Origin of the sequence: Acetobacterium sp. (assembly GCF_030652775.1) — a bacterium.
Classification (GTDB): domain Bacteria; phylum Bacillota; class Clostridia; order Eubacteriales; family Eubacteriaceae; genus Acetobacterium.
Genome location: NZ_JAUSPS010000021.1, coordinates 1 through 53,313, shown reverse-complemented (window position 1 = coordinate 53,313; position 53,313 = coordinate 1). Strand labels below are relative to the sequence as shown.

General features: G+C 41.9%; 49 protein-coding genes and 1 tRNA gene. 6 read left to right on the top strand and 44 right to left on the bottom strand.

Going from position 1 to position 53,313, the window contains the following annotated elements; all coding sequences use genetic code 11:
- Positions 1-140: 140 nt before the first annotated feature.
- The 3 genes from Q7J41_RS04020 to Q7J41_RS04010 form a co-directional block, all read right to left on the bottom strand.
- Positions 141-941 carry an ExeA family protein gene (locus Q7J41_RS04020; RefSeq protein WP_304885472.1) on the bottom strand — a complete coding sequence of 267 codons (801 nt, stop codon included), beginning with the start codon at positions 939-941 and terminating at the stop codon, positions 141-143.
- Positions 934-2,295, bottom strand: coding sequence for a DDE-type integrase/transposase/recombinase (locus Q7J41_RS04015; RefSeq protein WP_304885471.1), 1,362 nt, complete (start codon positions 2,293-2,295; stop codon positions 934-936). Before Q7J41_RS04015 ends, Q7J41_RS04020 begins: the two co-directional genes overlap by 8 nt.
- 93 nt (positions 2,296-2,388) lie before the next feature.
- Positions 2,389-2,865 carry a DUF6431 domain-containing protein gene (locus Q7J41_RS04010; RefSeq protein ID WP_304885470.1) on the bottom strand — a complete coding sequence of 159 codons (477 nt, stop codon included), beginning with the start codon at positions 2,863-2,865 and terminating at the stop codon, positions 2,389-2,391.
- Positions 2,866-3,074: 209 nt separating this feature from the next.
- On the opposite strand from Q7J41_RS04010, the gene Q7J41_RS17765 reads away from it, so the two are divergent.
- Positions 3,075-3,497, top strand: coding sequence for a zinc-ribbon domain-containing protein (locus Q7J41_RS17765; protein ID WP_370650977.1), 423 nt, complete (start codon positions 3,075-3,077; stop codon positions 3,495-3,497).
- Positions 3,498-3,644: 147 nt separating this feature from the next.
- Here Q7J41_RS17765 and Q7J41_RS04005 read toward each other — a convergent pair whose 3' ends face one another.
- The 4 genes from Q7J41_RS04005 to Q7J41_RS03990 form a co-directional block, all read right to left on the bottom strand.
- Positions 3,645-4,628: a tyrosine recombinase XerC gene (locus Q7J41_RS04005; RefSeq protein ID WP_304885468.1), complete on the bottom strand. Its 984-nt coding sequence runs from the start codon at positions 4,626-4,628 to the stop codon at positions 3,645-3,647.
- A 274-nt stretch (positions 4,629-4,902) separates the two neighbouring features.
- Entirely contained in the window at positions 4,903-6,222 is a 1,320-nt protein-coding gene (gene der / locus Q7J41_RS04000; protein ID WP_304885466.1) for a ribosome biogenesis GTPase Der, read from the bottom strand.
- Positions 6,223-6,292: 70 nt separating this feature from the next.
- Complete coding sequence (locus Q7J41_RS03995) at positions 6,293-7,630, bottom strand: DUF512 domain-containing protein (protein ID WP_304885464.1); 1,338 nt, start codon at positions 7,628-7,630, stop codon at positions 6,293-6,295.
- Between the two features lie 165 nt (positions 7,631-7,795).
- Complete coding sequence (locus tag Q7J41_RS03990) at positions 7,796-8,509, bottom strand: 4Fe-4S double cluster binding domain-containing protein (RefSeq protein WP_304885463.1); 714 nt, start codon at positions 8,507-8,509, stop codon at positions 7,796-7,798.
- 85 nt (positions 8,510-8,594) lie between these two features.
- Here Q7J41_RS03990 and Q7J41_RS03985 point away from each other — a divergent pair, with 85 nt between their 5' ends.
- Positions 8,595-9,116, top strand: a complete 522-nt coding sequence (locus tag Q7J41_RS03985) for a DUF4364 family protein (RefSeq protein WP_304885461.1) — start codon at positions 8,595-8,597, stop codon at positions 9,114-9,116.
- Positions 9,117-9,211: 95 nt separating this feature from the next.
- On the opposite strand, the gene Q7J41_RS03980 is transcribed toward Q7J41_RS03985, so the two are convergent.
- The gene (locus Q7J41_RS03980; protein WP_304885459.1) at positions 9,212-9,577 is read right to left on the bottom strand and encodes an ABC transporter ATPase; all 366 of its coding nucleotides are present in this window, start codon (positions 9,575-9,577) and stop codon (positions 9,212-9,214) included.
- A 423-nt stretch (positions 9,578-10,000) separates the two neighbouring features.
- Here Q7J41_RS03980 and Q7J41_RS03975 point away from each other — a divergent pair, with 423 nt between their 5' ends.
- From Q7J41_RS03975 to Q7J41_RS03960, 4 genes are read left to right on the top strand one after another with little or no spacing between them, the layout of a single operon-like run.
- Positions 10,001-10,723 carry an amino acid ABC transporter ATP-binding protein gene (locus tag Q7J41_RS03975; RefSeq protein WP_304885456.1) on the top strand — a complete coding sequence of 241 codons (723 nt, stop codon included), beginning with the start codon at positions 10,001-10,003 and terminating at the stop codon, positions 10,721-10,723.
- A 53-nt stretch (positions 10,724-10,776) separates the two neighbouring features.
- Positions 10,777-11,589, top strand: coding sequence for a transporter substrate-binding domain-containing protein (locus Q7J41_RS03970; RefSeq protein ID WP_304885454.1), 813 nt, complete (start codon positions 10,777-10,779; stop codon positions 11,587-11,589).
- A complete protein-coding gene (locus Q7J41_RS03965; protein ID WP_304885453.1) occupies positions 11,589-12,311 on the top strand; it encodes an amino acid ABC transporter permease in 723 nt (240 codons plus the stop codon). Before Q7J41_RS03970 ends, Q7J41_RS03965 begins: the two co-directional genes overlap by 1 nt.
- Complete coding sequence (locus Q7J41_RS03960; RefSeq protein ID WP_304885451.1) at positions 12,305-12,964, top strand: amino acid ABC transporter permease; 660 nt, start codon at positions 12,305-12,307, stop codon at positions 12,962-12,964. The genes Q7J41_RS03965 and Q7J41_RS03960 overlap by 7 nt, the downstream gene beginning before the upstream one ends.
- A 114-nt stretch (positions 12,965-13,078) precedes the next feature.
- On the opposite strand, the gene Q7J41_RS03955 is transcribed toward Q7J41_RS03960, so the two are convergent.
- The 36 genes from Q7J41_RS03955 to tsf all read right to left on the bottom strand — a co-directional run.
- The gene (locus Q7J41_RS03955) at positions 13,079-14,542 is read right to left on the bottom strand and encodes a helix-turn-helix domain-containing protein (protein ID WP_304885449.1); all 1,464 of its coding nucleotides are present in this window, start codon (positions 14,540-14,542) and stop codon (positions 13,079-13,081) included.
- A complete protein-coding gene (locus tag Q7J41_RS03950; protein WP_304885447.1) occupies positions 14,529-15,173 on the bottom strand; it encodes a hypothetical protein in 645 nt (214 codons plus the stop codon). The genes Q7J41_RS03955 and Q7J41_RS03950 overlap by 14 nt, the downstream gene beginning before the upstream one ends.
- 122 nt (positions 15,174-15,295) lie before the next feature.
- The gene (locus Q7J41_RS03945) at positions 15,296-17,944 is read right to left on the bottom strand and encodes a valine--tRNA ligase (protein ID WP_304885445.1); all 2,649 of its coding nucleotides are present in this window, start codon (positions 17,942-17,944) and stop codon (positions 15,296-15,298) included.
- Between the two features lie 17 nt (positions 17,945-17,961).
- Positions 17,962-19,143: a glycosyltransferase gene (locus Q7J41_RS03940; RefSeq protein ID WP_304885443.1), complete on the bottom strand. Its 1,182-nt coding sequence runs from the start codon at positions 19,141-19,143 to the stop codon at positions 17,962-17,964.
- Positions 19,144-19,151: 8 nt separating this feature from the next.
- Positions 19,152-19,307, bottom strand: a complete 156-nt coding sequence (locus tag Q7J41_RS03935; RefSeq protein ID WP_026393187.1) for a hypothetical protein — start codon at positions 19,305-19,307, stop codon at positions 19,152-19,154.
- A 30-nt stretch (positions 19,308-19,337) separates the two neighbouring features.
- A complete protein-coding gene (gene proB, locus Q7J41_RS03930; RefSeq protein WP_304885441.1) occupies positions 19,338-20,144 on the bottom strand; it encodes a glutamate 5-kinase in 807 nt (268 codons plus the stop codon).
- A gap of 68 nt (positions 20,145-20,212) precedes the next feature.
- The gene (locus Q7J41_RS03925; protein WP_304885439.1) at positions 20,213-23,158 is read right to left on the bottom strand and encodes a vitamin B12-dependent ribonucleotide reductase; all 2,946 of its coding nucleotides are present in this window, start codon (positions 23,156-23,158) and stop codon (positions 20,213-20,215) included.
- A gap of 189 nt (positions 23,159-23,347) precedes the next feature.
- Entirely contained in the window at positions 23,348-23,962 is a 615-nt protein-coding gene (plsY, locus tag Q7J41_RS03920) for a glycerol-3-phosphate 1-O-acyltransferase PlsY (RefSeq protein ID WP_304885437.1), read from the bottom strand.
- Positions 23,963-23,982: 20 nt separating this feature from the next.
- On the bottom strand, positions 23,983-24,258 hold the full coding sequence (locus tag Q7J41_RS03915) for a cysteine-rich small domain-containing protein (RefSeq protein WP_304885436.1): 276 nt from the start codon (positions 24,256-24,258) through the stop codon (positions 23,983-23,985).
- 3 nt (positions 24,259-24,261) lie between these two features.
- Positions 24,262-24,834: an indolepyruvate oxidoreductase subunit beta gene (locus Q7J41_RS03910; protein WP_304885434.1), complete on the bottom strand. Its 573-nt coding sequence runs from the start codon at positions 24,832-24,834 to the stop codon at positions 24,262-24,264.
- A gap of 2 nt (positions 24,835-24,836) precedes the next feature.
- Positions 24,837-26,618 carry an indolepyruvate ferredoxin oxidoreductase subunit alpha gene (gene iorA / locus Q7J41_RS03905; RefSeq protein ID WP_304885432.1) on the bottom strand — a complete coding sequence of 594 codons (1,782 nt, stop codon included), beginning with the start codon at positions 26,616-26,618 and terminating at the stop codon, positions 24,837-24,839.
- A 19-nt stretch (positions 26,619-26,637) separates the two neighbouring features.
- The gene (locus Q7J41_RS03900) at positions 26,638-27,564 is read right to left on the bottom strand and encodes a phosphate acyltransferase (RefSeq protein ID WP_304885430.1); all 927 of its coding nucleotides are present in this window, start codon (positions 27,562-27,564) and stop codon (positions 26,638-26,640) included.
- 231 nt (positions 27,565-27,795) lie between these two features.
- Entirely contained in the window at positions 27,796-29,163 is a 1,368-nt protein-coding gene (locus Q7J41_RS03895; RefSeq protein ID WP_304885428.1) for a citrate/2-methylcitrate synthase, read from the bottom strand.
- A 302-nt stretch (positions 29,164-29,465) separates the two neighbouring features.
- Positions 29,466-29,541 (bottom strand) — tRNA-Trp (locus Q7J41_RS03890).
- A gap of 92 nt (positions 29,542-29,633) precedes the next feature.
- Complete coding sequence (purB, locus tag Q7J41_RS03885; RefSeq protein ID WP_304885426.1) at positions 29,634-31,067, bottom strand: adenylosuccinate lyase; 1,434 nt, start codon at positions 31,065-31,067, stop codon at positions 29,634-29,636.
- A gap of 72 nt (positions 31,068-31,139) precedes the next feature.
- A complete protein-coding gene (locus Q7J41_RS03880) occupies positions 31,140-31,943 on the bottom strand; it encodes a TIGR00282 family metallophosphoesterase (RefSeq protein ID WP_304885424.1) in 804 nt (267 codons plus the stop codon).
- A gap of 110 nt (positions 31,944-32,053) precedes the next feature.
- On the bottom strand, positions 32,054-33,598 hold the full coding sequence (gene rny / locus Q7J41_RS03875; RefSeq protein ID WP_304885422.1) for a ribonuclease Y: 1,545 nt from the start codon (positions 33,596-33,598) through the stop codon (positions 32,054-32,056).
- A 174-nt stretch (positions 33,599-33,772) separates the two neighbouring features.
- On the bottom strand, positions 33,773-34,855 hold the full coding sequence (recA, locus tag Q7J41_RS03870; RefSeq protein WP_304885420.1) for a recombinase RecA: 1,083 nt from the start codon (positions 34,853-34,855) through the stop codon (positions 33,773-33,775).
- Positions 34,856-34,917: 62 nt separating this feature from the next.
- Positions 34,918-36,159 (bottom strand): competence/damage-inducible protein A, encoded by a 1,242-nt coding sequence (locus Q7J41_RS03865; RefSeq protein WP_304885419.1) that lies wholly within the window; start codon positions 36,157-36,159, stop codon positions 34,918-34,920.
- Positions 36,160-36,223: 64 nt separating this feature from the next.
- Positions 36,224-36,763, bottom strand: a complete 540-nt coding sequence (gene pgsA, locus Q7J41_RS03860; RefSeq protein ID WP_026393173.1) for a CDP-diacylglycerol--glycerol-3-phosphate 3-phosphatidyltransferase — start codon at positions 36,761-36,763, stop codon at positions 36,224-36,226.
- Positions 36,747-38,102, bottom strand: a complete 1,356-nt coding sequence (gene rimO / locus Q7J41_RS03855) for a 30S ribosomal protein S12 methylthiotransferase RimO (protein ID WP_304885418.1) — start codon at positions 38,100-38,102, stop codon at positions 36,747-36,749. Before rimO ends, pgsA begins: the two co-directional genes overlap by 17 nt.
- A gap of 21 nt (positions 38,103-38,123) precedes the next feature.
- Positions 38,124-40,595, bottom strand: a complete 2,472-nt coding sequence (locus Q7J41_RS03850; RefSeq protein WP_304885415.1) for a DNA translocase FtsK — start codon at positions 40,593-40,595, stop codon at positions 38,124-38,126.
- A gap of 176 nt (positions 40,596-40,771) precedes the next feature.
- Positions 40,772-41,224 (bottom strand): dUTP diphosphatase, encoded by a 453-nt coding sequence (dut, locus tag Q7J41_RS03845; protein ID WP_304885414.1) that lies wholly within the window; start codon positions 41,222-41,224, stop codon positions 40,772-40,774.
- A 2-nt stretch (positions 41,225-41,226) separates the two neighbouring features.
- Positions 41,227-43,305: a polyribonucleotide nucleotidyltransferase gene (locus Q7J41_RS03840; protein ID WP_304885413.1), complete on the bottom strand. Its 2,079-nt coding sequence runs from the start codon at positions 43,303-43,305 to the stop codon at positions 41,227-41,229.
- 147 nt (positions 43,306-43,452) lie between these two features.
- On the bottom strand, positions 43,453-43,719 hold the full coding sequence (gene rpsO / locus Q7J41_RS03835) for a 30S ribosomal protein S15 (protein WP_026393168.1): 267 nt from the start codon (positions 43,717-43,719) through the stop codon (positions 43,453-43,455).
- Positions 43,720-43,840: 121 nt separating this feature from the next.
- Positions 43,841-44,749, bottom strand: coding sequence for a bifunctional riboflavin kinase/FAD synthetase (locus tag Q7J41_RS03830; RefSeq protein WP_304885408.1), 909 nt, complete (start codon positions 44,747-44,749; stop codon positions 43,841-43,843).
- Positions 44,750-44,757: 8 nt separating this feature from the next.
- Positions 44,758-45,678: a tRNA pseudouridine(55) synthase TruB gene (gene truB / locus Q7J41_RS03825; RefSeq protein ID WP_304885406.1), complete on the bottom strand. Its 921-nt coding sequence runs from the start codon at positions 45,676-45,678 to the stop codon at positions 44,758-44,760.
- Complete coding sequence (locus Q7J41_RS03820) at positions 45,665-46,624, bottom strand: bifunctional oligoribonuclease/PAP phosphatase NrnA (protein ID WP_304885404.1); 960 nt, start codon at positions 46,622-46,624, stop codon at positions 45,665-45,667. Before Q7J41_RS03820 ends, truB begins: the two co-directional genes overlap by 14 nt.
- Positions 46,608-46,991, bottom strand: a complete 384-nt coding sequence (gene rbfA, locus Q7J41_RS03815) for a 30S ribosome-binding factor RbfA (RefSeq protein WP_304885402.1) — start codon at positions 46,989-46,991, stop codon at positions 46,608-46,610. The genes Q7J41_RS03820 and rbfA overlap by 17 nt, the downstream gene beginning before the upstream one ends.
- Before the next feature lie 38 nt (positions 46,992-47,029).
- Complete coding sequence (infB, locus tag Q7J41_RS03810) at positions 47,030-49,237, bottom strand: translation initiation factor IF-2 (protein WP_304885401.1); 2,208 nt, start codon at positions 49,235-49,237, stop codon at positions 47,030-47,032.
- Between the two features lie 24 nt (positions 49,238-49,261).
- On the bottom strand, positions 49,262-49,534 hold the full coding sequence (gene rnpM, locus Q7J41_RS03805) for an RNase P modulator RnpM (RefSeq protein ID WP_304885399.1): 273 nt from the start codon (positions 49,532-49,534) through the stop codon (positions 49,262-49,264).
- A 67-nt stretch (positions 49,535-49,601) separates the two neighbouring features.
- Positions 49,602-50,795: a transcription termination factor NusA gene (gene nusA, locus Q7J41_RS03800; protein ID WP_304885397.1), complete on the bottom strand. Its 1,194-nt coding sequence runs from the start codon at positions 50,793-50,795 to the stop codon at positions 49,602-49,604.
- Between the two features lie 23 nt (positions 50,796-50,818).
- Positions 50,819-51,310 (bottom strand): ribosome maturation factor RimP, encoded by a 492-nt coding sequence (gene rimP / locus Q7J41_RS03795; RefSeq protein WP_304885395.1) that lies wholly within the window; start codon positions 51,308-51,310, stop codon positions 50,819-50,821.
- A gap of 173 nt (positions 51,311-51,483) precedes the next feature.
- Positions 51,484-52,041, bottom strand: coding sequence for a ribosome recycling factor (frr, locus tag Q7J41_RS03790; RefSeq protein ID WP_304885393.1), 558 nt, complete (start codon positions 52,039-52,041; stop codon positions 51,484-51,486).
- A gap of 3 nt (positions 52,042-52,044) precedes the next feature.
- The gene (gene pyrH, locus Q7J41_RS03785) at positions 52,045-52,773 is read right to left on the bottom strand and encodes a UMP kinase (protein ID WP_304885392.1); all 729 of its coding nucleotides are present in this window, start codon (positions 52,771-52,773) and stop codon (positions 52,045-52,047) included.
- Between the two features lie 83 nt (positions 52,774-52,856).
- The coding region (tsf, locus tag Q7J41_RS03780) for a translation elongation factor Ts (RefSeq protein WP_304885390.1) at positions 52,857-53,313 on the bottom strand (457 nt) is incomplete at its 5' end.

Genomic DNA, 53,313 nt, shown 5'->3' with positions numbered 1-53,313 from the left:
TGTAATAGCTGTCTATCGTTGCCTGAAACTGCTCTGCATATTTGCCTGAAACAGACGAATATCATGCCTGAACGTGGTTGTTTTTAAGCCATAATGTGTTATCATCATGGCTTTGTTCATTCAACGAAAAACAGTTTTTCTTATGGTAATTCACCGTCAATGACCAGTTTTACCATATGGTCATCGATAATCTTCTTGGCTCTTTGAGCCGCATACATCAGAGCATGAGTCCCAACTTTATTAATGGCTCTGGCTGAACCCGCCGAGTACTGGTAGATTTCGTCCATGGCTTTTTCGGTAAAGATTTCGTGGGTACATCCGCTATAATCGAGATGCCGTTTCATGTACTCGCCGGTTTGTGCACGGTCAAACTGAGGCAGTTCACACTTGATATCAATGCGCTGCCGTATGGCGGCGTACTGCTGGAGCTTGAGCTTATCCCAGAGCTCATTCTGCCCAACCAGAATCAGCGCCATGGGACTCATGGAATCCATTTTGTAATTGAGGAGAAACCGGATTTCTTCCAGCGTTTCTTTTGCCAGAAGGTGCGCTTCATCAATGATGGTGACCACCTGTTTACGATGCACGCCGCGAATGATTTCAATTTCCTTATGGAGCTGACGCTTGGCATCCCCCCGGTAAAATTTTGATTCAATTCCCAGTTGATCCAGCAGTCCTTTGTAAAACCACCGGGGTGTCAGCTTGGAATCGGAAAGATACAAAACGGTATAGTGATCCTGACTCAGAGAGTCGGTCAGCTTGCGTATGGCGGTGGTTTTTCCACAACCGACATCTCCAGTGACAATGGCAAAGAGCTGACGTTGAGCCGCAAAGGTAAGTCGTCCCAGGGTTTCATCCAACATATCCGAAAGGTACAGCGCCTTCACCGGGATGTTGTTAAGCAAAGGGGTTTGCTGCATGTCAAAGAAAGTTTCAAACATTGAGTTCGTCCTCGCTACTGTTCTTGTTGCCATAAAGAACCGCCACTTTCTTTTTTGTCCGGTTGGTGATATTGGCTTTGTTTAAGCCATCCAAAAGACGTGAGGTGGTGACTTCCCGGGGCGACATCCCCTCCGGCAGTTCGGTATGACAACCGCAGTTTTCGCCGATAATGCGTTGTTTGATTTTAAAGGGTATCTTGTCTTTATGATGGATTTCAATCTCCTCGAGCCACTGAGGATCATAGCGGATGTCGACTTTTCGACCGATGAGATCCATACCTACTTCATAGTGTTGTCCGGCAAAGTTAATGCAGCCGGTTTTATCAACTTTTCGTTCTTCCAAATGAAGAAAGGCCTTAGCGCATGTGGCAACATCTACAAATGTGAGGGCTCGGGTATCGGTTTTAAAAGCAATCTCTGGCGAAATATCACCCAGAGAGGTATGCGGCTTTTTATGATAATACTCATGGATCCAGACATCGAGGAGCTGGTTGAGTGCAGCCAAGGTTTTGGGCTTTGAAAGGGCGGCTTCAGCCAGGAACGCATCCAGATATTTATTGAAACTTTCAATTTTTCCTTTTCCTTCCGGATGATAAGGCTTGGCATACTGCAGCCGGATATCGAGCTTTGCACAGGCGTTGGTCAGCCATTTGGAGCGGTACTGCTTCCCATTGTCGACGTAGATCGCATCCGGTTTGCCATACTGCATGAGTGCACTACGCAGGCTATCTTCAATGATCGTCACCTTTTGATTATCATAGAACTTTGCATGCACGATGTACCGGGTAGCATCATCAATGAATGCAGACAGGTAAACTTGTTTTGGCTTTCCATTTTTACCAATTGGCAGATAGGGTCCATATTTGATATCCCCCTGGTACAACATCCCCCGGTGTTTTTTTTGAAATCGCCGCGATGCACTACCTTTCTGACGGTACAGTTTCATCTGTTTCGATCCATAACCGTTTTTCAGAAGGTGTCCCTGAAGGGTGCTGCGCTTGAGTTCTCCGGGTTTGGCATAACCTTCCATTTCCAGGATGGTGATGATTTGGGGGACACTCCGGGACGGAAGTTCCCGTCGGAGAATGACAGCCTGTTCCACCACTGCATCATAATTGGACGGCAGGTTTTTGGCATTTCGGCGATCGCCTGTTTTCGGCTTGAGCCCATCAAAACCATCCTTATAATAGGCGGTAATATAGCGCCCCAGTGAGCGTGGGGAGGTTGCCTCCCGTTGGCTGATTTCCTTTTTTAACGCCGTGATCGTTGCCGGATCCAATCCCGGCTCCAGGAGTGGGGTGATGAGCATTAACCGACGTGCAGCAACATCTTCTCGTTTTAATTCTTTGTTCATGAGCATGGCTCCTTTCGTTCCTCGTTTAGAGATAACGTCAGTATACTATGCCTGTTATTTGGACAAAATGCAAAGCAGGTGTGTTGTTCATTTTTAAAACAGGGGCCAATTTCCGGAATTCACAAGCTGTCGCATGGCCTTTTTCAACCATCCGGAACCGGTGTCACGCAGGGTCTGGAGTAAAGAAGTCGGAACCATCAGCGGAATGGCTTCTCGGGTAAAAAAAAGACTGGCCGCCATTAGGATTCCATTGATTGTCGAAGCAGACTGCCCAAACCATTGTTTCCATCTGCGCATGGTAGAACCTTCCGCCGGGCAGCTCGTTGTTGTCTGATCGATAACCGCTTCAATGACCGACGCAATATAACGCTTAAACGGTTGGATGAAATCCGGAAGTTCCGTATGGATTTTCCCGCAAGACCGGCATTTCAGCCTGCGAATTCTTAATTCGATCCGATCGCCTTTACCATTGAGGCAATGGCGATTGCGACTGTCTTTTACCATGAGTGATTCCCCGCAGCAGGGGCAGATGGCTTCTTCTTTACTCCTGATAAAAAATTTGTTGTTCATTATTGAAAATCATGTCGTACTGTGATATTATTATCATGTTTTAGGGGCATCCCAGTACGGCGGCAATCTTGTCGGATATAGTCGTATTGGGGTGCTTTTTGTTCACCTCCATGCCAGTTGATACTGGCATTATATATGGCTATTCTCGGCATTGCAAGAAAGCTGTTTCTTGACAAACTTCCATCCCTAAAACAGATACAGATTTTGAGTTGATAAAAGAGTGGAGCCCATCAAATGAACGAGGCCCTGAGACATACCAAAAAGTAAACAAAAGCTGGGTATCGTGGCTCTGTCCGACATGCGGCGGGGAATATCGTTATTTAATAAATGAACGTGAAGCTGGAGATGATTCTTGCCCGTATTGTAAAGGAATAAAAGTTCTACCTGGTTATAATAGTTTTATGATAAAACATCCTGATTTAATGAAAGAATGGGACGACATCAATAATTATATATTATTTAATGCAGATTATGTTTTAGATAACCTCGTAGAAAATGTCTGGTGGAATTGTAATGAGTGTAATCATAAATATTACATGTCTCCGAAACAAAGAGTATATTACCAGAAAAGAAATATGACTTCGTGTCCATATTGTAAAGGATTGAGACAAAAGAAAAGACATTTCTTTTAGAAAGGTATCAGAAAAATACTGATGCCTTTCTTGAAATAAAGTTCATAAAAACATCGTTTTGTTATCAATAATTTTCCAGTTATCATTAGAATAAAGTTCATAATATATAATTTAATCAAAAAATTTTTTTTTACTTATTTTTACCGATTAGTCATCATCGCTTTCAAATTGAGATAGGGGGTTTTGATTTAAAGTATCCCGTAGGGTTTCTTCATTAATATGAGTATAGATCTGGGTTGTCGATACATTTTGATGGCCAAGGATTTCCTGGACTGAGCGGAGATCGGCGTTGCCATAACGAAACATTAGGGTCGCCGCTGTATGTCTGAGTTTATGGACACTGATTTCGTCGGTATTCAGACCACAACTGGCCAGATGTTTCTTGACCAGATGCTGAACCGCCCGATTACTGATGGGGGTATTCTGCTGGCTGAGAAACAGATAGGGGGAGTCTGATTCCTGGCGAACCACCAGATAGCGGTTGATCGCTTTGAGACAGGCATGGTTTAAAAAGACAGTGCGTTCTTTGTTGCCTTTTCCGATGATCCGCAGGGCATCGTTCTTAATATCTGAAATTTTAATTTGTGTGAGCTCAGACAGCCGCATCCCGCAATTCAGAAATAGCGTGACAATGGCAAAGTCTCGTTCTTTATGACGGCCAGTGATTCCTTTTAACAGATCCACGGCTTCATCCCATTCAAGATAACGGGCATGACGAGCCGGTAGTTTGGGCATTTCCAGTTCAGTTACCGGGTTAGGAAGAAAGTATTTCTGTTTATTACAAAGATAATTAAAGAAAGAGCGCAATGATGATACCTTCCGGCTGCGGGCGGCGTCTGAATTGTGGCGCTCCTTACTTGAATATGAAAGAAAAGCATAGAGAATGCCGAGATTAACAGATTTCAATTCGTCAATGGAGACATCATCAATTAAAATCTCATCAAAATCAAGGGATTGGGGCACCATGGCAAAATAGCGCTTAATAAACCGAAAAAAGATAATCAGATCATAACGGTAGGCCTGAGCCGATTTTTCAGAGTAACCCTTAATCGTCAAAACATAATTCAGAAATTCATCGATCAAAGCGTTGTTCAGAATTATTTTAGCGGTTGGATTTGTTGGGGTTGTCATGACATTACTCCTAAAATTTATTTGGTCGTTGCTTGCGAGCGTCATCCAGTGAGAAGACAGTTTAAAATATATTATAATGGCAATCTGGTTTAGATGGATGTATTAATCATAGCTTATCACATTTTAGCTGTTTTGTCACGAAACTTACATTTCGTGACAAAACATTAAAGTCTCTGTATGGAATCTGCCCAATAATGCCGATCCAAAAAGAACGAAAATTCTGCACATGCTGCTGCAAAATTTTCGTTCTTTAAATTAAAATCATTTTTTAATGTTATTCAGATCGCTCCCGGATAAAAAAGCGAATCGGTGTTCCAAAGAAATCAAAGGTCTCCCGGATCTTGTTTTCAAGGTAACGCTGATAAGAAAAATGAACCAGGGTCATATCATTGACAAACACCACAAATGTCGGCGGATTAATGGCCACCTGGGATGCATAATATAATTTCAAGCGACGGCCATGTTTTGACGGTGGCTGTTTCATCATTACAAATTCGGCCAGGGCTTCATTGACCTTCCCGGTGGTGATTCGTTTGGCGCTCTGAGCTTTAACATATTCGATGGTTTCAAATATTTTTCCCAATCGCTGTCCGGTTTTGGCCGAGATAAAGATAATCGGGGCGTAATCCATAAATGAAAGCGCATCCCGGATATCATCTTCCATCTTCTTCATCGTTTTATTGTCTTTTTCTACGGCGTCCCATTTATTGACAATAATGATCGATGGCTTGGATCGATTATGGGCGATTCCGGCAATTTTGGCATCCTGTTCGGTGACGCCTTGGGATCCGTCAATCAGTACCAGTACAACCTGACTTCGTTCAACGGCAGCAATGGCTCTGACGATGCTGTAACGTTCGATATCGGCATAGATTTTTTTCTTTCGTCGTAATCCAGCGGTATCAATTAACACATAGTCTTCCCCGTCATATCTGACGCTGGTATCCACGGCATCTCGGGTGGTTCCGGGAATATCGCTGACAATCAGCCGCTCTTCTCCCAACACCTTATTAATTAGGGTCGACTTCCCCACATTCGGTTTACCGATGACGGCAACTCGCAGACGCTCATCTTCTGTTTCTTCTTCGTCGTAATAACGCTTAACATGGTTAATGATCTCGTCTAGAAAATCCCCTAAACCCAAACCCTGCTCGGCCGAGATGGCCAGTGGCTCCCCGATTCCCAGGTTATAGAATTCAAAGGCGTTGTTTTCCAGACCTTGGCTGTCAACCTTATTAACGGCCAATAAAACATCTTTGTCATGTTTCCGGATCATATTGGCAACTTCCAGATCCGAGGCGGTCATTCCTTCCCGACCATCAACCATCAGGACAATCAGATCGGCCATATCTATGGCGATTTCAGCCTGGAGCCGCATTTGTAATAAGATGTCATCCTTGGTATGGGGTTCGATCCCGCCGGTGTCAATCAGGGTAAAATGGTGGTTTTGCCATTCGGCGTCGGCAATGATCCGATCCCTGGTTACTCCGGGGGTATCTTCGACGATGGCAATTCGTTCTCCAACTAATTTATTAAACAGCGTTGACTTTCCCACATTCGGGCGGCCAACCACTGCTACGATAGGCTTTGGCATTTTATTTCCTCACTTCATTTATATCATTATTTTTAATGGTTGTTTTTAATCATATTTTGAATTGCAGTTTTTAATTCTCTAATAATATCTGCATCAGGTTTTCACCCTGAACCGGAATGCCTCGGATGCTCACATTAAGGGCTTCGCCTAATGTTTCCAGGGTCCAGTCGTCCAATAAGGTATCAGTATCGCTGCGCAGGGCATTTTCAGGCAATAGGAGCAAATTGCAGGGATTTTTCTCGAGTTGGGGTTTCATTTGGGTCAGGATGTCCGAACCGGTGAGCAGCCCGGATACGGTAATGGCTTCGCCAAAGAAATGGTTGGTGATTGGGAAAACCGTCAGATCCAGCAACGGAAGTTCTAGTTTAATCGCATCAGCTAGAGTACTGAGATAATCATAGGCGGCAGTTCCGGTCAGGAACCCGATTCTTTTGGTGGCGGTAGCAATTGGTGAAACAGCATTCTGAGTTTTGATCATCTGTAACGTTTCTTTGACAGAGTCCTTAAAATCGGCCATCATCCCCACCCCATTTTCAATTTGGGGAAAGCCACTATAATAATCACTTTCAGGAATGGGACTCTTAGCCAGCAAATAAAACTCGTCGCTGGGATAGACAAATCCATTGCCATGTTTTGCTTCCATTTCATCATGGACGGTATTGATAATTTTCAGGGTTTTCTGAGCATCATCCTGATTAAATAGACGAAGGTTTTCCAAACCATGGCGATGGTTAGAAAGACCCACCGGTACCACCGAAACTGACTGTAGAATGGGATAAAACATTTTTAAATCATTCAGTGTCTTTTCCAGTTCAAGGCCATCATTAAAATCGGGTACCAGTACGATTTGTCCGTTCATCTGAATGCCATTATCATAAAAGGTCTCCAGATAAGACATCACATCCCCGGCAAAACGGTTTTTAAGCATCTTGATTCGCAATTCGGGATTGGTGGTATGAATGGATAGATTCATCGGCATGATGCGGTAGCGGATAATCCGATTCAGTTCATCTGGAGTAAGATTTGTCATGGTAATATAATTGCCGGTTAAAAACGACAATCGTTCGTCGTCATCTTTGACATAAAGACTATCTCGCATGCCAGCTGGCAGCTGATCGATAAAACAAAAGATACAGTTGTTCTTACATGTTTTTGTGCCAATCATCGCTTCTGGAAAGGTTACACCTAAATCTTCTTCATATTCTTTTTCAATATCCAGCACCCAGATTTCGCCATCCGGTTTTTCAATTTCGACCTCTAAGGTGTCGTCGGCAATCAGATAGCGATAATCAAGGATATCAGTCACCGGCATGCCATTGATCGACAGGAGGACATCACCCGCTGCGACTTCCATTTCGTGGAGAATGCTATCATCCTCCACGCCGTTTATTATAAATTTTTTCAACACATCTCTCTGTTTCTTTACAATTTAAAAACTGCCTAGCAAAACCAGCCGGCAGTTCTCCTTTTCTATTATATAATATTTTCAGAGAAAAAAAAACATATTTAAGAAATTTTCCCAATTAAAGCAGTCTTTTGAAAGACTTATTGAAATAATCTCTTTGAATATGCTTTATTTCCCGATTGGACACGCTACAATACATAAGCCGCAGACAACTCCCCTGCCGATATGATGATAGGCTTCCTTCATATGTTGACTGCAGGCATAGGCATCATAAAGCTCATTTCGGGGCATTCCTGGTTTCCAGAGATGACCTTCAATGGCCATTGCCGGGCAGGCACTGACACAGGTCAGGCATGAACCGCATGCGCTTTCAGTTGTTGGTTCACCGACGATTATTGGAGCATTGGTCAAAATGGTACCGATGCGGACCCGGGGTCCGTAGCGCTGATGAATAAATAAGGCACTGCGCCCGATCCACCCCAGTCCCGAGAGAATTGCTCCTGTTTTGTGCTGAAATGCGCCGGTGAACTGATCTTCTGGATCAACTACAGACTGAGATGCGGGAATCGCCACACTGGGATAACCTTGGGCCTCCAGTGCTAATAAAATCCGTAAGCAGATGTCATCAATCAGGCGGTTAACACTCCGGTAGTGGCTGAAATAGGTTTGGGTCGGCGCAGTCCCAATCTGGTTTAAAATACCGTCGGAGAGTTTAATAATAACGGTGATGCCGCGAGTAAAGTCCATTCGTTTTTGAGCTGGCAGCACCGATAGATCAGAAAACCCGATTTCAGTAGCACCCAATGCTTGACCCAGATTGATTATTATCTGGTTAAAATTATTTTGCGGCAGCGAGTGATTATGGTTGACTTCTTTTTTCATTTTTTCCTCTTTTTTACATAGAAATAGGGAAATTGATCCATTGATATGTTACAATACTCATAGCAAAACAAAGGTGGTGGTATTCATGCTCTTTAATTCTGAACAGCAGGCTGAGGATAAACTGATCATACTCTATGTATTAAAAAAAATCAAAACCTCATTAACCCGGGAACAGGTCGCCCTGATAATTATCGAAAATTTACAGATTGGTTATTTTGATATTCAATTATATATTGATGATCTGATCAAAGATGAATTTCTTTCGGTGCTGGATTATGATGGAAAGTCAGTGCTCACCTTGTCAGCGATGGGTAAAGAAGCACTAAAGCTCTTTTGCAATAAAATACCGGCTTATATTACCGATATGATCGATCTTTATCTTAAGGAAAACCGGGAAAAGATCTTCAAGGAAGTAAAAATTACTGCAAACTACCAGAAATTAGGAGAAACTGATTATCTCGTTGAATTAAAACTTCACGAGAATAATATTGTCCTGATGGAAATCTCATTAAATGCTCCCACATTAAAGCTGGCGCTAGACATCTGTAATCGCTGGAAAGAAAATACCCAGGATCTTTATTCATCAGTGTTAAATCTGTTAACCTGATTAATTCCAATGCTGGAACATTAAAAAGGTTCGCCATCTGGTTATTTCTGACTCCCATGGCCAAACCTTTTTTTGTTTAGAATCTTCACATTAATTTATTTCTTATGGGTTCCGATGACCTCACGTTTGATCCGATCTTCCACCCGACGGTTTAGCCACATAATAGCGGTTTCAATATGAACTAACGCCATCGCATTTTCAGTACATTCAAATTCACCTTCCTGGAACAACTTTAAGCGATCTCTGACAATCTCAAGCAAATCAGAATCGATCACGCCCACTTCTGATTCCGGTTCGTGTCGCACCCCTTTTTGAAACTTAATTCTGGCAAGTTCAACTGGATCGTCTTCTTTGGTACGAATGATGTATTCGCGATAGTCATTGCCGACGCCCTTTTCAGCGACTCGATAAACCTCATTTAAATTGCCTTTGTACTGAACTGTTGTTATTTTTTCGCCCATTTTTCCACCTTCTTTCCATACAAGTATAGGTTTTATTTGATTATACTGTTTATACCCAAAACAAAATAGCTTATGCAATAAGTATCTACATTTTAAATATCAATTCAAAATACGCCAAACTAATATCAAGTTCGCGATAAAACAATCCGAATCTCTAAACGCCCGCTCTTAAATCAAATTATTTATGCATATAAAATGACTTCGCATCTTATTCAGTTCTTTTCAACATTGACGTTTGTAATTATACGCTGTATTTTGAAAACCCTTGACAAAAGCTCGGCTTCATAATATTATTGATAAAAGGCATTTTATTAAAAGAAACCTAATGTAGCAATGGAGCTTCAAATATACTATATCACAATGCGTATATTTTATGGAAGTTCTTTTTTTGGCTTATTGACATTAGATTTGGAGGAAGAATAATTGATTAAACTTCAAGAAGTAAATAAATATTTTGGTGACCACCATGTGCTGAAAGATATCAACCTAACCGTAGCAGAAGGCGAAAAATTAGTCATTATCGGGCCGTCAGGTTCTGGTAAGAGCACCACCGTTCGGTGCATGAATTTTTTAGAAGCACCCACTTCGGGACAGGTTATTATCGATGGTGAAGAACTCACGCAAAAAAATAAAATTCAGCTGGTTCGGCGAACATCGGCCATGGTATTTCAGAGTTTCAACTTGTATCCTCATAAAACAGTGTTGGAAAATTTGACCCTGGCACCGATAAAACTACAAAAACTTACAAAAGAAGAAGCCATCAAAAAAGCACGAAAATACTTAGCAACTGTTGGTCTGAGTGAAAAGGAAAATGCTTACCCGTCAACCTTATCCGGTGGACAACAACAACGTGTAGCCATTGCCAGAGCCCTGGCAACCGAACGAAAGATCATACTCTTTGATGAACCGACATCGGCGCTTGATCCGGAAACCGTTCAAGAAGTGCTTGATGTCATGATCAAATTATCAAAAGAGAATATCACCATGGTGGTTGTTACCCACGAAATGGGTTTTGCCCGGGTTGTTGCCGATCGGGTCATCTTTATGGATGAAGGCCGGATTGTGGAAGAAGGAAAACCGGAACATTTCTTTGAAAATCCTTCGGAGGAGCGAACGAAGCTTTTTCTCAGTAAGATCTTGCGTTAATTTCTAATATCACAACGATATTAGGTATTATAATTATTATAATTAGGAGGAAAATGATTATGAAAAAGGTACTCTCTGCTCTGCTTATTTTATGCCTGGTGTTTACTTTGGCAGCCTGTTCGTCTTCAACTGGTTCAAAGGATACTGCTACTACCGATGGCAGTCTTGATTCAGTCGTTAAGGCCGGTGTTTTAAGAGTTGGTGTTAAAGAAGACGTTCCAAACTTCGGACTTCGAAACACGGCAACCGGTGAAATCGAAGGTTTTGAAATTGATATTGTCAAACTTTTAGCAGGTAAAATTCTTGGTGATGAAAATGCTTATGAATTAACACCAGTAACCGCTAAAACTCGTGGTCCATTACTTGACAATGGTGAAGTTGATCTCGTCATTGCAACGTTCACGATTACCGACGAACGAAAATTAACCTATAACTTCTCGACCCCTTATTATGAAGATGCGGTCGGACTGTTAGTTAAAAAAGATGCCGGTTACAAAGGTCTTGCCGACATGAATGGCGCAGCGATCGGTGTTGCTCAAAGCGCTACATCTAAAGAAGCAGTTAAAAAAGTAGCCGATGAACTGGGGATTACCGTATCATTCTCAGAATATGCGACCTACCCAGAAATCAAGGCTGCATTAGACTCCGGACGCGTTAATGCTTTCTGTGTTGATGGATCAATCCTTGGTGGCTACGTCGATGACTCAACGATGATTTTACCAGATCGATTCTCGCCACAACAATATGGTGTGACCTCAAAGCTCGACAGTTTAGCCCTTACAGAAGCGGTTGACGGCTATATCAACGGTTGGCTCAAAGATGGCACTATTGAAGGTCTAATCACAAAATGGGGACTTAATTATTAATGAAAAGTTCTAATCCTTTTGCCTTATGGCGTTGGGAGAAGATGTTTGGAGAATGGCAAATGTTTGGCGAAGGGTTTCTGCGAACAATTGAGGTCGCAGCCCTCGCCTTAATCCTTGCTCTTGTTCTGGGTATTATTTTTGGCGTTATCTCAACTTCAAACAATAAAGTAATGCGGGGGCTAGCAAGGGTTTATGTTGAGTTCTTTCAAAACACTCCCCTGGTTATACAGGTTTTCTTTATGTACAATGGTCTGGCAATTGCCGGATTACGGCTAAGTGTGTTTGTAATTGGTGTTTTAGGGGTGGGTATTTATCATGGTGCTTATGTTTCTGAGGTCGTCAAAACCGGAATTACGTCAATCTCAGTGGGACAAGTCGAAGCCGCAAAGTCCCAGGGTTTTACTTATATCCAATATATGCGCTATATCATCCTACCGCAGACCATTAAAATTGTTCTCCCACCGCTCACAAATCAGGCAGTCAACCTGATTAAAAACACTTCAGTCCTGGCAATGATATCAGGTTTTGATCTCATGTATGTGGCCGATTCCTGGGCATCGTCCAGTCTGGATTATGGTCCATCCTATGTATTTGCCGGTTTTTTATATTTTATGCTCTGTTTCCCATTGGCAACCTGGGCAAGAAAATACGAAGAACGTCTCAAGCACAAGGACACAGCCCGTATTCCCTTTGATCCAAGTGAGGAGGCGGTTACATGCTAGAAGTTTTTCAAAATGTCTTTACGCCTTCAAACGTTGAGTTTTTAGCCAAAGGAATGGCGTTAACCTTGACGCTTTCAGTGTCAGTTGTCATGATCTCAATCCTTTTCGGTACCATCCTGGCCTTGCTGCGAACCTACGAAAAACGGGTTTTAGGTAAATTAGCCGGATTCTATATTGAAATGTTTCGAAATACACCGTTATTGCTTTGGATTCTCGTATGTTGTTTTATGATTCCATATGGTACCATTGTTATTCGCGGTGCGCTAGCCTTGACATTATATACCTCAGCGGTTCTTGCTGAAATTGTCCGTGGTGGTTTAAATTCTGTTGCCGAAGGACAATTTGAAGCTGCCAAATCCCAAGGGTTTACGCTAATCCAAACATTGATGTTCATTGTGCTCCCGCAATGTTTTAAAAGTATTATCCCTTCCCTGTTGTCGCAGGTTATTACGACCGTTAAAGACACATCATTTTTACAGGTCGTTGCGATTCCTGAGTATACCCGCAGCGGATTCGTTGTTATGGGACGATATACCACAACACCAGAGGTCTTTATGATTTTTGCATTACTGGCAGTCGGTTATTTTGTGATTTGTTTCAGCCTTTCTTGTGTCGTCCGCGGCTATCAAAAAAGAACTGAAATAGTTCGATAGTGGGACGAAACGAGATCGCAATAACGATTATATTTTGCAGACGTAAACAAAGTCATGGATTATAATTAAATCCATGACTTTGTTTTTATTTTTTGAGAAATTAGCTGTCTCTAGTTAAAGGGATTCACAAAGCAGCAATAATCGATCCAGTTCAGCAAGGGTTTTTTCTTTTGATAAAATATACTTACTTTTTATCAGACTGGTAAAAAAGTCATCAAAGGCGGCGACAACGCTGGGTTCATAAATTTCGATTGCTTTAAAGACAAGCTGATTATTTTTGTGGTAATGCAGAATCAGTCGAATGAGATCTTGTTCATTGGAAAACTCGGTGGAGCCATTCATAAAAATCTGCTCATCATCAATGGCATAAAAATCCCGGCGATCGTTGGCTAGATCATCCCGGACCAATCGAACCAGGCGCAAGCACTCGGCAGGAGTTAAAACATGATACACATCTTCAGGAAAGGATACGCTCCCATCCCGCATAAACTGCTCGAGATTTTTTAGCGAAAATACATTTATAATGTTCGGGTTTTCTCTTCTGATGTTGTCGTAATGGTTTACGGCCGCCTCCAGTAAAGGTTTATAATATGGGAAACTCTTATTCATTTTTGCTTCCAGCAGTTCCCTGTCAATATAGTAAGCAAAGCAGGGTAAGGGCTCGACCACGTGTTTCAACTGGCGGACTTTTTCCAGGGTATACACTCGAAATAAATCATCGCTTTCTTCAATATAGGTATGGGATTCGGCAGATAATCGATTAAATTCTACGGTGTATAAATCAATAAAAGCATTATCCTGATACAAAATCGCCTGACTAAAATCAGCAGAGATGGTGATTACCCGTTCTGAAGTGATAATAAAATAAGGAAATAGCGCAGTTAATTGGGCTCCGGTCTGGTTTTGAGGTGATAAATAGTAATAATTAGAACGATAGTTAACATTTTCCAGTAGCGAAAGAGCAATCAAATGACGGAGCGCCGCTAAAGCCTCATTTGGCTCATTGCCAGTGGCGATTTTTCTGATTCCCAGCACATCCTGAAGGTTCAGTTTTTTATTATTACCCATCATTTGCTGGAAAATATAGTCGTAAACCTTTCTTTCGGTATTGGGAATGCATAATTTAATGTCTGGTTTGGCGGCAGAAAAAAGTTCCTGATCAATACTGTTTTCGATAATGTTCAAAACAGCCATTTGACCAGAGAATATCCTGACGTTTTTGCCGGATTCATGATTTTCTAAGACGCTCTTTTTTAGGTCGACTTCTTTTGAAAAGGGAATCTTATATTCAGTGAGTTCGGAAATCATCTCAATGAGCTCAAAGATCTGCCTCCGGCTATAGCTTATCGTCTCCCCTACCCGGGCAATTTCAAGTAGGGTTGAAAGTTCATCCTGTTCGACTGGAGAAAGCCGCAGTGCCCGACTCATATTGCCGAAAAATTCTGCGGTTGGCAGTCGCTCGCCAGATTTTATACGTTGCAAGGTGGTTCGATTAATGCCACCAATTTCTGCCAACGACTGAACGGTTTCACCACTCTCAATAATTAGTTCTGCAATTCTTTTGCTAAATAAGGTCATTTGTCCTCCCGGGATTTTGATGTAAAATGATGCCCAGATCCGTTATTACTGGTGTTTTATGGGCATTTGAAGTATAGTGTGTCATAATGTTATTGGCTGCGATTCGCTCCTTTGAAAAATATTCTATATTATACTTTATGATTGGGATCTTCATCAGTTCAAGCCAACCATTAAAAACACCATCGATAAAGGCCTGGCGCCACTCTGTGATGCGTTCAATCAGTACACAGCCATGAATCTGCTCTTTTTCAATCACAAGAGAGAAGGTACCATTTTCGAGATGGGGTTCAAAGGGGTAGGTTCGGCATTGAATGGGACGATGGTCTCTCAAGCAACCTTTGGCCAGATGACAATAGATATAATAGTATTTCTTGATTTTAGGGGGTATATTGTACTGTAGATGACTGTGAAGATCGTAATCTGTAACGACTGCACATTGCATATATTCATATTCAAGGGGTAATAGATACATGCCCAATCGCTTGCCGTCGCCGTCGTTCCGGCGGCAACAATGATAGCCACATAATTCACCACAATTACCCGCTATGATCGCTTCATCCATCAAATGATAGGCTTCTATAAAAATTGCTTGATAGTCCATTCTCAGTGATTTTTTATTTTTATCTGTCACGTGTGCTCCTACTCAAAACAAGAGTTTCATAAAAAACCCAGAGCAATGCTGAATAGCTACAGCCGCTCTGGGTTTTAGTTGATCTTATAAAATTGATATTTGATAAAATCCCGACCGCGTCACTATTTCTTGAAATAATCCAATCGTTCCACTACTTTTCCCATGGTTTCCACGAACTTCTTCTGTTTGTCCCGTTCGATTTCGACCACCTTTTCCGGGGCTTTATCAGTGAAACCCTTGTTGGACAGTTTCTGTGTTATGCGATCAATTTCCTGCTGTAATTTCTTTTTCTCAGTTTCCAGACGGGCGATTTCTTTTTCTTTGTCGACCAGCTCGTCCAAATTGATGTAGATTTCCAGATCTTCGACCACGGCGGAGACATAGTTTTCCTGGATTTCAGCTTTGGTAATTGGCAGAATCGTCGATACCGAGGCCAGCTTCTGGAAATAATGGAGGGAGTCCGCCATCAGTGACAGGTGCTCCTGGTTATTGCAAATCAGGAATAATTGCGTCTTTTTCGAATTCGGCACATCCATTTCAGCTCGGATATTCCGGATACTGCGGATCGCGGCCATTAAAAACTCCACCTGCTTTTCATCTTCCGGGAAGACATAGGCTTCATTAAAGTGCGGCCATTGGGCTACCATGATATCGCTAGTTGTGCCTGGCAGGTAGCCGTTGATCTCTTCGGTAATAAAAGGTGTAAAGGGATGGAGTAACCGCAGGATCGTATCCAATACCACTCTCAGGGTGTATTGAGCCGAGATCTTAGTCTGTTCTTCATCGCCGTATAAGCGCGGTTTAACCAGCTCGATATACCAGTCACAGTATTCGTTCCAGGCGAAATCATATATTTTTGAAGCGGCGATGCCCAGTTCATACTTGCTCATATTATGGTTGACTTCCGCAACGATGGTATTCATCCGGCTGAGAATCCATTTGTCGGTGTTCTCCAGATTGGCGATGGCGGTCTCTTTTTTGTCCATAATACCTTCATCAAGATTCATTAGCACAAATCGGGCGGCATTCCAGATCTTGTTCAGGAAATTACGGCTGGATTCTACTTTTTCATCCTGCCAACGGATATCGTTTCCGGCCGAATTACCGGTGATAATGGTAAAGCGCAGGGCATCAGCACTATAGGTTTCGATCAGTTCCAGCGGATCGATACCGTTTCCTAATGACTTGCTCATTTTTCGGCCTTGAGAATCCCGCACCAGACCATGAATATAGACATCTTTAAAGGGTGTTTCGCCCATTTCGAAGAGACCCATAAAGATCATTCGAGCAACCCAGAAGAAGATAATATCATAACCGGTTACCAGCACGGTGGTCGGATAGAATTTTTTCAAATCTTCGGTATTTTCCGGCCATCCCAGTGTCGAGAAAGGCCATAAACCGGAACTGAACCAGGTATCCAGAACATCTTCATCCTGAGTGATATGCGTACTGCCACATTTTAAACAGCTTTCGGGAGCTTCCTTGGAAACAATCATTTCCCCACAATCATCGCAATAATAGGCAGGGATTCGATGTCCCCACCACAATTGCCGTGAAATACACCAGTCTCTGATGTTCTCCAACCAATTGTAGTATATTTTGTTAAAACGCTCGGGAATGAAATCTGTGTCGTGGTTGCGTACTGCATCCAGCGCCGGGCCAGCCAGTGGTTCCATTTTGACAAACCATTGTTCGGAGGTCATGGTTTCCACGGTGGTTGAGCAGCGGTAGCATTCGCCGACATTATGCTGATGTTCTTCAATTTTTTCCAGCAGACCTAAATCTTCCAGATCTTTAACGACCGCTTTGCGACAGTCATAGCGATCCATACCGACATATTTACCGGCCAGCTCGTTCATCGTGCCATCATCGTTAAGCACCCGAATCTGTTCCAGATTATGCCGCAGTCCCACCTCATAGTCATTGGGATCATGGGCAGGAGTCATTTTAACCACCCCGGTTCCAAAGTTCATGTCGACATAGTCGTCGGCAACAATGATGATTTCTTTATCGAGTAAAGGCAGCATCACGGTTTTACCAATCAGGTGAGCATAACGCTCATCTTCCGGATGAACGGCTACGCCACTGTCCCCCAGCATCGTTTCGGGCCGGGTGGTGGCAACCACCAGATAGCTGTCACCCGCGGTTAACGGGTAACGGATGTGCCAGAGATTGCCTTGCTGTTCGGCATATTCCACCTCAGCTTCGGAGAGCGCAGTTTTACAAGTGGTGCACCAGTTGATAATACGGCTACCCTTATAGATCAGTCCTTTTTGATAAAGATTGACAAAGGCTTCGTTAACGGCCTGGCTGCAACCTTCATCCATGGTAAAGCGTTCCCGGCTCCAGTCACAGGAGGCGCCCAGTTTTTTCAGCTGGTCGGTAATCCGGGTTTTGTAAGTTAACGCCCAGTCCCAGGCCCGTTCCAGATAGGCTTCCCGGCCGATGTCCTGTTTGGTTTTTCCTTCTTCTTCGCGGAGCTTATCAACGACCTTGACTTCAGTGGCAATACTGGCGTGGTCCGTTCCTGGCAACCACAGGGCTGAAAAACCATCCATTCGTTTATAGCGGGTCAAGACATCCTGCAGGGTACCATCAAAGGCATGTCCCATATGGAGCTGTCCGGTTATATTGGGAGGGGGCATCACAATGGTAAAGGGTTTGCCGCCGGGATTGACTTCCGGCTTGAAATAGCCCTTTTCCTGCCAACTGGCATAGGTTTTGTCTTCTACTTCTTTGGGATCATATGTTTTTGACATTTCTTTCTTCATGTTTGCACCTGCTCTTCTTAATGGTCTTCAATTTCTTTGATTTTGTAGGGATCCGGTTGCGGTTCAGGAAGCGCTTTTCTGGTGGTATAAACGGCAATCAGGTTCTTACAGAGATCGATTGTTTTACTCATCGATCGTTTTTGCGCTTCCTCCGACATATTTTCGGACATGCGTTTAATGATATATTTATTTTCAAACAAAAAATCAACCATCGAGGTTAAATCTTTGATTTTATCAACTTTGATGGCCATTCCCCCATCAACCAGGTAATCGGCATTTTCTTCTTCCTGGCCAGGATAATAAAAGGGAATGATCATGGGGATGTTTTTAACAATCGCTTCAGTGGTGGTAAGTCCCCCGGGTTTGGAAATAATGGCATCAGACAGATCCATCAGCTCGGAGACATTATTAACAAAACCATGGATTTCCACAATTTTATCATCAGCCGTTTCCCGGGCATATAGGCTTTTGATTTCTTTTTCAATTTTGGCATTGTTGCCGCAGACAACAATAATCCGGATTTTTTCTTTTACCTTTAGCAACGACGAAAAGGCTTTTTCCATTTGTTTGCTGCCCAAACTGCCGGCCATTAGCAAAATGGTGCCGGCCACATCAGAGATCTCTTTTCGTTCAAGATGGTTGTTTTTTAAAAAGGTCTGGCGGATCGGAATGCCATAGGGATAAATGATCTCCTCGGCAACACCTTTGTCAACCATCGTCTGTTTAGTATAATCGCTACCGACAACATAAGCATCAATCATTTTTTTCAGATAGAGGGTATGAATCTTATAGTCCGTAACGATCGACAAAACCGGGACATCAAAAGCATCATGTTCTTTAAGCGTGCCTAATACATTGGTAACAAAAGGGTGGGTGGTAATGATTAAATCCGGTTTACCAGAATTGATCAAGGGCACAATGTCAGGATTCATGACCTTGGTCAAGACCTGAAAAATTCCCTGCTGGAAATGATTCATATTGTTGAATTGATTGTACATTTGCTCATAAAGCTTCGGCACATTCACCACCATTTGCTGATAGCCTTTTGTAATCAGCCGATCCAGGGTAATGTTCGTTTCTTTAAACGCATCATAGACTTCAGTCTGATAGCCGGCTTCGTCAAGCGATTCTTTTAAAGACTGGGCGGCTAAATTATGACCGGCACCGGTTGAAGCTGTAAAAATAAATACTTTTGACATGACGAACCTTAATCTTCGAATTCTTTAGTAAACTTGTAATTTACCCGCATAAGTTTACCACCCATGGCTTCTTCTTTTCTTTTTTCGACAAAGTAGATGCCACCAAAAACCATTAACATCCCTGCTGCAACGGCAGAAAATCCGACGAATATTTTCTTTAACATAAGAATCCTCCATATTTTAATATATTTGTATTACTTTTTCGAATCACTTAGGAAAATGGTTCCTACTTCTTCACCATCAAGAATTTTATACAGAACCTTGACATCTTCCCCGGAGGCGATCACCATGTCGATACCGCAGTCAGTGGCATATTTTGCTGCCCCCAGTTTGGTGATCATGCCGCCAGTTCCCAGACATGAGGCGGTGTTGCCAGCACTTTTCATAATTTCGCTGTCAACGCGATGAACCGTTTGGATTAGTCGGGCTTCGCTATTCACGACCGGATTATCATCGTATAGCCCATCCACGTCGGACAAAATTATCAATAGCTCGGCATCGACCAGGTCGGCTGTCATCGCTGAAAGGATATCATTATCGCCAAAACATTCCTCCTGGATTTCATCTGTGGCAATGCAGTCATTCTCATTGACAATTGGGATGATTCCCCCTTCAATTAGAGCGTTGAAGGTATTCATGGCGTTGTTACGCTTGATCCCATGGTTGAAAACATCTTTGGTCAGCAGAATCTGTCCCACGGTCTGGTGATACTCATCAAAAAATTTATGATAGACCCGCATCAGAAGCCCTTGTCCCACTGAAGCGGCGGCCTGTTTTTCCTTGACGGTTTTCGGTCGCTCTTTCAGCTTCATGCGGTTCATGCCGGCACCGATGGCACCGGACGAGACCAGAACCATTTTTTTACCGCTATTTTCAAGATCCGTCAGAACCCTGGCCAGGATTTCCAGCTTTCGCAGATCCAGGGTTCCGTTGGCATGTGTTACTGAGGTTGTTCCCATTTTAACAACAATGGTTGTAGCGTTTTTTATCTTTTCTCGCATCTAAATCTCCTAAGTTGTGTATCCTAGTTAATTATTATATCAAACAATGAGAAAACATCAAACTTTTTTTAGCTGCATCCGGTGGTGGTACCGCAGTCCAGACATAATTTGCAGGTGCCATTGCGCATCATTCGGTCGCTACCGCAGTGACTGCAGGTTTCGCCGTATAATACTTCGCCAGAAACCTCTTTATTATACTCCTGAGGATTGTTTTCGGTAGTAGTGACACTTTTAACCATGTTTTGTTTGTGCATCAGGGTGAAGTTTTTTGGTTTAACCTGACAATTGGAAAAGTCGCCATGCTCGATATCAATGACCTTGCTGATCAGATCAGAAATTGACGAGGCAAATTTTATGTAAGGATGTCGGGACACAAAACCGGATGGTTCATATTTCTGACCTCTGAGCATCTTTGAAATCTGATCTGGTGGGATATGGTATTGGAGCATGTTGGATATCGATTTTGATAAGGAAGCCAGCAGCCCCTTGACAACTGTTCCCTCCTTGTCGGTCGACACAAATATTTCAGCGATGCCGCCATCTTCATAAAAGCCGATCGTGATATAGAGTTCGATATCACCGATTTTGGCCGCATGGGTGCGACTGAGCCGCATGCCTTCCGGGCGAACCCGGTTTAACGCTTTGGCTGATCCGCCTTTTACCAACGCCAATAATTCGGCATAGGAGTAGTCGTCTAGCACCTTATCATGCTCTTCGGCCATGCCGGAGCTTAATGGTTGGGAGGCTTTGCAGGCATCACGATAAATGGCAATGGCCTTGGTTCCGGTTCGATAGGCTAGCAAATGGATGTTTTCCACATCTTCCACGGATGCATCGTTGGGCAGATTTACTGTTTTTGAAACAGAGCCGCTGATCATCGGGGTAATTGCGGAGACCATTAACACATGACCCATTGGCGAAATAGTGTTGGCGGTATCAAAAATGGGCAAATGTTCGGCTTTAATATGGGGAGCGCCGGCTACCCCTTCATGGAGAAAATAGCCCTGGCTGTCTTTTTCTAGTAAATAAGTCAGGATCTCGCCGATTTCTTTTTCGCTGTAACCCAGATTATAAAGAGCCATTTCCATAACCGGATTGACAATCTCCATCGATCCGCCACCGATCAGTTTTTTAAAGACCACATGATTGTAAAAGGGTTCCACCGAGGTAGCGCCACAGTCCATGGCAAAGGAAATCGTTCCCGTCGGTGCTATGACTGACACCTGGGCGTTGCGATAGCCATAAGCATCGCCAGCTTCTTCGGCCAGTTTCCAGGCATTTTTTAACTGACTGCTGATATCTTTAAAGCCCATTTTCTGAAGCAGTTTATGGTTGATCTTAATCGGTTCATAATGTAATTCTTCGTAGTCGTCGATTCGGGCACCAGCAATGCGACTATGGTTGCGGATGACCCGTTTCATATAGGGTTCATTGATCTGATATTTTGGAAAGGCACCGATTTTGCCAGCCATCAGTCCCGAAACATAGTAGGATGTTCCAGTCATAATACCGGTGATTCCAGCAATCAGATTCCGACTTTCCGCAGAATCATAGGGGTATCCCATGGCTAGCAGCAATGATGCGGCATTGGCAATGCCAAGACCAGTGGTACGGAACAGATAACTTTTTCTAGCAACATCCTTGGTGGGAAATTGGCCATGGTAAATAGAGCCTTCCAAGGCACATTGGATTAATCCCACTAGGTGAATGTACTGATCAAGTTCAAAGCTGTTATCTTCCTGATTGTAAAATTTAAAAATATTAATGGAAGCCAGATTACAAGCCGTATCATCTAAAAAAGCATACTCCGAACAGGGATTGGTGGCATTGATACGATTCATTTTTTCGGTTAGGTTTCCATCTTCACCGCCCGGACAGGTATGCCAGGCATTGAAAATATCGTCGAATTGAATACCCGGATCGGCACATTCCCAGGTGGCCTGATTGAGATGATTCCATAATTCCTGAACCGGTACTTCCCGATCAACCTTATTGTCAACCCGACCGCGCAGTTTTAATTTATGGTCGGGTTCGTTTTTTAGATTTAAGACGGCCTGCATGAATTCAGCATTGAGACGAACGGAGTTGTTGCTGTTTTGGCCGCTGACGGTCTGGTAGGCTTCACCATCCATAGAAATGTCGTAGCCCATCTTCCCCAGGGCACGAACTTTTTGTTCTTCTTTGACCTTCCAGTTGATAAAATTATCAATTTCTGGATGATCAATGTCGACGATAACCATTTTGGCTGCCCTTCGGGTGGTTCCGCCAGATTTAATAGCCCCAGCATTTCGATCCAGTCCCTGGAGAAAACTCATCATCCCCGATGACTGCCCACCACTGGTAAGGCCTTCGTTAGCAGCTCTGAGGCTGGAGAAATTCGTTCCAACACCGGAACCACCTTTGAACAATTTGGTTTCACTGACATAGTGTTCGGAAATAGAATGATCACCTAGCAGCCGATCCCCGATAGATAAGATAAAGCAGGCGCTGGCCTGGGTTCGAGTGTAACGATCTTCTGATTCAAGTACTTGTCCGGTTTTTTCATCGTAATAATATAAGTCATCTTTGGAGCCGGCAATTTGATAGCTTCGCATCAGACCGGTATTAAACCACTGAGGTGAATTGGGCGCCCACATTTGCATCAAGAAGGCGTATACCAATTCATCGTAATAAATTTGCCATTCCTCATCGGTATCGATCAGCCCTTCTTCTTTAATGGCGTCTGTCCAAAAACCGACCAGACGGTCAGCAATTTCGCGCATACTGTGTTCATAACCAAATTGATTGGGAACACCTTTTCTTCGGAAGTACTTCGTGGCGATAATATTACAGGCATTCTGCGAGTAATGCTCAGGGAATTCAAGGTCTTTCATTTCATAAATGGTCGCACCAGTTTTATAGTTTTTTAAAATAACGTCGACAGTCTGCCACTGAAACAGATCATAAACCGTTTTATCCGAATTTTCCAGTTCTTTGGTAAATACCCGCTTAAACAGCTGATTTATTTGATTCAATTCTTTTGTTCCTCCTAAAATTATACATGATATTGGGTTGCACCTCTAATTATAATCATATATATAGTGTTTCACAATGTATTTTTATGTATTTGCTGCGAATTTCAAACAGCCTCTTAGAGCAAATAAAAAGGCTCATGACAGAGCCTTTTATAATAAAGTCTTGTGTTTCTTGTTAATTTGAGTTGTCTAATTTTTCATTTTTACTTTTTGTCCCAGCTTACTTTCTCGTCCCTGAATGATCCGTCCAATGTTTTTACGATGTTGGAATAGACTGAAAAGGCATAAAACGAAAGCAAAAATAACCTCCGCCACGGTTCGGCCAAATAGCAGGGTGAAAACCGGAAGCATGGTCATGCCAACCATGGAAGTCAGGGATACCATTTTCCAGATTGCCAGAACAATTAATCCGATCATAATGGCAATCACGGCAACTTCCCAGTCATAGGTTAGAAACACACCCAGCGATGTTGCGGTGCCCTTGCCGCCACGAAACTGCAGAAAAGCTGGCCAGTTATGACCGGCGACCACGGCAATTCCTCCTAAAACAAGGAAGACTTCGCTAAGATTTAAAACATACCGACCAATGACAATCACCAGACAGCCCTTTAATGCATCAAGAAGAAACACCGGAATAGCAACATTCTTCCCCATCACCCGGAGTACATTCGTTGTTCCCGCATTGCCACTGCCATAGTTGCGCACGTCTTCATTCTTTAAAAATTTCACCAGGATATAGGCAAAATTTAAATTTCCAATTAAATAAGCTGCTACAAAAAAAACAAGTCCAATAATTATCGACATTTCACTACCCCTTTAACACATTAAAATTTAGTTGTTTTGAGTTGTTCAATGAGCGTTCCCAGTTTTTCCAAGACCTCATCATAATGCTCGCGATGGTGAGGAAAACTGCAAGAACTGCAGTTTTTAATACCCTTATCTGTATAAGTAAAATGACCGCCACAGTTACTACCCAAGGCATACAGCGGGCAATAACAAAACAGACAATTAAAGTCCTCTAAATCATCAACCTGATGGCAAGGAAAGTACTCACAGGTGGTATGCTGAAAAAATTTATAATTTGAATCGTCTTTTTTCATTTTTTATACAGCATTCATTCCAGCTTGCAAGGCTTTAACATTAAGATCTTTAAATTGTGCTTTTACATTCTCCGCAATGATCGTTTCCCAATCGATATCGGTTAAGCCCATCGATTTTATGATAGAACCCAGGAGAATCACATTCATGACTTTTGGATTGCCGAGATCTTCAGCCATTTTGGTAGCTGACATCACCCGCAGATTAACCTTGCTTTTTATTTCATCCAGAATATTGTCGGGATAAGTGTTTGCCCCAATGATGACCGAAAGTGGAAAGATCTCAGTATCATTGACGATCATTTTGCCGGTCGGTTTAAGGTACTCGAGGGATCTCAGACCTTCCATTTTTTCAAAAGCCACGACGATGTCAGCACTGCCGATTTCAATTACCGGAGACTGCACATCATCACCATAACGAACTAATGAAGAAACCGAGCCGCCACGTTGACTCATCCCGTGGATTTCGCTCATTTTCACATCAAAACCGGCTTCCATTAATCCTGTTGTTAACAACTTGGCTGCTAAAATGGTGCCCTGACCGCCAACGCCTACTAATACGATATTTTTTGTTTCCATTGTTATCTCACCTCCACTGTAATGGCTTGTTTGGGACAGATCTGCGCACAAACACCACAGCCAACACAGGTCTCTTTAAGAATGCCAGATTTTTTATTGGCTCGGTCAAAGGCCAATGCCGGGCAACCGGACTTCAGGCATTTTTTACAGCCGATGCATTTTTCCACATCGACGGTAGCAACCATTTTAAAGGCCGTCGGGAACTCTTCATTATCCTGGACTGAGAACTTTTTAAGCACACAGGGCCAACGGGTAATAATAACGGCCGGTCCTTCGGTATTCAGACCCCATTCAATGGCTTCCTGGACAATCTGGAGATTATTGGGATCGATGGAAATCAGGTTTTGTACCCCGCAAGCTTTGACCATCGCTTCAATGTCGATCATTGGTGATGCTTCACCCGTTAAATCGTAACCGGTGCCAGGATTTTGCTGGTGACCAGTCATGCCGGTAATGCGGTTATCCAGGATAATGGTCAGAGTATTGCTTTTATTGTAGGTGACGTCCATTAAACTGGTAATGCCAGAATGGAAAAATGTCGAATCGCCGAGAATAGAGACCACTTTTTTAGAATGATCGCCTTTGATGTCAAAGGCTTTTTGAACACCATGACCGGCACTGATGCTGGCACCCATGCAAATCATGGCATCGGTTGCGTTATAGGGGGGCATCAGTCCTAACGAGTAACAGCCAATATCACTGAAGATCATCAGATCTTTTCGTCGTCCCAACTCATAAAAAACGCCGCGATGAGGACATCCGGCACACAGTGCCGGTGGTCGGGGTAATACCATCTCAGGATTTGGCTGAATAATTTTGGCTTCCTCGTTTAAGAGCGCTTTACGGACACGATCGGGGGTCAACTCACCCATGGCGGGCAATTTTTCTTTACCGATACAGTCAATTCCGGCTGCTTTGATTTCTTTTTCCATGATCGGATCATTCTCTTCAAATATATAAAGGGTCTTTTTTCCTTTGGCGAAGGCCGCAATTTTTTCCATCGGTAGTGGGTAACTAAAACCAATTTTTAAATAAGAAACTGTCTTCCCAAACACTTCCTTGGCATAACGATAGGCCACGCCTGATCCGATAATACCAATATCAGCGCCGTTATCTTCAATATAATTAAAAGGTGAGTTATTAGAGTAGCTTTCCAGCCGCTTGAAATTATCCGCCAGCTTAACCTGCATACCACGGGCAAATGCCGGTAGTGGGCAATATTTTCGGATATCTTTTTCGTACGGTTTATCGATTACTTCTTCGCGGTCATAGCAGTCAACAATTGACTTGGAGTGGCAAACCCGGGTAGTCATTCGAAACAACACCGGCATATCGTATGCTTCGCTGACAGCATAAGCTTCTTTGAGCATATCCTTAGCTTCCTGACTATCAGAAGGTTCAAACATACAGACCTTAGCATGACGAGCATAATTGCGGTTATCCTGCTCGTTTTGCGATGAATGCATACCCGGCTCATCAGCAGTTACAAGTACCGCCCCGGCGTTAACTCCCAGGTAGGCAAAGGTAAACAACGGATCAGTTGCAACATTGACACCCACGTGTTTCATCGCACATAAGCTTCTTACCCCACCGATGGATGCTCCGGCAGCAGCTTCCAGGGCGACCTTTTCATTGGGAGCCCATTCAGATACAATTTCCTTATAAATAGCCACATTTTCTAAAATTTCGGTACTTGGTGTTCCCGGGTAGGCTGTGGCAAACTTTACCCCAGCCTCCCATGCCCCTCTTGCGATGGCTTCATTTCCTGTTAATAATAGTTTCATTTTTTTCTTGATGCTCCTCTCATATTTGGTGACAATCATCCATTTTCTGGGTTAAAAATGCCCCGAGAATAATGGAATTTAATTTATTTTCATAAGAATCCGATCGGGATGTTAAAATAATGGGTACCTTGGCACCCATCACAATCCCTCCCAATTGGGCATTACCCAAATGAGTCATTACTTTTATGATTGCATTACCGGTTTCAATATTTGGCATGATAATAACGTCGACATCGCCAGCGACATCCGATTCATAGCCTTTGACCTGGGCTGCTTTTTTGGAGATCAGCAAATCCATCGCTATCGGACCTTCAACCAGCACATCAGCACCGAAATATTGGTGTTGGGATAATTGCTTTAATGCTGCTCCATCGACGGTTGCCGGCATTTTTGGATTAACCTTTTCTTTGGCAGCCAGGCAGCCAACCTTAATCGGAGAAATACCCAGCAGTCGGGAAAAATCGACGGCATTAGCGATAATCCCTTGTTTTTTTTCCAGATCTGGATCAATGATCATTCCGCCATCAGACAAAATCAGAAATTTGTGATAGGACGTGATTCTGACCATCATAATACTGCTCAGGAGACGGCCAACCATCAGACCATCGGCTTTATTGATCACAGCTTTTAGAAAAACTGAGGTATCTACCAGACCCTTCATAATAAAATCAGCCTGTCCCTGGCGAATCAGTGTCACAGCCTTTTCACAGGCCGCCGCCATATCAGCGACGTCGATGATCTCCATCTCACTGATGTCTATGCTTTCGTTACTGCTGATTTCAGTGATCTTTTTTCGACTGCCAACTAGAATTATGCGATTCAGATATAATTCGTTTGCAATGGAAAGGGCTCTTAATAAGTCACTTTCCGCAGCTGCGGCAACAACCAGGGTTCCCTTTTTGCCATGCTTTACAAATTCACCAATGTCATTAAAATCATCAAACATTTTAACCTCATTTTTTTCATATGAAACATTATACACTAATTCAAACCCATAATAAAGAAACAATTTTGTTACAATTAATCCGCAGACAATCACTGACTTTCATTGAACGCCGTAACATAAAATATGTGATAAAAAAAGCTTCCTGATCTATTCTAGCACAGAACGGATCAGGAAGACTATACAAACACGGAGATATTTTTACTTGCAAAAACAGATGCTTTATTTAAGGAACTATTTTCGTTCGTCCAATGGTTCGTAATCCCGTCGCTCGCTGACATTCATATAGGCAGGACGAATAATTTTACCAGCATTGATCAGTTCTTCCAGACGGTGGGCGCTCCAACCGGCAATTCTGGCGATTGCAAAAATCGGGGTAAAGAGTTCCAGCGGTAATCCCAGCATGCTGTAAACAAATCCGCTGTAGAAATCAACATTGGCACTGACACCTTTGTAAATCTTTCTTTCTTCACCGATCACTTCAGGTGCCAGTCGTTCGACCATTGAATAGAGTTCAAACTCATCATGTAAACCCTTCTCTTCCGACAAGCTTCTGACAAATCCTTTAAATACATTTGCCCGCGGATCCGATACTGAATAGATGGCATGACCCATACCGTAAATCAAACCGGCATTGTCAAAGGCTCGTTTATGAAGCAGATCAACCAGATATTGGCGCACTTGTTTTTCGTCGGTCCAATCGTCTAAAGTTTTTTTCATGTCATCAAACATTTCAACCACTTTAATATTGGCCCCACCATGTTTTGGGCCTTTTAACGAACCCAAAGAAGCTGCAATAACCGAATAGGTATCGGTGCCGGAAGAGGAAACCACATGGGTGGTAAAGGTCGAGTTATTCCCGCCGCCATGTTCGGCATGTAGTACCAGTGCAATATCCAGAATCCGTGCTTCAAGCTCCGTATATTGGCTGTCTGGTCTCAGGATATAAAGAATATTCTCGGCCGTTGACAGATCTGGTTGGGGTTGATGAATAAAAAGACTCTGATCATCATGATAATGTTTATAGGTCTGATAGCCATATACCGCCAATAACGGAAATAAGGCAATTAGCTCCAGAGACTGTCTTAAAACATTGGGAATGGATACATCGCTGGCATTTTCATCATATGAAAAGAGCGTTAACACACTTCTGGCTAGGGTATTCATCATATCAGAACTTGGCGCCTTCATGATGATGTCGCGGACAAAGCTGGTTGGCAAGCTCCGATAATTACCGAGAACCTTAGTAAAACTATCCAGCTCCTCCTGATTTGGCTGATCGCCAAACAGTAGTAGATAAACAACTTCTTCAAAACCAAAACGTTTTTCTTTGACGAAGCCATCAACCATTTTTTCAACATCAACTCCACGATAAAAAAGCTTTCCTTCAGTACCGATTTTCTTGCCTTCTTCAAATATATAGGCCTGGATTTCAGATATTTCTGTCAACCCGGTTAATACACCGTTTCCGTCTAAATCCCGCAAACCACGGTTAACTTGATATTTTTTATATAATTCAGGTTCAATGTAGCTATTTTTTACACATAATTCACTATACTCTATAATTTCAGGGGTAATTTCCGAAAAAATACGATTCATCATCAATCTCCTCTATTCTCGCTTATTTTTATATAATTATACCTTAAAACAGCAGCCAAATAAAGTTAATTTATAATTATTTTATGCATTTATGAAAGACAATTATAAATAATCCCTTTTTTCTCTTTACTTTCCGTAAATATGATGAATATTTTTATAAATATGAAAGTTTCGTATTATATCTTTCATTATTTGATTTATATTTTTTATTCTTAGCTTCTCAACTAATGTTAAGATATGTAGGCACTTTTCAATTATAAAAAAAACTTCGACTCAAAAGAGTCGAAGTTTACATTTCATGAAATTGGCAGGGGTATGAGGACTCGAACCTCAGGCACGTGGTTTTGGAGACCACTGCTCTACCAACTGAGCTATACCCCTACAACAGCAACTACTATATTATAATTGCTGGTGAGGTACTTGTCAATAGTTATGTTTTAATATTTTTGTTTATTTATGTATTAATGCAATGCTTAGACTTTTAAGTCTATCTTATATAAATCAAGCAATTCCTGGTTAGCCTCCAGGACAGGATTAACATCTTCTCCAATAAAATCATCTACCTGTTGGGGCGCTCTGCCGACGTAAAGGATGGGATCCAGAAGGGCATCCACATCTTCGGCTTTTAGATTAAACGACGGATCCTTCAGGATTCTGTCAATTAAGTCATTGGGCTTTCCTTCGACTTTAACGGTATGACCTGCTTCCATGGAGAGGACTCTGATTTTTTCATGAAGGTCCTGACGGTCGCCCCCCCGTTTCACACCTTCCATAATAATATTTTCGGTGACCATAAACGGCAGTTCAGCATTGATGTGCTGAAGGATAACCTTGGGATAAACAACCAGGTTTTCAGATATATTCATGGCAATCATCAGGATCGCATCGGTAGCTAAAAAGCCTTCAGGGATACTGATTCGCTTGTTGGCTGAATCATCCAGGGTTCTCTCAAACCATTGCGCCGAGGCAGTCAAAGCTGGATTCAGGGAATTGACAATTATATAACGAGCCAGTGAACAGATCCGTTCTGATCGCATTGGATTTCGTTTGTAAGCCATTGCTGATGAACCGATCTGATTTTTTTCAAAAGGCTCTTCAACCTCTTTTAAATTCTGGAGCAGGCGGATATCGGTAGCAAATTTTGTCAGCGTCTGAGCAATACCGCTTAATACGTTCAGCACCTGAGAATCAAATTTTCGCGAATAAGTTTGTCCGCTGACTGCAAATGATTTTTTGAAACCCATTTTTTCGGCGACCAGATCATCCAAGCGCTTAACTTTTTGATGATCATTATCAAAAAGTTCCATAAAACTTGCCTGCGTGCCGGTGGTTCCTTTCACTCCAAGCAGTTTAACATTATTGATAACGTGATCAAGATCTGATAAATCCATTAACAAATCCTGAATCCATAAACACGCTCGTTTACCGATAGTGGTTAATTGAGCTGGCTGAAAATGAGTAAAGCCTAATGTTGGTAGATCTTTATACTTAGTGGCAAAGTGCGAAAGATGGTTAATCAGATTAATCAGTTGTTTTCGAACATGCATAAGTCCTTCGGTATAAACAATGACGTCGGTATTGTCACCGACATAGGCACTGGTCGCACCGAGGTGGATAATTCCTTTTGCTTTAGGACATTGGGCGCCATAGGTGTGAACATGAGCCATAACATCATGCCGCAGTTCTTTTTCGTTTTTCGCAGCGAGTTCATAATCAATGTTGGTAATGTTTGCTTTAAGCTCAGCAATCTGTTCTTCGGTAATATTAAGACCCAGTTCGTGTTCGGCTTCTGCCAGTGCCACCCATAACTTCCTCCAGTTTTGAAATTTGTTGTCAGCTGAGAAAATATGGAGAATCTCCTTTGACGAATAACGTTCGATTAAAGGGTTTTCATAATATGCTTTCATAATAATTTCCGTTTATTCCTTTCACATTAAATCACTGGTTCGATAAAGTTCAGAATCAATAGAATTCGCTATTTACTTATCGGTTTTGTAGGTTTCATATAATCGAGTGATTTTACTCACCTTATTTTCAATTTCATCGATTGCCAATATGATCCCATTGATTTGAACATTCCCGGTTGCAGTCACAAACCGATTGGGTCTTTTGGTCAGCATCGTATCCATAATAATCTGGCGATCAACTCCGATAACCCCATCGATGGGGCCGGTCATGCCGATATCGGTAATATAGGCGGTTCCGCCTTCCAGAATTCGTTCATCGGCGGTTTGAACATGGGTATGGGTTCCATACACCGTAGTGGCCCAGCCATCCATAAAATAACCAAAGGCAATTTTTTCAGAGGTTGCTTCAGCGTGAAAATCAATTATGACCAGATCAGCAGATTTTTTTAATGTTTCCATTAAAGGTACCATCGTATTAAAAGGGCAAAGCAGGTTGGGCATAAAGATCTGACCGGACAAATTAACGACACAGATTTTTTTTGTCACCGCATTTTTTAATTCACAGGTAAAAAAATCATAACCCTTGCCAGGACATGGCTCTGGATAATTTAGGGGGCGGATAATTTGCGGAAAGTCAGTGATTGTCTCAAGTAATTCCTTTTGCTGCCAGACATGATTGCCCATGGTGATGACATCAATTGGTAAGCTTAGTAATTCTTTGGCGTTTTTTGTTGAGAGGCCATTTCCGCCGGAAGCATTTTCGCCATTGACAATGGTAAAATCAATTTGATGCGCTGCGATTAAATGGGCTAGTTGGTCTTTTATAATTTTTCGTCCGGGTCGGCCATAGACATCACCGAGTATTAATATATTCATAATTTATCCTTCTATCTGATTAAGAAAACTGCTTAAAAAAAGGGGAGATTATCTCCCCTTACTCTTAATGCTGTCGACTATACCGATAAAGCAGTACCGACAACTTCAGACTATTTAGCGTAGTCGCTTGCTCTTGTTTCACGAATCAGATTAACCTTAATGTTCCCGGGATATTCCATTTCTTCTTCAATCTTCTTGGCAATATCACGTGACAATAAAATCATTTCATCATCATCAACTTCATTTGGTTTAACCATAATTCTTACTTCACGTCCAGCTTGAATCGCATATGATTTCTCAACGCCTTCAAACGACATGGCAATGGTTTCAAGTTCCTGTAATCGTTGGATATAGGAAACCAGTGTTTCTCTTCTTGCACCTGGTCGTGCTGCTGAAATGGCATCTGCTGATTGAACAAGAACTGCTTCCATTGTTCGCGCTTCAACATCACCATGATGAGCTTCAACAGCGTGAATAACGTTTTTGTTTTCTTTGTATTTCTTTAGTACATTGACTCCGATTTCAACATGGGGTCCTTCGACCTCATGATCAATAGCTTTTCCAATATCATGTAATAACCCTGCTCGTTTAGCAACCTTAATGTTACCATCCAATTCCGCTGCCATAATGCCAGCCAGATGGGATACTTCAATGGAATGCTTTAATACATTTTGACCATAACTGGTTCTGTATTTAAGCCGTCCCAGCAGCCTCACAATCTCAGGATGCAGGCCATGAATTCCAGTATCAAAACAAGCTTGTTCCCCAACTTCTTTGATATGGTTTTCGACTTCTTTTTGTGATTTTTTAACCATCTCTTCAATTCTGGCCGGATGGATGCGACCATCAATGATAAGTTTTTCTAAGGATAGTCTGGCAACTTCCCGGCGAATGGGATCAAAACCGGAAAGAATAACTGCTTCTGGGGTGTCATCAATGATCAGGTCAATACCCGTTAATGTTTCCAATGTTCGGATATTTCTACCTTCCCGACCAATAATACGGCCCTTCATCTCGTCATTAGGTAAGTTGACCACGGTAATGGTTTGTTCAGCCACATGATCTGCGGCACACCGTTGAATGGACTGGGCGATCAGTTCTTTTGCTTTTTTATCAGCAACGGCTTTTGATTCAACCTCGATTTGGCGGATCATGATGGCCGCTTCTCGTCGCGTATCCTTACTGATGTCCTCAAGCAGAATTTCTTTTGCTTCGTCATAAGTAAGACCGGATATCCGTTCAAGTTCCTTAACCTGCTCATCATACAAGCTATCCACTTTTTCTTTTTTCTTTTCAACTTCTTTCCCTCTTTTGTTGAGGGATTCTTCGTTGCGCTCTAAATTTGTTAGTTTCTTCTCAAGATTTTCTTCTTTTGAAACAAGTCGATTTTCAAGTTTCTGAAGCTCGGCTCTGCGTTCGCGGTTATCTCTTTCAAGGGATTCTTTTAATTTCAAGGATTCTTCCTTGGCATCAAACAGAATTTCCTTTTTTAAAGTTTCGCCTTCTTTAACGGCATCATTGACAATTGTTGTAGCGGTCAATTCAGCATTCTTGATCTTGCCTTCGGCAATATTCTTGCGTACAAAATAACCAATCACAAAAGCTGCGATGATACCAATGAATAAAATAATTGTTAGTATGTCTATAATTTTCACCTCCTTATAAACTATTTGCTATGTTCTTAATCTACTCATCATGATCTATATTTTATACTCTTTTGAAAATAGTGTCAAGAAACAAAGGTCACGCAAAGGGGTTATTTTTAAGAAATCAAAAAAAGAACCTCGAAAAGGTTCTTTTTTGAATAGTTTTCCTGATTAATTCACTTTTTATTCAATATCTTCATCATTCATCAAGTTTTCTTCGTTGTCTTCAGGTTCAGCAACAATCTTGCTTGCGGCATTCTTTTCACGTATTTCTTTTTCAATGGCATTGGCAACTTCCGGATTAGCCATCAGATACTCTTTAGAATTATCTCTCCCCTGTCCCAAGCGTTGCTCGTTGTATGAAAACCAGGATCCGGACTTATCAACAATCCCAAAATCTACACCGACATCCAACAGATCACCTTCTTTTGAGATGCCTTTGCCATACATGATGTCATACTCAGCCTGTTTAAACGGCGGCGCAATTTTGTTCTTGACAATTTTGGCGCGGGTGCGGTTACCGACAATCTCAGTGCCTTTTTTAAGGGATTCAATCCGACGCACATCGATTCGCACCGATGCGTAGAATTTAAGTGCTTTTCCACCCGTTGTTGTTTCCGGATTGCCAAACATGACCCCGATTTTTTCACGCAACTGATTAATAAAGATCGTTGTGGTGTTTGATTTTTTAATTACACCGGTTAGTTTTCTTAAGGCCTGAGACATCAAGCGAGCCTGAAGCCCCATATGAGAATCACCCATCTCACCATCAATTTCGGCTCTGGGAACCAAAGCTGCAACGGAGTCAATGACCACAACATCAATAGCGTTACTTCTTACCAGGGCTTCAACGATTTCCATTGCCTGTTCACCGGTATCAGGCTGAGCAACCAGTAGATTGTCAATGTCGACCCCTAATGCTTTTGCATAGGTGGGATCCAAAGCATGTTCAGCATCGACAAAAGCTGCATTTCCCCCAGCTTTTTGAGCTTCGGCAATAATATGCAGGGCGATCGTCGTTTTACCGGAAGATTCAGGACCATAGATTTCCACAACTCGTCCCCGGGGAACGCCGCCGACACCCAGCGCCATATCCAAACCGATGGATGAGGTAGAAATGACTTCCACATTCAATTTGGCCGCATCATCGCCAAGACGCATCACAGCACCCTTGCCAAAACTTCTTTCAATGTTTTTCAGAGCTGCGTCCAAAGCTTTTTGTTTATCTGTAAATTCTACATTATTTATTTTCGTTTTTTCAGCCATTTGTAACCACCCTATTCTTTATTAGAACATTCGTTCTCGTTCTTTTTTTTATTATATCTATTTTATTTGGATTTGTCAACTATGGTTTTCCGGATCAGATGAAAGACTTTATTGGCAGTTTTTTGTTGAACAACTTTTCGATCGCCATTAAAGTGATAGTGATAAACGTTGGTTTTTCCGTCAAAGCATACGCCAATATAGACAAGCCCGACCGGTTTTTCTTCACTGCCCCCATCTGGGCCGGCAATGCCGGTAACTGAAATACTGAGCATCGATTGCGAAATCTTTTGCAGGTTTTCACACATTTCTGCGGCTGTTTCGGTACTGACTGCTCCATAAATTTCCAGGGTTTCTTTTTTTACCCCCAACAGGTTAATTTTTGCTTCATTTGAATAGCTCACCAGGCCGGTTCCAAAAACTTTAGAAATACCCGGGTATTCGGTCAGTTGGGAGGCAATCAAGCCGCCGGTGCAGGATTCGGCGGTAGCCAGGGTGATATTTCTTTCCACTAATAATTTACATACGGTTACCTGGAGGGATTCCTTTGAAAATGAAAAGATATTGTCTTCAAAACGAGAAAGCATAATCTCTTCGTAGTGATCAAGCAAGGCGTTCATTTCATTTTCATCATTACCATTGGCAGTAATTCGGATCAGCACTTCGCCCATCTTAGCATAGGTGGCAATAGTTGGATTGATCTGGGTATCGATAAGATCCAGCAGGCGATCTTCGGCCGCCGACTCGCCGATGTCCGATAAATTATAATAACGCGAGATTACCAGTTGTTTATTGTCCTGTTTTAAAATCGGCAAGACCGCTTCTTCAAAAACCCGGGTCATTTCTCGTGGCGGTCCTGGGAGCATGATAATTATCCGACCCTGTTCTTTTAAGAGGATCCCTGGGGCAGTGCCGCAGGGATTAAATAAAATCTCAGCGGTTTCCGGGATAAAAGTCTGCTTAAGATTATTGGGGGTCATCGTAAATTCCCGGTTGGTAAAGTATTGCAGCAAATCTTCCTTGGTCTTTTCATCTTGGATTAGCTTTCTTTTGAAAATATCGGCAATGACTTCTTTGGTTAAATCATCCTGTGTAGGTCCCAGCCCCCCAGTCGTGATAATCAGATCACTGCGGTTAAAGGCAATTCTGACCGCTTCTTCCAAACGTTTCGGGTTATCGCCAACCGTAGTGTGAAAATACACTGGAATGCCTAAGAGAGACAACTCCCGGGATAAAAATTGGACATTGGTGTTGAGGGTATCACCCACTAACAGCTCAGTGCCGACAGAAATCAATTCACATTTCATTATTTGTTTCCTTTCAAAGTCTTAATCGGTTTTAATATTAAGTGGATTAATGCGAGTTTGTCAATTACATAGAACGAAATACTTTTTTATTCAGGATAATATAATCAATTCCGGAATATAAGGTAAGAATGGTAGCAACATACATCATAATCGTAGCCGCCGGAATATTGATCAGTGAGAATGGCCAATTTCCAAAAAGAATCAGGATGATGGCGATCATTTGGGAAATCGTTTTTGCTTTCCCCCATTTGCTGGCGGCAATGATAATACCATCGGCTGCTGCCAATGAACGCAAGCCGGTAATGGCAAATTCTCGGGCAATGATAATAATAACCATCCAGGCCGGCACCGAGCCCAATTGGACAAAACAGATCAGCGCTGAGCAAACTAGTAATTTATCCGCCAGGGGATCCATGAATTTTCCAAAATCAGTAACCAGGTTTCGGCTTCGGGCCAGATAACCATCGAGACTATCGGTTAAGGAGGCGATAATAAACAAGGCCGCAGCAAGGGGCTGATGGTAGGGAAAATCAATCAGCAAGGCTGCGATGAAGAACGGAATCATGACCATTCTGACAACGGTAATCTTATTTGGTAAATTCATTTTCAATATCTCCTATCAAATCATATTCTAAGGCATTGACTATCTTAACGGAATAAAAATTTCCGATTGTTAAGGGGGTATCGTTGCTGTCGACAAAAACAGTTCCATCAATTTCCGGGGCGTCACCATAAAAACGCCCCAAGTATGTATCTTCTTCCATCCCTTCGATGAGCACTGGCAGGGTTTTACCGATAAAACGTTGTTTATTAGCGTGCGAAATAGCTTGTTGAGTGATCATAATTTCATTATAGCGTTTTTCTTTTTCATCTTCTGAAATTTGATTTTCGAATTCAGCAGCCGGGGTATTTTCTTCCTGTGAATATTTAAATACCCCTAAATGATCAAAAGGCAACAGTTTAATTTTTTTAATCAGGTCATCATGCTGATCCGCTGTCTCTCCCGGAAAGCCAGTGATGATTGAGGTTCGCAGCACAGCCTCCGGCAGCGTCGTGCGGATCTTGTGAATCAGAGCGCTGATTTGCGCAAAGTTCATCTTTCGGCCCATCCGTTTTAAAACCGTATCATTAAGATGCTGCAGTGGAATGTCGAAGTATTGGCAGATCGCCGGATGTTGTTTGACCGTCGTCAGCAATTTGTCGGTGATGCCTTCCGGGTAGAGATACATCATCCGAATCCAGGTGAAATCAAACTCCGTGGCAATTTTTTCCAGCAGCTTTGGCAGATCAAAATCTTCATCAAGATCTTTACCATAGGGAGCAATGTCCTGTCCAATCAGAATAATTTCTGTGATTCCTCGTTCTTGGAGGTTTTGGAGTTCATTAAAAATCTCCCGGCTGCGGCGGCTGCGGTATTTACCCCTGATTTTGGGTATTACGCAATAGGTACAGCCGTGATCGCAGCCCTCACTGATGCGGACAAAGGTCGACACCGTGCCTTCCCGGATATATCGCCGGGCTTCAATGATTTCTTTATCAATATCGCCGAAAAACTGGTTTTCATTTCGGTATTTTTCATTGATCTGCTGATCATTATGATCAGTGGTTTCCAGATAAGTGATTAATTCCAGAATATTGTCGAAATGACCAACCCCTAAAAATCCGTCGACTTCGGGAATTTCAGCAGCAAGTTCTTGATGGTATCGCTCAGCCATGCATCCGGCAACAATCAGCAGTTGACATAATCCCGAATTTTTATAGTCGACGTATTCCAGAATGAAATCAATGGATTGTTCTTTTGCCGATTGGATAAAACAACAGGTGTTGACAATAATAATGTCTGCCGCTTTGGGATCGTCGATAATATCGTAATTTTTTTCTGCAATTAAACCCAGCATCATTTCTGAGTCAATGGTATTTTTATCACATCCCAATGTTGTCATGTGAACAGTCTTCATATTTACCTACTCTCTCTTTTTAAATTCATCTTCTGTAATCAATATTTGCCGGGGCTTGCTGCCATTCGGACCGGAAATAATTCCCCGTTCCTCAAGATCATCAATAATTCGACCCGCCCGGGCATAACCAACCTGTAATTTTCGCTGGAGCATCGAGGTCGACAGTTGGTTGTATTCAAAGGCGATATTGAGAGCATCTTCGAGCAGGACGTCGCCTTCCCGACTTTGCGTTTTTTCTTCAGGTTCCTGGGAAATGGCTTCTTCGATGGCGGCATCATACTGCATCCCCTTTTTAATCTTAACAGCATCAATAACTGCATTGATCTCAGAATCGGATACATAGGTACATTGTACCCGGGTCGGTTTCGATTGTCCAACTGGATAATACAGCATATCACCCTTGCCTAGCAGTTTTTCAGCTCCGCCAGTATCAAGAATTGTCCGGGAATCGGTGTTAGAGGCCACCGAAAAGGCAATCCGCGAGGGGATATTGGCTTTGATCAAACCGGTGATGACATCTACTGATGGCCGTTGCGTTGCGATGATCAGGTGAATACCGCAGGCTCTTGCCAATTGGGCGATCCGGCAAATGGCATTTTCGCATTCTTTTGGCGAGGTAATCATTAGATCGGCCAACTCATCGATGACGATCACAATCCGCGGTAATTTCTTTTCTCCTGATTTGGTCATGTGTTCGTTATATCCTTCAATATCCCGAACCCCAGCTTCTTTGAAGAGCATATAACGATCGGTCATTTCTTTTAATCCCCAGTTGAGGGCGTATGATGCTTTTTTAGGATCCGTCACCACCGGAATCAGCAGATGCGGAATGGCGTTGTATTGGTTCAATTCTACCATTTTGGGATCGATCATAATAAAACGCAGTTCTTCCGGAGATGATTTAAAGATCAGACTGACAATGATGCTATTGATACAGACGCTTTTACCGGATCCTGTTGATCCGGCAATCAGCACGTGGGGCATTTTGCCGATGTCACCAATGACATTTTCGCCCGAAAGGGTTTTACCCAGGGCGAAGGTCAACGGACTCTTGCTGTTAATAAATTGTGGGGTTTCGATGATTTCCCGTAGGCCTACAATTTCAGAAATATCGTTAGGAACTTCAATACCGACCGCCGCTTTCCCGGGAATCGGCGCCTCAATGCGAATATCTGAGGTGGCCAGACTAAGCGCTAAATCACTGGATAGATTAACGAATTTATTGACCTTGACCCCTGGATCAAGCTGTAATTCAAAACGGGTAATACTGGGGCCAACATTGACCTCGACGATTTTAGCTTTTACCCCAAAATTCTTCAAGGTCTCTTCAATGATTTTAGCTTTTTTGATTACATCATCTTTTTTTGATTTCTTCTTAACTGCCGGCGGGTTTAAAAGATCTAAGGAAGGAAAGGTATATTCCTCAGCATCTGTTTCGAAATTGACTGCTGCTAAGTCTAAAACCTTTGTTTCAGCATCATTTATTTTTGCTTTTTTCGAATCTTTACTAGAATCTTTTTTGGGGGATCCAAAATCGTCAAAATTAGGCGGTTTTAAGAAGTTTTCATGAATTTTCATGGGAGTCTCTTGTTCATTCACATCTTCTTCAATAAAACCAAAAGGATCTTGTTTTGCTTTCTTTTTTGCCGGCGGGATGACCCCAGTTACTGGTTCAAACAGTGGTTTGTCAGATCCCTGATGGTGCTGATTAGACTCATTGATCTGATAGGGTTCGAACAATGGCGTATTGTCATCAAAATCGCCGACCATTGGGATCAGTGTGGTTTCAGAGGTGCGTTCTTTGGTGGCTTTAACTTCTTTTTTGATCCGCTGTTTGTCTCGAATCGCATCGATTCGATCTTTGAGGCGATCTTTGAGTGGCGGAGAATTTTCACTTCTATCCTTGATTTGGTTTAAATATTTTTTTAGTCTGTTTCTGAAAATAAAAATTAAGATAATTGCCGAACTTATAATAACCAGTAGCAGCGTGCCTTTCACAGCAAACAGCTTAATAAACAGCACTGCCAGCAGAATACCGATAATGCCACCATATTGACCATATTGGGCTAAACTGAACAGCTCAGGGATGCTATAGTCCATCAGATTTGGGGCATTAACAGTAAAACCGATCATCATGTTCACAAACAATAAAAAGACTAGCACAAATGTTGTGGCCCAATCATCAATTTTATTCAGGCATAGTACCACCCCAAGGGCAAATATGAAAAGCGACATAAAAATAGTGAGCGCACCGAAACAATAGCTAAAGGCCTGACTGACAAAATTTCCCACCATCCCGGCATTAAAGTCGATATAGGCATAAATAGAAAAAACGCCCAGGACAATTAAGAAGATCCCGACTGCCAAATTACTGACCGAAAAACGCTTCGTTGTTTTAGCGGCTGGTTTCTTTTTAGCCCTACTTTTATTTGATTTGTTCTGATTTGGTTTTTTTGCGGTGTTTTTATTTGTTGCCATTATGCTCCTTGAAATTATATTAGACGAATTTATATTAAATGATCGTAATAAAAGATATGATAAAAGGTGCAGGTAAACCTGCACCTTGAGATTGTGTTATAAAGATAAAATTAGAAAGCGGTGCAGCAATCAATGAAGGTCCATGACTTTAGCTTATTTTTACGATCCGCAGCACTTTATTTCCCGGAATGGCCAAAGCCACCGTCGCCACGTTCGCTGGCTGCCAATGCCTCAGTGCTGAAAACTTCGATAAAATCAGCCTTGACATACTCAGAAAAAACCATTTGGGCAATCCGCTCGCCTGGTTCTAGCTGATAAGGTTTATCGAGTAAGTTTATCAGAATTATCTTAATTTCGCCACGATAATCGGCATCAATGGTACCGACACCGTTGACCAGCGACAAACCATGTTTTAGCGCCAATCCGCTTCGAGCACGAATTTGGGCTTCAATGCCAATGGGCATTTCTAAAAAAATGCCGGTTGGGATCTGGTAAACCTTATGGGGCATGATGATCATTTTCGCCTCAAGATTTGCTCGTAAATCCACGCCAGAAGAACCAATAGTTTGATATTCTGGCAATGGAAACTGCGACTGGTTAAGTATTTTAAGTGAATAATTCTTGATCATTATTATTCCTTTGGCAGCATTGCTTTTCGGGAAAGATTGATTCGGCCCTGAGCGTCGATTTCCATAACCTTAACAGTCACTTCATCGCCGATTTTAACCACGTCTTCAACGGCGTTGACCCGTTCATTGGCTAATTTAGAAATGTGGACTAAACCATCCTTACCCCCTGGCAGGGAAACAAAGGCGCCAAAATTCATGATCCGGACAACCTTACCGGTTAACACTTCGCCAACTTCAACTTCTCGGACAATATTTTCGATAATTTCCTTGGCTCGATTACCAGATTCGGTATCCACAGACGCAATGAAAATTCGGCCATCATCTTCGATATCAATTTTAACCCCGGTGTCATCAATAATTTTGTTAATGACCTTACCGCCAGAACCGATGACGTCGCGGATTTTATCAGGTTTGATCTGGAAAATAATGATTCGTGGGGCATATGGTGATAAGTCTTTGCGGGACTCAGCAATTTCTTCATTCATGATGCCAAGAATATGCAGTCGGCCAATGCGGGCCTGTTCCAGTGCTTCGGTAAGGATCTGTTTGTTGATGCCATCGATTTTAATATCCATCTGGATGGCAGTGATGCCGTCAGCTGTTCCGGCCACCTTGAAGTCCATGTCACCAAGGAAATCTTCCATACCTTGAATATCGGACAAAATCGCCAGTTTGTCTTCTTCTTTGATCAGACCCATGGCAATCCCAGCAACTGGTGCCTTTAATGGCACTCCAGCAGCCATTAACGAAAGCGAACTACCGCAAACGCTGGCTTGGGAGGTTGAACCATTAGAACTTAATACTTCAGAAACGACCCGAATTGCATACGGGAATTCATCTTCCGATGGCAGCACTGGAATCAGCGCTCGTTCAGCCAGGGCTCCATGTCCGATTTCACGACGGCCTGGGCCACGTGATGGTCGGGCTTCCCCGACACTGTATGATGGGAAGTTATAATGGTGAATATATCGTTTAGAATCTTCATTAGACAATCCGTCTAGTTTTTGCACATCACCAAGAACACCCAAGGTTACAACCGACAATACCTGCGTTTCACCACGGGTGAATAATCCTGAACCATGGGGTCTTTCCAAAAAGTCGATTTTGGCTGTAATCTGACGAATTTCATCCATTTTTCGATTGTCGGGACGAATACGGTCTTCAAGAATCATGCGACGAATTTCTTTTTTAACAAGCGAACTGATCACATCGTCAATTTCTATTTTTTGATTCGGATAAATTTCTAAGAAATGATCTTTAACCAGCTCTTTTATTTTTTCAATATTGTCAAGTCGTTCCATTTTGTCCGGCGTTTTAACAGCATCACTTAATTGGTCACCCAGGAACGCAATGATCTCAGCTTTGATTTCTTCTGATGGTGCAAAAATTGGGTAATCAGCTTTAGCCTTACCAACGGCGGCAATAATTTCTTCCTGGAAGGCAACGAGTTTTTTAATTTCTTCATGTGCTAATAAAATGGCTTCCAGCATCGCTGTTTCAGAAATCTCATTGGAAGATGACTCAACCATCATAATCGCATCTTTGGTTCCCGATACAATTAAGTTAAGATCACTAATAGCTCGTTGTTCTTCATTTGGGTTGACAATGTACTCTCCGTCAATCAAACCGATTGCAACCGAGCCAATGGGCCCATTGAACGGTAAATCAGAAATCGATAAAACAATCGAGGCACCAATCATAGCCGCTATTTCTGGGGCATTGTCCTGATCAACCGACATAACGGTAGCGATAACCTGAACCTCATTTCTAAAGCCTTTGGGGAATAGTGGTCTGATAGGGCGATCCATCAGTCGGCAATTTAAAATGGCTCTTTCTGTTGGCCGACCTTCACGTTTTATAAAGCCACCGGGAAATTTCCCGACGGAATATTGTTTTTCTTCATAGTCACAGCTTAATGGGAAAAAATCCATGCCTTCCCGGGGCTTTTTAGCTGCAGAGACAACCGCTAAAACTTCTGTTTTTCCATATCTAATCATGGCAGCGCCTTTTGCAAGGAGTGCAACCTCACCAATCTCCACGCGGAGCGGTCGTCCGGCAATTTGGGTTTCAAAAATATTCATTCTTTTCTCGCTTTCTATTATTATTCGCCAGAAGTGGTGCTTTTGGACACTATCTGGTGTAAGGCCACAATCTATCAGGGTACAGTTACCCACATTGGGATTGAAGACCTTCAGGTAAAAAAAAAGGGCGGAATACTCCGCCCCAAATTATTTTCTTAAGCCTAATCTTTGGATTAGTTCACGATATCGGTTGATATCTTTGTTTTTCAGATAAGTTAATAATCGTCGTCGCTGTCCTACCAGCTTCAGCAGACCGCGTCGTGAATGATGATCTTTTTTATGGATTTGAAGATGTCCATTAAGATCATTGATCCGTGCAGTTAACAATGCAATTTGTACTTCTGGTGAACCAGTGTCACCTTCGTGTGTTTTGTAATCTTCGACAACCTGTGCTTTTAATTCTTTACTGATCATTTAAAATCTCCTCGTTTTTTTAATTTAGCCATAGACCGAGTATTTTGTTGGAGTTTCAAAAAACTAAGTGAATGGTATTAACTTAGTGAGTATATCATAAACATTTTCTATTGTAAATATATTATTCAATAAAATCTCTTCTGATACAAACAATATCCATTTTAATTTGATCGATTAAATCGTCAATGGACTCGAATTTTATCTCATCTCTGATTTTTTTAATGAACTCAATGGTGATTTCTCGATTGTAAATATCCTCATCAAAATCGTAGATATAGGTTTCAATGCTGAAAGGATGTTTTTCAAAAGTTGGGTTAAAGCCCAAATTTGTCAGGCCATTAAAACATTTTTCCCGATAATGTACGTGTGTATAATAAACGCCGGTGTTCGGTAAAATTAATTTCTTAGCTAATTTAATATTTGCCGTTGGAATGCCAAACTGATGTCCCAGTCCTTTCCCTTGAACAACAATGCCGCTTAATGCATAATTTCGACCCAGAAATGTTTTGACCTCATCAACCTGACCACAGCTAATCAGCTCGCGAATAAAGGTTGAGCTGACAGAGTGGGTATTGATAATAAATGGCGGCAGAATTTCAACTTCAAATCCATATTTTTTTCCCAGCTCTTTTAATGTATCGGTTGTTCCGGCGCCCTTATAACCGAAATTATAATTAAAACCGACAACAACGACTTTGACATTATATTTTTTTAGCAGATAGTCGGCGATGAATTTCTCCGGGGTTAACTTCATCAACTTCTCCGTGAACGGATTCAAAAACACAAAATCAACGCCATAATTGCGAATCATCGATTCTTTTTCAGCATTAGAGGTAATCAGCCAGGGGGTGTAATTAGGAAAAATTAATTCCAGGGGGTGCTCTTTAAAGGTCATAACCCCAGTTTTACAGTTTAATTGCTGACCTATTCTTTTCGTTTCTTCAAGCAATGCCCGGTGTCCGAGATGAACACCGTCAAAAAAGCCGAGGGCTAAAACAATTTCTTCTCCGTGATAAGTATTTGTTGTCATTGTTCACCTCACAGTAGTTTTGTCGGTTTAATATAGTTTCCTTCGTCGTTCTGATAATATCTGCCCATCCCAATAAGTTGATCACCATCGTATAAGCGCAGGGTTTCCCCGAGGTAAAAATCATCCAGGGATTCATGGATATTCCATTGAAAAAGCTTATTTCCATTAAGTAAGAACTTACGACCTTGCTCAGTTGCCCGGACGCATTGATAACGGTCAAGAGAATACGCCAACGGGTAGAAAAGCGATTCAATCTGGTCATGGCTGACTTTTTCTGCTATCTCAGCCAGGGTTAAAGCATCAATGATGCTGAAGGTGCCAACTCGATGACGGATCAGGTTTCCCATACATCCCAAAGACCCCAGAGCACTCCCAATATCGCGGCACAGCGAACGAATATACGTTCCTTTAGAACAGGTTACCATGATTCTCGCTTTTTGGCTATCTTCGCAGAATTCCAACAGACTGATACCGGCAACATGAATGTCCCGTTCTGGTATTTCCACTGATTCGCCATTTCTGGCGTAGTGATACAGTTTTTTTCCATTCACCCGAATCGCTGAATAGATCGGTGGTTTCTGACGGATATCGCCGATAAACTGGGTCAGGATACTTTCAAAAGCGTCACGGCCGATGCGCTGATCGCTTTCACTAATAACTGTCCCTGATAAATCGCAGGTATCCGTTTCCCGCCCGAGGATGACTTCCGCTTCATAGACTTTTTCGTGGTCAGTGATATATTCAACCATTTTTGTCGCCTGGCCAACACATAAAACAAGAACGCCCTGGGCATCTGGATCCAATGTTCCGGTATGACCAATTTTTTTTGTTTTCAGGATTTTCCGAGCCTTAAACACCACATCATGAGATGTCATGCCTTTCTCTTTGAAAACATTGAGATAGCCATTGAAACTGTTAACTTTCTCCATTTTGATTCTCATAAACGTCCATCAGATCACGCTTCAGTTCATTAATGTCACCACTGAAGTTAAACCCTGCCGCCCGTTCATGACCTCCACCGCCATATTTTAAAGCAATTTCGTGAATATCATAGGGGAATTTTGCCCGTAAAGAGACCCGATATTCGCCGGGATCGATTTCTTTTAGAAGTGCTGTTATCGAGACCCCAATGGTGTTTTGACCTAAATTGGCAACATCGTCAGTGATGTTGATGGTGCCACCAAATTTAAAAATGGTGTCATGAGCTAATATCATCATCGCGATCGGCATGCTGTCCAAAACTTCTAATGAATGGATGGCTGCTCCGGTCATTTTCATTTGATCAATGTTCTTCTGGGTATGAAGTCTTTTGGAAAGATGGGCGTAATTGGTCTTGATAGCATACAATTCACTGGCGATTAAATGGGTGTCAACAGTCACGTTGGAATATTGGAAACTACCAGTATCGGTGGTGATCCCGGTAAAAATAGCATCGGCCATTTCTTCGTCAAATTCCACATTCAGACCTTTTAAAATGCGAAAGACGATTTCGGCAGTTGCTCCGGTAATCTCAACAAAGTTAAGATCACCATAATGCGCATTGCTTTTATGATGATCGATAACCAGTTTTGTTTTGGCCGCTGGCATTTCGGCTGGTGAAAAAGCAAAATTACTGCTGGAGCAGTCTAAAAACACAATAACATCGTAGCTGTCCTGCAATGATTGATTAAAGTATTGGATTTCATTAAAGAAAACCAGTTTGTCCTCAAGCGGTAGATCAATATAATAATCAACGGTTTTGTTCAGCTGCTTCAAACCCTTACCTAAAGCCACTGCCGAACCAATTGCATCACCATCCGGTTTTTGATGAAGCAGAATCAAAAACCGTTGATGGTTATTTAAGCAATCTAATATTTCATCAGGAATCTTCTTCATTCTGATCCTTAAGTTCTTTATCGTCTTTTAAACTTTTTAAAATCGATTCAATATGCATGCCGTATTCAATAGAATTATCTATTTCAAAGATCAGAGCCGGTACTGAATGAACCGTGATTACCTGTCCTAAACTAGATCTTAAAAAGCTTTTGGCATTATTCAGTAATTCCAGCACAACCTTCTTCTGACTATCATCACCAAAAATACTGACATAGACGGTGGCGGTCTTCAAGTCGGGAGCCGCTTTAACTCTGGTAATACTGACATTGCTGTCTTTGATACGGGTGTCTTTCATTTTATGAATAATGATTAAACTGAATTCTCTTTGGATTAAGCCATTAATTTTTTCATTACGATGAGATGCCATTTTATTTTATCTCCTTAATGGGAAAGATAGGCTTTCGCTTATCTTTCGATTTTTTCCATGGTAAATGCTTCAATGTTATCGCCAACTTTTAAATCGTTGTATTTTTCGATCCCAATTCCACATTCATATCCGGTGTTTACTTCTTTAACATCATCTTTAAAACGACGTAAAGACGCAATTTTTCCTTCCAGTATTACGATGCCGTCGCGAATAATACGAACATCATCATTTCGGTTGATTTTTCCGTCGGTAATATAGCAGCCGGCGATGGTACCGATGCTGGGGATCTTGAATACTTCCCGTATTTCCGCATTTCCCATGACTTTTTCGCGGAATTCAGGTGCCAACATGCCTTCCATGGCTTTTTTAATATCTTCAACGGCATCGTAGATAACCCGATAAAGGCGAATATCCACTTCTTCTGTTTCGGCCAGCTTGATAGCGTTTTTGTCAGGTCTGACATTAAAACCAATCACAATGGCGTTTGAAGTAGATGCCAGTAAGACATCCGTTTCATTGATGGCGCCAACCGCACCGTGGATAATATTAATTCGAACTGCTTCGTTATCCAGTTTTTCAAGGGATTGTTTGATTGCTTCAATGGATCCCTGAACGTCGGCTTTAATGATAATATTGACATCCTGAATATTGCCGTCCTGAATCTGACTAAACAGATCATCAAGGGAAATATTGGAACGACGTTGACGCTCGCCTTTTTGCATTTCTTTTCGTTTTTCAGCTAATGAACGGGCTTCTTTTTCATTTTCAAGCACGATAAAATCGTCCCCAGCCGCAGGAATATCAGAAAGACCAGAAATTTCTACGGGAGTGGATGGACCTGCTTTTTTTAGCCGCTTGCCCTTATCATCAATCATTGTCCGGATCTTACCATAGGTAGTTCCTGAGATAATGGAGTCCCCAACGTGCAAGGTTCCCTGCTGAACCAGTAAGGTCGCAACTGATCCTTTTCCGCGTTTTATCTGAGATTCAATGACACTTCCTCTGGCTTCACGGCCTGGATCGGCGGTCAATTCTTCCATTTCAGACATCATAATGATCATTTCCAGCAGCGACTCGATCCCTTCGCCGGTTTTTGCTGAGACGTTAACAGCAATCGTTTCGCCGCCCCATTCTTCAACAACAAGGTTATATTTTGTTAATTCCTGTTTAACCCGTTCTGGATCTGCTCCTGGTTTGTCAATCTTATTGATGGCAACCAGAATTGGAACACCGGCCGCTTTGGCATGATTGATGGCTTCAACGGTTTGAGGCATAACCCCGTCATCTGCGGCCACAACCAGGACTGCGATATCAGTGATTTGAGCACCACGTGAACGCATGGCAGTAAAAGCCTCATGTCCCGGGGTATCGATAACAGTAATAGCATGGTTTTTGATATTAACGGTATAGGCACCAATATGCTGTGTAATACCCCCAGCTTCGCCGGCAATAACATTTGCTTTACGAATTCGATCAAGAAGCGAGGTTTTACCATGATCTACATGTCCCATGACGGTGACAACCGGAGGACGAGGGATTTCATTTTCGCTTTCTTCTTCATCATATTCTTCCAAAATTTTTGAAACAACATCTTCAATTTTAATCGCTTCGACTTCAAAGCCCAACTCAGCTGCAACGATGGCAGCCGTTTCGAAATCAATCTCCTGGTTAATACTTACCATGGTGCCAGCCAGCATCAGGGATTTAATAACCTCGGTAGCACTTATTTCAAGCACATCGGCCAACTCACCGACGGTTAAAATCTCAGGAATTTCAAATGTCTGGTTTAACTGAACAGATTTCTTTTTTTCATCTTTAATTCGCTTGTAAACACTTCGAGCGGTCTTTTCTTTTTTACTATGGTCTCTAACCTTTGGTTGCTGACCCTGGTTGCTGGAAACGGGTCGTTTTTTATCATCTGCTTTTTTCGGCACATTGCCCCCTGTATTTTGTTGATTTTTTTGTGGTGGTCTTGTTGGTTTTTTCGTATCGGAACTCACTTTCGGGGAAACAGGACTAGAACCGGTTTTCACATTTTCCTTGACCGGTTCCTTTTTCTTTTCTGCTTCCAGCTCTGCTTGATACTTGTCTTTATCGAATTTTTCTTCAAACTCCGCAATTTGTTGATCAGTCAGGGCGCTCATATGGTTTTTTACAGGAATATTGTACTTATTTAAAATGGCTACGAATTCTTTACTGGGAATATTATATTTTTTAGCTAAATCGTACACTCTTAATTTTGACATATTATTCCTCCCTTCAAAATTATCTTATTTCATTTGTTTTTTCTCTGATAGTTGTTGACGAACAATTTCGACAACAGCACTTTCTACTTTTCTTTTAAATGCCCGTTCCAGGTAATTCTTATTCAGGAATTGATCCACACAGGCATCAGACTTGCATACATAGGCGCCACGTCCATTTGCTTTTCCAGTGGGATCAAAAAAAATTTCGCCAGAATTATCTGATACAATCCTAAATAAGTCTCGTTTATCAAATTTCGAATGGCATATAACACAGGTTCTCTGTGGAATTTTTTTCATTGTACCTCCCTGACATTGTTTTATCTAAAGTATTATAGCATAAAAAGCTATATTATTGATTAAACCTTTAATTTTCAAGATCTGAAATGTCTTCAAATAGCGAATCATCTTCAGGCATTGAATCATCTAAAATCTCCAACGCTTCCGCTGATTCCAGTTCTTCTTTTAGCTCCAGCAAAATATCGTCGGAAAAACCATTTTCGTTGTCAGCCGTGATTTTATGTTGATTAACATAATCGCTTTTGCTTTTAATATCAATCTTCCAACCGGTTAATTTTGCCGCCAATCGCACATTTTGACCTTCTTTTCCAATTGCTAGCGATAATTGGTAGTCATCGACAATGGCAATGGCAGTTTTATCATCCTTGTTTGGTATGATTTCGACAACTTTCGCAGGGCTTAATGCATTTGCTAAATATTCTTCAATACTGTCACTCCATTTAATCACATCGATTTTTTCGCCTTGCAGCTCGTTGATAATATTCTGAACCCGAACGCCTTTTTGACCGACGCAGGCACCAACCGGATCAATGCTTGGATCATTGGCTTTAACAGCCACCTTTGTCCGCGAACCGGCTTCTCTGGAAATGGAGACAATGTCTACAATGCCGTCGAAAATTTCAGGTACTTCTGACTCAAACAAGCGTTTTACGAGCCCTGGATGAGTTCGGGAAACATTAACCTGGGGTCCCTTGGTCGTTTTCTTAACCATCAGCAGATAAACTTTTAAGCGTTGATTTAATGTGTATGTCTCACTGGCTGTTTGCTCAGAAGGTAACATCACTGCCTCAAGTTTGCCAACCTCAACATAGACCACACCTTTTTCAATCCGTTTGATAATACCGGTTAATACTTCATCTTGTCGCTTCAGATAATCATCGTAGATGATATTGCGTTCAGCTTCTTTAATCCGCTGAATGATCAGCTGTTTGGCATTTTGAGCGGCAATTCGTCCGAAATCTCTGGGTCTGACTTCTTTTCTGAAGAAATCGCCAACAGCATAGTTGCTGTCGACTTCCCGGGCTTTATCCAGTGAAATCTGACTGTGATCATTTTCGGGAACTTCGACAATTTCTTTTAATGCAAAGACTTGAATATCACCATTTTCACGGTCAATATTAATCTCGACATTATGAGAATTACCATAGTTTTTTTTGTATGCTGTGGTAATAGCAGCCTCAATTGCTTGAATTAATTCTTCTTTATCGATTGATTTTTCTTCTTGAATTACATCTAGAGCGCGTATAAACTCCTGATTCATATTCGTTTTCTCCGCCTTCCGTTTTATTCAGCAGATGGAAGAGGTTTGAAATTCAACTCATCCAACCGATTTGCTTTTGCGATTTTACTATTTTCCAGGGTCAGCATTTCACCTGTTTCCAGCTCAAGGGTTAATTCTTCAAGGGTATATGATTTTAATACCCCTTCAATATCCTTTTTCCCATCCAGTGGTGCGAAAAGATGAACAGCTATTTTTTTATCAAGATTTGAAAGAAAATGCTTCTCCTTTTTTAGTGGCCGATCCATACCAGGTGAAGAGACTTCCAGAAAATAACTCTGTTCGATGGGATCCTTTTCGTCAAGCAGTTCACTGATCTGTCGGCTGACGATTTCACAATCGTCCAATGAAATCCCCTTTTCCGAATCGATAAACAGGGTTAGGCACCAATCCTTGCCCTGTTTTTCAAAGGTCAGATCGGTTAATTCATAGCCAAGGGATTCCACCACTGGCGTAGTTAATTCTTCTAATAAGAATTCTTTTGATACTTTTTTCATACGTTTTCCTTTTTTCTATTTATTATTTTCCTAAATTGTGAGGGAATCATTTTTCGCAGTAATCATCAGATTGATACTTTCTCGAAAAATAGTTAAGAGTGGGTCTCCCCACTCTTAATGAAATACTATTTAATTGAATGAACAATTAAAGAAATCATATCCCGAAAAAACAATTAAACTTCTAAAATTTCCGCTTCTTTTTCTTTTAGAATCGTTTCAATGTTTTTAATCTCTTCGTCCGTAACCTTCTGAACTTCTTTTTCACCTTGTTTCAAATCATCTTCGGTGATCAGTCCTTCTTTTTGGCCGTCTTTCAGCTCCTGAATGGCGTGTCGACGAATATTCCGCATGGCGACCTTACATTCTTCGCCATATTTTTTTACCAGTTTAACCAGTTCTTTTCGTCGTTCCTCCGTTAATTGGGGGATCAACAAACGAATGACTTTCCCATCGTTTGATGGATTAAAACCCAAGTCTGATTTCAAAATCCCCTTTTCAATGGCAGGGATGGCCGTAGCGTCATAAGGCTGTACGACAATCATTCTTGCTTCAGGAGTACTGATGTTTGCCAATTGATTTAGACTTGTCGGCGAGCCGTAATAATCAACCATTACCTTATCGAGAATGCGCGGATTTGCTCTTCCTGCCCGTAAGCTGCCCAAACTCTCGTTTAGGTTTCTCAGTGCTTTTTCCATTTTTTCATTAGCTGTCGCTTTAATCTCATTTACCATCTTCTATACCTCCTGAATAATTGTTCCGATTTTTTCGCCCATGATCGCACGTAAAATATTTTCCGGTTCATTTAAACCAAACACTAGAATAGGAATGTGATTATCCATACATAATGATGTTGCCGTTGAATCCATTACCTTCAGGCCTTGATTTAATACATCAATGTATGATAATTCGGAATAGCGTATTGCATCTGGGTTAACCAGCGGATCTGAATCGTATACTGCATCAATACTTTTGGCTAAAAGGATAATTTCAGCATCAATTTCAGCCGCCCGTAGTGCTGCGGTTGTATCGGTGGTGAAAAAGGGGTTTCCGGTACCGCAGGCAAAAATGACAACTCTTCTTTTTTCGAGATGACGGATTGCTTTTCTGCGGATATAGGGCTCGGCAATTTGCTTCATTTCGATTGCTGTTTGAACACGCACAGGCACATCCATTTCTTCCAGAACATCCTGTAAACCAAGAGCATTAATGCAGGTGGCGAGCATTCCCATGTAGTCTGCGGTAGATTTATCCATACCTTCGCCGCTGCGTCCCCGCCAAAAATTACCACCGCCCACAACAATGGCAATTTCTACACCCAGCTCAAAAACTTCTTTAATCTGGCTGCAAATTGATTGTACCGTTGGGGTATCGATACCATGACCGGCACTGCCGGCTAAAGCTTCACCGCTTAATTTTATGATGACACGTTTGTATTTCGGTTCCAAAAAGACTCCCCCTTTCATTTTCTATATTATATCGTAACCAGTAACAATTTACAATCTTATCAACGGTAAAAAAAGAACACGAATGTGTTCTTTTTAAGCGTTTATGCGTTTAATTGCTTCGCTACTTCTTCGGCAAAGTTTTCTTCTTTTTTCTCTAAACCTTCACCCATTTGGAATCGGGCAAATCGTCTGATTTTAACATTTTCACCGATTGTCATGATTTGTTCTTTGACCAGATCTTCAATTGTCAGATCTGGATTTTTAACAAAAGGTTGTTCCAGCAGACAAATTTCTTTATAGTATTTACTGACACGGCCTTCAACCATTTTATCAATGATTTTTTCTGGCTTACCTTCATTTAAAGCTTGCGCACGAAGAATTTCTTTTTCTTTTTCGAGTTCTTCCATTGGCACTTCTTCTTTGTTTACATATAAAGGATTAGCTGCTGCAATATGCATCGCCACGTCTTTAACAAAGTTTTTGAAGCCTTCGTTTTTCGCTACGAAATCAGTTTCGCAGTTAATTTCGACAAGAACGCCGATTTTTCCACCCATGTGA

Coding starts and splice junctions, on each gene's coding strand:
- Q7J41_RS04020 (WP_304885472.1), bottom strand. CDS start 941: ATGTTTGAAACTTTCTTTGACATGCAGCAAACCCCTTTGCTTAACAAC.
- rpsO (WP_026393168.1), bottom strand. CDS start 43,719: ATGATCAGTAAAGAATTAAAAGCACAGGTTGTCGAAGATTACAAAACA.
- Q7J41_RS03945 (WP_304885445.1), bottom strand. CDS start 17,944: ATGAAGAAAGAAATGTCAAAAACATATGATCCCAAAGAAGTAGAAGAC.
- Q7J41_RS03900 (WP_304885430.1), bottom strand. CDS start 27,564: ATGTTTGATGATTTTAATGACATTGGTGAATTTGTAAAGCATGGCAAA.
- truB (WP_304885406.1), bottom strand. CDS start 45,678: ATGGAGAAAGTTAACAGTTTCAATGGCTATCTCAATGTTTTCAAAGAG.
- recA (WP_304885420.1), bottom strand. CDS start 34,855: ATGGCTGAAAAAACGAAAATAAATAATGTAGAATTTACAGATAAACAA.
- rnpM (WP_304885399.1), bottom strand. CDS start 49,534: ATGAAAAAAATTCCACAGAGAACCTGTGTTATATGCCATTCGAAATTT.
- Q7J41_RS04005 (WP_304885468.1), bottom strand. CDS start 4,628: ATGACAACCCCAACAAATCCAACCGCTAAAATAATTCTGAACAACGCT.
- Q7J41_RS03985 (WP_304885461.1), top strand. CDS start 8,595: ATGCTCTTTAATTCTGAACAGCAGGCTGAGGATAAACTGATCATACTC.
- Q7J41_RS03940 (WP_304885443.1), bottom strand. CDS start 19,143: ATGTCAAAAGTATTTATTTTTACAGCTTCAACCGGTGCCGGTCATAAT.
- rbfA (WP_304885402.1), bottom strand. CDS start 46,991: ATGGCATCTCATCGTAATGAAAAAATTAATGGCTTAATCCAAAGAGAA.
- proB (WP_304885441.1), bottom strand. CDS start 20,144: ATGCGAGAAAAGATAAAAAACGCTACAACCATTGTTGTTAAAATGGGA.
- purB (WP_304885426.1), bottom strand. CDS start 31,067: ATGAAAGCATATTATGAAAACCCTTTAATCGAACGTTATTCGTCAAAG.
- Q7J41_RS03880 (WP_304885424.1), bottom strand. CDS start 31,943: ATGAATATATTAATACTCGGTGATGTCTATGGCCGACCCGGACGAAAA.
- rimO (WP_304885418.1), bottom strand. CDS start 38,102: ATGACAACATTGGGATGTGATAAAAATACCATTGACTCAGAAATGATG.
- Q7J41_RS03910 (WP_304885434.1), bottom strand. CDS start 24,834: ATGGAAACAAAAAATATCGTATTAGTAGGCGTTGGCGGTCAGGGCACC.
- der (WP_304885466.1), bottom strand. CDS start 6,222: ATGCCAAAGCCTATCGTAGCAGTGGTTGGCCGCCCGAATGTGGGAAAG.
- Q7J41_RS03955 (WP_304885449.1), bottom strand. CDS start 14,542: ATGACCTTATTTAGCAAAAGAATTGCAGAACTAATTATTGAGAGTGGT.
- dut (WP_304885414.1), bottom strand. CDS start 41,224: ATGATCAAGAATTATTCACTTAAAATACTTAACCAGTCGCAGTTTCCA.
- Q7J41_RS03895 (WP_304885428.1), bottom strand. CDS start 29,163: ATGATGAATCGTATTTTTTCGGAAATTACCCCTGAAATTATAGAGTAT.
- Q7J41_RS03980 (WP_304885459.1), bottom strand. CDS start 9,577: ATGGGCGAAAAAATAACAACAGTTCAGTACAAAGGCAATTTAAATGAG.
- plsY (WP_304885437.1), bottom strand. CDS start 23,962: ATGTCGATAATTATTGGACTTGTTTTTTTTGTAGCAGCTTATTTAATT.
- Q7J41_RS03865 (WP_304885419.1), bottom strand. CDS start 36,159: ATGAAATGTGAATTGATTTCTGTCGGCACTGAGCTGTTAGTGGGTGAT.
- Q7J41_RS03830 (WP_304885408.1), bottom strand. CDS start 44,749: ATGACAACAAATACTTATCACGGAGAAGAAATTGTTTTAGCCCTCGGC.
- pyrH (WP_304885392.1), bottom strand. CDS start 52,773: ATGAAAGGGGGAGTCTTTTTGGAACCGAAATACAAACGTGTCATCATA.
- Q7J41_RS03990 (WP_304885463.1), bottom strand. CDS start 8,509: ATGAAAAAAGAAGTCAACCATAATCACTCGCTGCCGCAAAATAATTTT.
- Q7J41_RS04015 (WP_304885471.1), bottom strand. CDS start 2,295: ATGAACAAAGAATTAAAACGAGAAGATGTTGCTGCACGTCGGTTAATG.
- nusA (WP_304885397.1), bottom strand. CDS start 50,795: ATGAATCAGGAGTTTATACGCGCTCTAGATGTAATTCAAGAAGAAAAA.
- frr (WP_304885393.1), bottom strand. CDS start 52,041: ATGGTAAATGAGATTAAAGCGACAGCTAATGAAAAAATGGAAAAAGCA.
- Q7J41_RS03970 (WP_304885454.1), top strand. CDS start 10,777: ATGATTATGAAAAAGGTACTCTCTGCTCTGCTTATTTTATGCCTGGTG.
- Q7J41_RS03915 (WP_304885436.1), bottom strand. CDS start 24,258: ATGAAAAAAGACGATTCAAATTATAAATTTTTTCAGCATACCACCTGT.
- Q7J41_RS03840 (WP_304885413.1), bottom strand. CDS start 43,305: ATGAATATTTTTGAAACCCAAATTGCCGGACGACCGCTCCGCGTGGAG.
- Q7J41_RS03935 (WP_026393187.1), bottom strand. CDS start 19,307: ATGTTAAAGAAAATATTCGTCGGATTTTCTGCCGTTGCAGCAGGGATG.
- infB (WP_304885401.1), bottom strand. CDS start 49,237: ATGTCAAAATTAAGAGTGTACGATTTAGCTAAAAAATATAATATTCCC.
- Q7J41_RS04010 (WP_304885470.1), bottom strand. CDS start 2,865: ATGAACAACAAATTTTTTATCAGGAGTAAAGAAGAAGCCATCTGCCCC.
- Q7J41_RS03960 (WP_304885451.1), top strand. CDS start 12,305: ATGCTAGAAGTTTTTCAAAATGTCTTTACGCCTTCAAACGTTGAGTTT.
- Q7J41_RS03850 (WP_304885415.1), bottom strand. CDS start 40,595: ATGGCAACAAATAAAAACACCGCAAAAAAACCAAATCAGAACAAATCA.
- Q7J41_RS03820 (WP_304885404.1), bottom strand. CDS start 46,624: ATGAAGAAGATTCCTGATGAAATATTAGATTGCTTAAATAACCATCAA.
- Q7J41_RS03965 (WP_304885453.1), top strand. CDS start 11,589: ATGAAAAGTTCTAATCCTTTTGCCTTATGGCGTTGGGAGAAGATGTTT.
- iorA (WP_304885432.1), bottom strand. CDS start 26,618: ATGAAACTATTATTAACAGGAAATGAAGCCATCGCAAGAGGGGCATGG.
- rimP (WP_304885395.1), bottom strand. CDS start 51,310: ATGAAAAAAGTATCAAAAGAATTCTTATTAGAAGAATTAACTACGCCA.
- pgsA (WP_026393173.1), bottom strand. CDS start 36,763: ATGAATTTACCAAATAAGATTACCGTTGTCAGAATGGTCATGATTCCG.